Consider the following 57,671-nt stretch of genomic DNA (forward strand, 5'->3'; position numbering starts at 1 on the left):
TATACCGCTGCGCGCAAAGAGGTGGTTGAGTGGCTGCGTCAGCGCTCCCGTCCGTATCTGTTCTCCAACTCCCTGGCGCCAGCGATTGTTGCCGCTTCTATCAAAGTGCTGGAGATGGTGGAGTCCGGTGCCGGGCTGCGCGACCGTCTGTGGTCTAACGCCCGTCTGTTCCGTGAAAAAATGAGCGCAGCAGGGTTCACCCTGGCCGGTGCCGATCATGCGATCATTCCGGTGATGCTGGGCGATGCGGTCGTGGCGCAGCAATTTGCCCGCGAACTGCAGAAAGAAGGGATTTATGTCACCGGGTTCTTCTTCCCGGTGGTGCCAAAAGGTCAGGCGCGTATCCGCACCCAGATGTCTGCGGCGCATACGCCTGAACAAATTGAACGTGCGGTGGAAGCCTTTACCCGCATCGGTAAACAGCTGGGCGTCATTGCCTGAGGACGTGTGATGAAAGCGTTATCCAAACTGAAAGCGGAAGAAGGGATTTGGATGACCGACGTGCCGGAACCGGAAGTCGGTCATAACGATCTGCTGATCAAAATTCGTAAAACAGCTATCTGCGGTACTGACGTTCACATCTACAACTGGGACCAGTGGTCGCAGAAAACCATTCCTGTACCGATGGTTGTCGGTCACGAATATGTCGGTGAAGTGGTGGGTATCGGCCAGGAAGTGAAAGGCTTCAAAATCGGCGACCGCGTTTCCGGTGAAGGTCATATTACCTGCGGCCACTGCCGTAACTGCCGCGGTGGGCGTACGCACCTGTGCCGCAATACCATCGGCGTGGGCGTAAACCGTCCGGGCTGCTTCGCGGAATACCTGGTGATACCGGCCTTTAACGCGTTCAAAATTCCGGACAATATCTCTGACGATCTGGCCTCCATCTTCGACCCGTTCGGCAACGCGGTACACACGGCGCTCTCCTTCGATCTGGTGGGTGAAGACGTGCTGGTCTCCGGTGCGGGCCCAATCGGCATTATGGCCGCTGCCGTGGCGAAGCACGTGGGTGCACGCAACGTTGTGATCACCGACGTGAACGAATACCGTCTGTCGCTGGCGCGCAAAATGGGCGTCACCCGCGCGGTGGATGTCTCGAAAGAGAGCCTGACCGACGTGATGGAAGAGCTGGGCATGACCGAGGGCTTCGACGTGGGTCTGGAGATGTCCGGCGCGCCGCCGGCGTTCCGCACCATGCTCGACACCATGAACCACGGTGGCCGTATCGCGATGCTGGGTATCCCGCCGTCGGATATGTCCATCGACTGGAACAAAGTGATCTTCAAAGGGCTGTTCATCAAGGGTATCTACGGCCGCGAGATGTTCGAGACCTGGTACAAGATGGCGGCGCTGATCCAGTCAGGTCTGGATCTGTCCCCGATTATTACTCACCGTTTCTCCATCGATGAGTTCCAGCAGGGCTTTGACGCGATGCGTTCCGGCCAGTCAGGGAAAGTGATCCTGAGCTGGGAGTAACAGAGAAAGCGCCTTCGGGCGCTTTTTTTACGACCTCTTCACGTTTCTTACATCCGCAATCAGATTATTTCGATTTTTCCTTCGCTTTTTTACCCGCACACTTATAAAGTTTGTTGATTATCCGTTTAAGTTTACAGCGCCTATGTTCAAGCTTACCGTTTGTTTATTGACCTGTAATTCTGCGCGTTTGCTGCGCGAGGTGATTCCTCCGCTGCTGACGGTGGCAGATGAAATTGTCGTTCTGGATTCCGGCAGTACGGATGCCACTCTTTCTATTTGCCGCGAGTACGGGCTCTCCCTTCATCATCACCCCTATGCTATGCATGGCGTGCAGATGAACCATGCGATCGATCTGGCGAGCAATGACTGGGTGCTTTGCATGGATAGCGACGAGATTCTGGACGCGGAGACTGTCGACTTTATTCTGACCCTGAAAGCCGGGGATGAACCTTCCGCCGATCGCGCCTGGCGTATCGCCCGGTACTGGCACGTGCTGGGTGAGGAGGTGCGTACAATCTACCCTGTTTCCTCTCCTGATTTCCCGGTGCGGCTGTTCAATCGTACCCAGGCTCGCTTCAACCAACGACCCGTGGATGACAAAGTTGAAGGCAAGATTGTCGCCATGAAAATGCCGGGGCGGGTGCGTCACGACACGTTTTATAACCTTCATGAAGTGTTCAACAAGCTCAACAGCTACACCACCCGGCTGGTGAAGTACCAGCCGGCTCGCCCTTCGATCGGACGCGGCATCATCAGCGCCATCGGGGCGTTCTTCAAATGGTATCTGTTCAGCGGAGCCTGGCGTCAGGGCAAGGTTGGGGTCGTGACGGGTCTGTATGCTACAGCCTACAGCTTTTTGAAGTATTTCAAATCCTGGTATCAGCATCAGGAGAAAAAAGAGCCCGTTGCGAATGAGCAGACGGACTCTCAGATTGCGAAATAAGCGTCAGGCGGTCAGGCTTTCTTACCCCATCCCTGCCACTGCTGCTGGACGTATTTCACCAGCGTACTGTTACTGATGCTTTCTCCGATGACAGAGAAGAAGCGGGTCGCGTAGACCGGTTCAAGCGGCTGCTTCGGTACGCAGCGTTTCACGCCGCGGAACGGATTACGCGGTGCAGTCGGCACGGGCTGCGCAGAATTCGGCGTAGAGGTATCCACCTGCGGCTCGTTAAGCAGATCGCTCGGGCGCACCAGCGTGATATCGGAAGGTAAGGTCGGCAGCATTTGCTGCAGGACGCGGACGGTCGACGGGTGCGGGTGACCGATGGCAATGGCCGAACCATTGCGGCGGGCCAGCTGTACCGCGCGATTGAACTGCATACGAATATCGGCTTCGTTCTGGGTGTCATCCAGGAACACCTTGCGCTTAATCACCTTTACGCCCGTTCCCTGAGCAGCGCGCATCGCCTGGCTGTTGCCGATGGTCATGCTGTCGAGGAAGTAGAGATTGTAACGCTCCAGCGCCTGCATCACTTTTAACATCCCGTACAGGCTGGAGGTCATCGCGCTGCCCATATGGTTGTTCAACCCTACGGCATACGGCACCTTGTTGTAGGCGTCGCGGATGATGCGCTCGATCTCCTCGCTGCTCATATCCGGGCGCAGAGTGTCTTTTTCCAGCGGCTGCTTGCTGAGCGGGGCCATGGGCAGGTGGATGAGAACCTGATGCCCGCTGCTGTGGGCTTTGGTCGCCATCTCACGCGCGTGGGGGGCATTCGGCAGGACGGCGACGGAGATGGCTGACGGCATCGCCAGCACCTGATTTTCATAGTGCGGACGATAACCAAAGTCATCAATCACGATAGCGAGCTTACCTGCGTATACCGGTGCAGCCAGCGCCAGCGTGCTGACGACGGAGAAAACGATTCGACGAAATTGAAGCAAAACTTATCTTCCCAACCACGGCTGTGGATTGACCGCCTGACCCTGACGACGAATTTCGAAATAGAGTGACGGGCGGCCCTGACCGCCACTGCTGCCCACAAGGGCGATGGGTTGGCCCGCGCGCACCTGCGTGCCGACGCTGACCAGCGCGCTCTGGTTGTAGCCGTAAAGGCTCATATCACCTTTACCGTGTTCGACCACCACCACCAGTCCGTAACCCTGCAGCCAGTCGGCCAGAATCACGCGACCATCGGCAATCGCTTTCACTTCGCTACCTTCAGACGCACCGATAACGATCCCTTTCCAACGTAGCTCACCCTGCAGCTGTTCGCCATAGCGATGCAGAATTGAACCGCGAACGGGCCAGAAAGCCTGACCGCGAGGTGAGCCCAGGCCGCCGGTACGCGACATCAGGGAACGTTCACTTTCGCTTGGCTTGTAGGTGGTGCCTTTGCGGGAGGCTTCCTGCTGCTTGTCGCGAACGGCCTGCGCCTCGCGAGCCTCTTTTTCGGCGCGCGCTTTCGCTGCGGCTTCCGCACGGGCGATGCTGTTACGCAGTTTGGATTCGTTGGCGCGCATTTCGCTCAGCTGGCTCTGTCCTTCCTGAATCGAGGACTCGAGACCGGCCAGGGTTTTCTTACGCTCGTTGCGCGCCTGCTCAAGCTTCGCCTGCTGGGCCTGCTGATCGTAAAGCAGCGTCTGCTGCTGGCTCTGCTTCTCTTCCAGTTCGGCTTTTTGCGTGGAGACCTCTTCGCGCGTCTGCTTCAGCTGCGCGATCGTCTCCTGACGCGCCTGGTTCAGATAGCCAAAGTAGGCCTGCAGGCGCTGGCCGCGCTGGCTCTCTTCGCCGCTGAGGATCAGCTGGAGTCCGGTATGTTCACCCTGGCGGAATGCGGCATCAAGCTGTGCCGCAAGATTGCGCTCCTGCGCATCGCGCTGGCGCTCGAGTTTGGCAATCGACGCGTTCATCTCGTCGATCTGCTTATTCAGCTGGGCGAGGGTGTTTTGCGTTTCACGGAGTTTACGCGTGGCAGCGGAGATGGCCTCTTCCTGCTGCTTAAGCTGGGCGAGCAGGGCGGCGCGCTGCTGCTGCTGCTGGCGTACCGCACGCTCTTTGGCGGCGATATCGGCCTGAATGGATTTCAGCTGGTCGCGGTCATCCGCGTGGGCGGATGCGGCGCACAGCAATACGCCAGCGCTGAGTGCGCTGGCGTAAAACAGAGGTCTGACTGATAACCTAAGCGGCTTCACGACCCATGTGATTGAAAAAATCGCCTTTCCCCTCATGGGGAGCGATTATTCCACGATGAACAGCGGCTTACCAGTCATCTCTTCAGGGAGCGGCATCCCCATCAGCGACAACATGGTTGGCGCGATGTCAGAAAGCTTGCCGCCTTCTACGGCTTTCACTGATTTATCACCCACATAAATCAGCGGAACCGGCAGGTTGGTGTGGGCGGTGTGCGCCTGGCCGGTCGCCGGGTCGCGCATCTGTTCAGCGTTACCGTGATCCGCGGTGATCAGCAGCTGGCCGCCAACGGACTCAACCGCTTTCGCCACCTGCTCAACGCAGTGGTCCAGCGCTTCAACCGCTTTCACTGCCGCTTCCATCACCCCGGTATGACCGACCATGTCGCCGTTCGGATAGTTACAGATGATGGTGTCGTACTTACCGCTCTCGATGGCCGCAACCAGTTTTTCAGTCAATTCTGCAGAGCTCATCTCTGGCTGCAGATCGTAAGTGGCGACTTTCGGGGAGTTGATCAGAATGCGTTCTTCGCCTTTGAACGGCTCTTCAACGCCGCCGTTAAAGAAGAAGGTCACATGTGCGTATTTTTCCGTTTCGGAAATACGCAGCTGCGTTTTGTCGTTCTTCGCCATCCACTCACCGAAGGTATTGGCCAGCGAGGCGGGTGGGTACGCGCATGGGGCTTTGATGTCTGCCGCGTATTCGGTCAGCTGGATGAAGTTGATGTTAACCACTTTCTTACGGGCAAAACCGTCGAAGTCGCTGTTGACGAACGCACGAGTGATTTCGCGCGCGCGGTCAGCGCGGAAGTTCATGAAGATCAGCGCATCGCCGTCTTCCATCGCGGCATCGGCCTGGCCTTCAGCACGGATCACGGATGCTTTCACAAATTCGTCGTTTTCATCACGTGCGTAGGCGGCTTCCAGCGCTTCAACGGCGGTCGCGAACTGGAATTCCCCTTTTGCCAGGGTCAGCAGGTCATAGGCCTGTTCAACGCGATCCCAGCGGTTGTCGCGGTCCATGGCGTAGTAACGGCCAATGATAGACGCTACCCGGCCTTTGCCCAGCGCGGCGAATTTGTCTTCAAAGGCTTTCAGGGAGCCTTCTGCACTGCGTGGTGGCGTGTCGCGACCGTCCAGGAAGGCGTGCAGATAGATTTTTTCCGCACCGCGTTCAGCGGCCAGCTCAACCATCGCCATGATGTGATCTTCGTGGCTGTGAACGCCGCCAGCAGAGAGCAGGCCCATGATGTGAACGGCCTTGCCAGCGGCAACGGCTTTATCAACCGCGCCCGACAGCGTTGGGTTGGAGAAGAAGGTGCGTTCTTTGATTTCAACGTCCAGACGCGTCAGGTCCTGGTACACAATACGCCCGGCGCCCAGGTTAACGTGACCGACTTCGGAGTTGCCCATCTGGCGGTCCGGCAGGCCCACTTCCAGGCCAGACGCGTCAATCAGCGTATGCGGACGTTTTGCCCACAGGGCATCCATGACCGGGGTTTTGGCGTTGAAAATAGCGTTATCCTGGCTGTCTTCACGGTAGCCATAGCCATCCAGAATCACCAGTACCATAGGTTTTTTAGAAACCGACATTGCGACAACCTCATGCTCAAGAGTCAAAATTTGCGTAATTTTACTACAGCTGAATCGATCAAATAGCCGCAGAAGATCAAAGAAAGCGCAGGGGCAAGGTGCTGACCAGACCATTTTGAGGCATTTTTTTAGGTGGCATGCCGCAGAAAATGGATTAGGTTAGGGTCGCTGGCTGTATTTGCCAGAACGCACAGGTATACTCCTGTCCTGGTTTTTTTTATCACTTAGTCGGGAGTAGTTACCCTCCATGCAAGAAATTATGCAATTCGTTAGCCGCCATCCGGTTCTGAGCATCGCGTGGATTGGCCTGCTGGCTGCTGTGCTGTTCACCACATTTAAGAGCCTGACGTCTAAGATTAAGGTTATCACCCGTGGTGAAGCGACGCGTCTGATTAACAAAGAAGATGCCGTCGTTGTCGATCTGCGTCAGCGTGACGATTTCCGCAAAGGTCACATTGCGGGCGCAATCAACCTGTTGCCAGCTGAAATCAAAGCGAACAACGTCGGTGAGCTTGAAAAACACAAAGCCCAGCCGATTATCGTTGTGGATGCGACCGGCATGCAGGCACAGGAATCTGCCAGCGCGCTTCATAAAGCAGGCTTCGAAAACGTAACGGTGCTGAAAGAAGGTATTTCCGGCTGGAGCGGGGAAAATCTTCCTTTGGTGCGCGGTAAATAAGGAGTTCAGTCATGGCCCATATTGAGATCTATACCAAAGCGACGTGCCCGTTCTGCCATCGTGCGAAAGCGCTGCTGAACAGTAAAGGCGTCACGTTCCAGGAACTGCCGATCGACGGTGACGCGATTAAACGCGAAGAGATGATCCAACGTAGTGGTCGTACGACGGTTCCACAGATTTTTATTGATGCGCAGCACATTGGCGGCTGTGATGACTTGTATGCGCTCGACGCCCGTGGTGGACTCGATCCGCTGCTGAGCTAAGAGACTTTAGGACAATTAAAAAGGGTATTTCCATGTCAGAACAAAACAACACCGAGATGACTTTCCAGATCCAGCGTATCTACACCAAAGATGTCTCTTTCGAAGCGCCAAATGCGCCACACGTTTTCCAGAAAGATTGGCAGCCAGAGGTTAAACTTGATCTGGATACCGCATCTACCCAGCTGGCAGATGACGTGTATGAAGTCGTGCTGCGTGTGACCGTTACCGCCTCTCTGGGCGAAGAAACTGCATTCCTGTGTGAAGTACAGCAGGGCGGTATCTTCTCTATCGGCGGCATCGAAGGCAACCAGATGGCGCATTGCCTGGGTGCGTACTGCCCGAACATTCTGTTCCCGTATGCGCGTGAATGCATCACCAGCCTGGTTTCTCGCGGTACATTCCCGCAACTGAACCTTGCGCCAGTTAATTTTGATGCGCTGTTCATGAACTATCTGCAGCAGCAGGCTGGCGAAGGTGCTGAACAACATCAGGATGCCTGATGAGCACTGTTAATGCGTCAATGACTGTGATCGGTGCCGGCTCATACGGCACCGCTCTTGCCATTACTCTGGCAAGAAATGGTCACGAGGTGGTCCTGTGGGGCCACGACCCAAAACATATCGCCACGCTGCAGCGCGATCGTTGCAACGTCGCGTTTCTCCCGGATGTTCCGTTCCCTGACTCCCTGCACCTTGAAAGCGACCTTGCGACCGCGCTGGCGGCCAGCCGCAACATTCTGATTGTGGTTCCGAGCCATGTCTTTGGCGACGTGCTGCGTCAGATTAAGCCGCTGATGCGCCCGGATGCGCGCATTGTCTGGGCGACAAAAGGACTGGAAGCCGAAACCGGACGCCTGCTGCAGGACGTTGCCCGCGAAGCCCTGGGTGATGCGATCCCGCTGGCGGTCATCTCCGGCCCGACCTTTGCCAAAGAGCTGGCCGCTGGCCTGCCGACGGCGATTTCGCTGGCCTCCACCGACCAGGCCTTCTCCGACGATCTCCAGCAATTGCTGCACTGCGGCAAGAGCTTCCGCGTCTACAGCAACCCCGATTTTATCGGCGTGCAGCTGGGTGGGGCGGTGAAGAACGTGATTGCGATTGGTGCCGGGATGTCCGACGGCATAGGTTTTGGTGCCAACGCCCGTACGGCGCTGATCACCCGCGGTCTGACCGAGATGTCCCGCCTGGGCGAAGCGCTGGGTGCCGATCCGGCCACCTTTATGGGGATGGCTGGCCTGGGCGACCTGGTGCTGACCTGTACCGACAACCAGTCTCGTAACCGCCGCTTTGGCATGATGCTCGGACAGGGCAGCGATGTGAAAGACGCGCAGGAGAAGATTGGCCAGGTGGTTGAAGGCTACCGCAATACCAAAGAAGTCCGCGAGTTGGCGCACCGTTTCGGTGTCGAAATGCCAATAACCGAGGAAATTTATCAGGTATTGTATTGCGGAAAAAATGCGCGCGAGGCAGCATTGACCTTATTAGGTCGTGCGCGCAAGGACGAGCGCAGCAGTAACTAGTCGGAACCGTTGTCACCTGAATGACCCAGCCAGCGCAGAACTGGCTGGTCATTATACTATCGTCTGGAGTTAGCAATGCCGTGTGAAGAACTGGATATCGTCTGGAACAACATTAAAGCCGAAGCCCGGGCGCTGGCCGACTGTGAGCCTATGCTGGCCAGTTTCTACCACGCAACGCTACTCAAGCACGAAAACCTCGGCAGCGCGCTCAGCTATATGCTCGCCAACAAGCTGGCGTCCTCGATCATGCCCGCGATTGCCATTCGTGAGGTGGTGGAGGAGGCTTACGCCGCTGACCCGGAAATGATCGCCTCTGCCGCCTGTGATATCCAGGCTGTGCGCACGCGTGACCCGGCGGTCGATAAATATTCTACCCCGCTGTTGTACCTGAAAGGCTTCCACGCCCTGCAGGCGTACCGCATTGGGCACTGGCTGTGGAATGAAGGCCGCCGCGCGCTGGCCATCTTCCTGCAAAACCAGGTTTCCGTGACGTTTCAGGTTGATATTCACCCGGCGGCGAAGATTGGCCGTGGGATCATGCTCGACCACGCCACCGGGATTGTTGTCGGTGAAACGGCGGTGATTGAAGACGACGTCTCGATCCTGCAGTCGGTTACCCTGGGCGGTACCGGGAAAACCAGCGGCGATCGCCATCCGAAAATTCGCGAAGGGGTGATGATAGGCGCGGGTGCCAAAATCCTCGGCAATATCGAAGTCGGACGCGGCGCGAAAATCGGCGCAGGCTCCGTGGTGCTCCAGCCGGTTCCGCCGCACACCACCGCCGCTGGCGTACCGGCGCGCATCGTCGGTAAGCCAGACAGCGACAAGCCGTCCATGGATATGGATCAGCACTTCAACGGTATTCACCATACGTTTGAGTATGGTGACGGCATCTGACATTTTGCCCGGTGGCGCTGCGCTTACCGGGCCTACCTTAGAATAGCGCCAGGATAACCCAACTGGCGCCATGCTTCATACACCACTACCGACACCGCATTCGACAGGTTCATGCTGCGGCTGTCCGGCATCATCGGAATACGGATTTTCTGCTCAGCGGGCAGGGCATCCAGAATCGTGGCAGGCAGGCCGCGGGTTTCCGGGCCAAACATCAGATAGTCACCCTCCTGATAGCTTACGGCGCTGTGCGCTGGCGTACCTTTGGTGGTCAGGGCGAACATGCGCTGCGGCAGCTCAGCTTCCAGAAACGCGGCGTAATCGTGGTGGCGAATAACGGCGGTAAATTCATGATAATCCAGCCCCGCGCGGCGCAGGCGTTTGTCGTCCCACGTAAAGCCCATTGGCTCAATGATGTGCAGACGAAAACCGGTGTTGGCGCACAGGCGGATAATATTGCCGGTATTCGGCGGAATTTCTGGTTCGAATAAAACGATGTTAAGCATGCTGCCCCCTTAATTGCGGGGGCAGGATAGCAGAAAAGAGAGGAACTACGCGACGCCGGGTTCCTGAGAGCGGCTGTACAGCATTTTGTAGACAGTTGCCGCCGCGGCTAGCAGGGCGGGCACGCTGAGGATCATTAAAATACTGTCTGCCTGCCACTGCATCGAAAGAAGCTGGGCGCTGGTCATGGTGCCCGCCACGCCGCCAAAGCGGCCAATCCCCTGCATCCAGGCGATGCCCGTCGCGCGGCACTCGGTGGGATAAAAGGTGGCGGCCAGGGTCTGCATGCCCGACTGCGCGCCGTTCATCGCGATCCCCATCAGGAAAATCAACCCGCCAAACAGGGCGATATGGTTATGCTCCATGCCGAGTAGCAGGATCAGCCCCATCGTCAGGATAAACCCGCCCGCGACAACCTTGTGCGCTTCCCAGCGGTCCATCATCCAGCCGGCGAGCAGAATGCCGGCCGTGCCGCCGAAGGTGAACAGCGAGGTGAGCCAGGCGGACTCCGCCAGCGCATAACCCATACCCTGCATCAGCGTCGGCATCCAGCTCAGCAGGACGTAGTAGATGACCAGCCCCATAAAGTAGGTCACCCATAGCATCAGGGTGCCGGGCAGCCAGGGCATCGAAAACAGCTGCGACACGCTCCCTTTTTTAGACGCGGTTTTCTCCTCCGCCAGGAAAAAGCCCGTGACGCCCTCCAGCGTACTATGGGCGAACCGGCTGGCGATACGGCGAACCTGCATGACCTCTTTCCCGCGCTGCACCAGAAACTTCACCGACTCCGGCAACAGCAGTGCCAGCAGCAGCGTTAAAATCAGCGGCGCAATTGCGCCGGTCAGCAGCACGCTTCGCCAGCCGTGGTGGGGAATAAGCCAGGACGAGATCGCCCCGCCGCCCGCCGCACCTAGAGGGAAGCCGCAGTACATGGTATTAATCGCCATGGCGCGGCAGCGCTGGGGGGCAAACTCGGAGATCAGCGTAATGGCATTCGGCATGGCGGCGCCGAGCCCCAGGCCCGTCAGAAAGCGCCACAGCGTCAGGGTATTGAGGCTTTGCGCCCAGGCCGTGCCCAGGCTCGCGAGGCCGAAGAACAGACACGAAAAGACCAGCACCCGCTTGCGGCCCATCCGGTCCGATACCGGACCGGCGATCAGCGCGCCCAACGACAGCCCCAGCAGCGCCGCGCTCAGCACCGGCCCCAGATCCTGTTTATGGATCCCCCATTCTGCCGACAGCGTGGGCGCGATGTAGCCCATTGCCGCCGTATCAAAGCCATCGATCGCCAGAACCAGAAAGCCCAGCACAATGAGCAGCCAGTGAAACCCTGAAAAGCGACTGTCGTCGATCACCTGCTGAATATCCACCTTACCTGAATAGGTCATACGCTCCCCTCTGATGTGATGTTGTTTTTGTGTTCTTGTCTTTGCTTGTCTATACAATTGCGGACGGCAGGAGGATGTCAAATTTTCTTATCCAATATGTTATCTGGATGTTATTTTTGGCATAAAAAAGCGTCCGAGGGGGAGATCGGACGCGTGAGAAAGAGAATTTAAAGTGGGTGAGAATTCAGGCCGCGTTTCCCTGAGCAAGCGGAGCCAGCGCGGCCGGTAATTTGCTTAACTCCTGCACCAGGGAATCCTTACTGATTTCGCTAATGGTTTTCGCACCAGTCAGCGTCATCGCCACCTTCATCTCTTTTTCGATCAGGTTAAGCAGATTCGCCACGCCTGCCTGACCGGCCGTCGCCAGGGCATACAGATACGCGCGTCCCAGCAGCACGCTGTCGGCACCCAGCGCAATCATACGCACCACGTCCAGCCCGTTGCGGATCCCGCTGTCGGCCAGGATGGCGATATCGCCTTTCACCGCATCGGCAATGGCCGGCAGAGCGCGGGCGGAGGAGAGCACCCCGTCGAGCTGGCGTCCGCCATGGTTAGAGACCACAATCCCGTCTGCGCCAAAGCGGACCGCATCGCGGGCATCTTCCGGGTCGAGGATCCCTTTGATCACCATCGGGCCATCCCAGAATTCGCGGATCCACTCCAGGTCTTTCCAGGAGATGGACGGATCGAAGTTATTCGCCAGCCAGCCGATGTAATCTTCCAGCCCGGTCGGTTTGCCAAGGTAGGCCGAGATGTTGCCCAGATCGTGTGGACGACCGTTCAGGCCGACGTCCCACGCCCACTGTGGATGCGTTACCGCCTGCCAGTAGCGGCGGAGCGCCGCATTTGGGCCGCTCATGCCGGAGTGCGCATCGCGGTAGCGCGCGCCGGGGGTCGGCATATCAACGGTAAAGACCAGCGTGGAGCAGCCCGCCGCTTTAGCGCGCTCCAGCGCGTTACGCATAAAGCCGCGATCGCGCAGGACGTACAGCTGGAACCACATTGGCCGCTTGATGGTTGGGGCAACCTCCTCAATCGGGCAGACGGACACGGTGGAAAGGGTAAACGGAATGCCTTTAGCATCTGCGGCGGCGGCGGCCTGCACTTCACCGCGACGGGCGTACATGCCGCATAAACCGACAGGTGCGAGCGCGACCGGCATGGAAAGCGTTTCGTTAAACAGTTTTGTCTCAAGGCTCAGGTCAGACATATTCTTCAGCACGCGCTGGCGCAGAGCCACCTCCGACAGATCTTCCACGTTGCGGCGCAGGGTGTATTCGGCATACGCCCCGCCGTCAATGTAGTGGAACAGGAACGGGGGCAAAATGCGCTGCGCCGCGGCGCGATAGTCACTGGCTGCTGAAATGATCATGCTTTGTTCTCCCTGGAAATATCACTGTCGCCAGGCAGACGGGTAATACGCGCCTGTCGGGCCTGGTCTTCATCGAATCGTTTGATGGTGGTATGCACGAAACCGAGATGCGCCATCATCGCTTTGCGCGCGGCTTCGGCATCACCGGCCAGAATGGCGTTGAGCACCGCCTCGTGTTGTTCGGTCAGTTGGGCAAACACCGGCGGAACCAGATACATGCGCTGGCGGCTCTGCTTCACGGAGGATTGCAGCAGGTCGAAGAACCCGCGCATGGTCTGGAGCAGCACGACGTTGTGCGACGCCTCGGCAATCGCCAGGTGAAAACGCACGTCCGCCTGGGAGGCGATGTCCGGGTCGCTGCTTTGCGTGGCCTCAAAGCAGGCGATGAGTTTCTCTTTGTCGGCGTCGGTTGCCCGCATGGCCGCGTGCCAGGCGGTACTGGTTTCGATGGCGTGACGCGCTTCAAGGATGTCGAAGCTGTAGTCCGGGTCGTTCTCCATCAGCGTTTTCAGCGGCTGAACGATGTTTTGCTCGGACCAGTCGTCATGCTGCCAGCGTACAAAGGTGCCGCCGCCGCGACGGCTTACCAGCACCCCTTCGCTGACCAGCGTCGCCAGCGCCTCGCGCAGTGAGTTGCGCGACACGCCAAGCTGGGCGGCGAGCTGGCGTTCGGCGGGCAACTTCATGCCCGCTTCCAGCTGTTGTTCTTCAATCAGCGCCCGCACGCGAGAGGCAATCTCGTCGGACAGGCGTCTGGGCATCACTATCATGGGATCATCCAGGTTAAGACATAGGCCTGCAGGGTGGTGATCACTCCGACCATGCAGGTGAATATCAGGCTGTGTTTCACGGTAAAGCGGAACAGATCCGACTCTTTACCGACCAGTCCCACCGCCGCACAGGCAATGGCGATGGATTGTGGGGAGATCATTTTCCCGGTCACGCCGCCGGTGGTATTTGCGGCCACCAGCAGAACATCCGACACGCCAATCTGCTGGGCCGCCGTGGCCTGCAGCGCGGCAAACAGGGCGTTAGACGAGGTATCGGAACCGGTCAGGAACACCCCCAGCCAGCCAAGGAACGGCGAGAAGAAGGTGAAGGCGTGGCTGGTATGCGCCAGCGCCAGTGCCAGCGTTGATGAGAGACCGGAGTAGTTCGAGATAAACGCGAACGCCAGCACCATGCCGATGGAGTAGATCGGCAGCATCAGCTCCTTAATCGTCGACGCAAAGGTCTGCACCGCGGCCGCAGGCTTCATGCGCAGCCACACCACGGAAAGAATAGCGGCAAACAGAATGGCGGTCCCGGTGGCGGAGAACCAGTCGAATTTATAGACTGCGGCATACGGCGTGGCGGCGTGCACCACCGGCGGCATACGGGCGACCATCTTGTCGAGGAACGGAACCGAAACGTTAATCACCATGTCGTACAGCGCGCCGCCCGGGGCGAACAGGGCTTTAAACGGCGGGATGCTCCACAGCGTAACCGTGGCGGTCAGGAACAGGAACGGCGACCAGGCGCGAATCACCTGTCCTGCGGTATAACCGGTGCGGGCCAGGGTTTGATCGACCTGCGAGGCGCCCATGTCGGCGAAGCGGAAAATACGGACCGGCTGCCAGCGTTTCAGGAACAGCGTCAGGCAGACCAGGGAAACCAGCGAAGAGATGATGTCCGGCAGTTCCGGGCCAAGGAAGTTCGAGCTGAGGTACTGGGCAATCGCGAACGAACCGCCCGCCACCATCACCGCAGGCCAGGTCTCCTTCACGCCGCGCCAGCCGTCCATAATCGCCATGATCCAGAACAGGACGATAATGGTCAGGAACGGCAGTTGGCGCCCCACCATCTGGCCAATCTCAAAGCTGTCCAGGCCGGTCACCTGGCCCGCAACCAGAATCGGAATACCCATCGCACCAAACGCCACCGGTGCGGTGTTCACAATCAGGCACAGGCCCGCGGCATACAGCGGGTTAAAGCCCAGGCCCATCAGCAGCGCGGCGGTGATCGCCACCGGTGCGCCAAAGCCTGCCGCGCCTTCCAGAAACGCCCCAAAGGAGAAGCCGACAATCAGCATCTGCAGGCGCTGGTCCGGCGTAATGGAGAGAATCGACGAGCGGATAATGTCGAACTGTCCGGTTTTCACCGAGATTTTATAGACAAAGACCGCGGCGATGATGATCCACGCAATCGGCCACAGGCCGTAGAAGAAACCGTAGACGACGGAGGCCAGCGCGCGATCGACCGGCATTTTGTAGAAGAACAGCGCCACCAGCAGGGCGATGGCGACGGTGTACGTCGCGGCAAGGTAGCCCTTCAGTTTGAGCTTAATCAGCGCAAAGAAGAAGAACAGGATCGGAAGCGATGCGATCAGGCTCGACAGCCAGATATTGCCGGCCGGGTCGTAGTTTTGTTGCCAGAGGCTCATGCAGGTCTCCTGGGGACCAGACAGCCTGCGCTGCGGGTGAGTCTCCGCTCATCTCTGCGTCACAGTCTGTGTAAAAGTGGTCCTGCCAATATTGTGTTGTAGGGTTAATGACAATGAATGGTTAACCAGATGTTATGAGCTAGCAATGGTTTTGTGAGCGGAAATAATGGAATTGTGAACCGGGGGAGGATTGGTTGCGCTATTGGTTGGACCAATTCACACGAAGGGGAAAAAGAGTAAGCCGGGTAAGCGCAGCGCCACCCGGCATGAAATCAGAACGCCGTCTTACAAAAACCCGTCATCTCTTTCAGGCCCATTTCGCGGCCAAGCTCGGTCATCGGGTGAACCACCACCAGACCACGGACGCTTTTCTTCAGCTTGCCCATATCGGCCTGCTCTTTTTTGGTGATCGCACGACGGTGCGGCATGTTCATCAGCTTCTGCGCTTCTTTGCTCAGCTTCTGGCCTTTGACTTCGCGCAGGCGCTCGATCTCTGCTTCCAGCTTCGCGGTCTCTTTTTCAAGCTCGGCGTACTTCTCGGCGGAATCGACCAGCGACAGGCCCGCCATCTGATGGCGGATGAGATCCAGGCGGTCGCTCAGGCGTTTAATTTCGTTCTTTTCGACTTCTTTCATGACAAATAACTCTGAAAACGGGGAATTTACAGGGAAGGATACACCAATGTGAGCAGGCTTACTTCTGAAACGCTTTTTTTAAGCTGATTCGGGAAATCAGCTCAGTCAGGGAGAGAACCATCGTGGAACGGACAACCTGTTGATAACGCAGCTTTTGCATCGCATAGAGCTCAGGATCGCTGTTATCAAACTGCGGTGCCGGAGGAAGCGCGGTGACGCAGTGCAGCTCGCCGAACGGCCCCAGGATTTCATCGTCGGTAAAGATGTATTCATTACCGTCATGATTGAGTTCTTCGCGCAGCGCCATTAGCAGCTCCGCATCTTCATACTCTTGTCGGTTCAGCACGCCAAGACCATAAATCAGCTTCAGACGCACGGATAAATCGCCCAGCGGTCCGTCTCCGTCCAGTAACGGTTCTACAGCATATTTTACCGCGTAGTCGTCTTTGCGAAACACCTGAAGCACCAGGATATTCACCGCCTCGGTTAACAGCTCGACGGCGGCAATCAGGAAACTTCGTACGGTTTTGCCAGCATTCAGACGCTCAAGCACACGATTTTCAAAGGCCTGGGTTTGTTCCATTATTGCCTGCATATCTGACAATCTGTTATCCGGGCGCAGGCTAACCTGCGCCGCATTGTGCATCATTTGGTTGCGTTGTATGCGTTAACCGCCTCCACAACCACGTCGCTGTTGGCGTCCAGACCGGAAATCTGCGCCAGCGCAGCCTGCGCGCCCTGGGTATCAATCAGCTGAGCCAGTTCCTGCGCCTGTGGGTCCTGCTCGCTGCGGTAGTGCATTGCGGCGGCAATCCCCTTCACCAGGTTGGCGTGCGGCAGACCGTATTCCAGCGTGCCCAGCAGCGGCTTAATCAGGCGGTCGCCCGCGCTCAGCTTACGCAGCGGCTGGCGGCCCACGCGCTCAACGTCATCTTTCAGATACGGGTTTTCAAAGCGACCGAGGATTTTCTGGATGTATGCTGCGTGTTTATCCGCATCGAAACCGTAGCGTTTAATCAACACCGCGCCGCTCTCTTCCATTGCCCCTTTTACCACCGCGCGGATCTTCTCATCGAGGATCGCGTCACGAATGGTCTGATGACCGGCCAATTTTCCGAGGTACGCGGTTATAGCATGCCCGGTGTTCAGCGTGAAGAGTTTGCGTTCGACAAATGCCATCAGGTTATCGGTTAATTCCATTCCCGGAATGGTCGGCAGCGCGCCTTTAAACTGGGTTTTATCGACGATCCACTCGCTGAAGGTTTCTACGGTCACTTCCAGCGGATCGTTGGTCGCGGATTCGGAAGGCGGAACGATGCGATCCACGGCGGAATCCACAAAACCCACGTGCGCTTCCACCCAGGCTTTGTCTTCGTCTGCCACAGCGTTGAGCACGTGGCCTTTCAGCTGCGTGGTGCCGCGCACCATGTTTTCACAGGCGATGATGTTCAGCGGGGTATCGATACCCTGCGCTTTACGTTTTGCCAGGCCTTTCGCGACCGCAGGGGCGATGCGCTCAAGCACAACCGGACCCACGGCGGTGGTGACCAGATCGACGCTGGCGATAAGGTCAATAACGTCGTCGCCGATACTGCTGACCGCGTTGACGCCAGATACCGTCTCAACCTGCTCGTTTTCACCGACCACATGGACCTGATAGCTATGACGGGCATTCAGGGCATCCAGGACAACCTGATTCACATCGGCGAATGTCAGGGTAATGCCCGCGTCTGCCAACAGTTTACCGATAAAACCACGACCGATATTACCTGCGCCAAAATGTAATGCTTTCATAGTGTTAACCTTCATCAATGTTTTTACCCGAGAGGGCTGGGGTGAGGAACGTTTTCCCCTCACCCTAGCCCTCTCCCCGGGGGAGAGGGAGGAGTACCGTTATTTGTTAAGCAGAGCCAGAACTTCTTCAACGCTGGTGGTGTTGGCCAGACGCTCAATGACGGACTCATCATCCAGCGCGTTGGTCAGGCTGGTAATCACCTGAATGTGCTCGTTGTTGCGAGCGGCGATACCAATCACCAGACGGGCGATGTCGTCTTCTTCTTCACCGAAGCGAACGCCCTGCGGGTACTGACAGAATACGACGCCGGTTTTCAGGACGCGATCTTTCGCTTCAACCGTACCGTGCGGCACCGCGATGGATTCGCCCAGATAGGTCGGGGTCAGTTTTTCGCGTTCCAGCATCGCGTCGACATATTCAGGCTGAACGTAGCCGCCTTTCACCAGCTGCTCACCGGCAAAGCGAATCGCTTCTTCTTTAGTGGCCGCGGTACGACCGAGGAAGATGTTTTCCGCACCCAGCTTAAACAGGTGGGCGTTGCTCTCGTCAAAGCTGTCCTGCAGGCTGGAGCGCACTTTCACTTCGTTGTCTTCGTGACGCTGCGCGGCAACCAGACGTTCGGTCAGGCTGGTGTACAGGCCGCTGTCGAGGAAGTTGGTCAGCGAAATATGCTGTGCCTGTGGTACCTGACGCATGGCGCGTTCGGTCAGATCGCGGTGCGTGATAACCAGGTCAACATCCGGCGGCAGGCTGTTAATGGCGCTGTTGGTCACGGAGATGTTGGTCAGGCCCGCATCCTGCACTTTCTTACGCAGCACGCCTGCACCCATTGCGCTGGACCCCATACCGGCGTCGCAGGCTACGATGATTTTACGCACGTGGCTCAGGTCGTTAGAGACATCACCGGCTGCCAGTGGCGTCGCGCCTTTGGATTCGGCTTTCATGTCGTGCATACGACGGGTTGCGGCTTCGATGTCATCATCTTCTTTCACTTTGCTGGTTTTCAGCAGGATAGAAGAGACCACGAAGGAGACGGCCATTGCCGCAAAGATAGCCGCGAGGTTCGCGAAGTAAGCGCCTTTTGGCGTCATCGCCAGTACCGCCAGGATAGAACCCGGAGAGGCCGGAGAAACCAGACCGCCGCCCAGCACGCTCAGGGTGAACACACCGGTCATACCGCCGAGGATAACGGCCAGGATCAGACGTGGGTTCATCAGCACGTAAGGGAAGTAAATTTCGTGGATACCGCCCAGGAAGTGGATGATCGCCGCGCCGCCAGCAGACTGTTTAGCGCTGCCACGGCCAAAGAAGATGTACGCCAGCAGAACGCCCATACCTGGACCCGGGTTGGCTTCAATCAGGAAGAAGATAGACTTGCCGAGATCGTGAGACTGCTGGATACCCAGCGGCGAGAAGATGCCGTGGTTGATGGCGTTGTTAAGGAACAGGATTTTCGCCGGTTCAACGAAGATAGACGCCAGCGGCAGCATCTCGTGCGCCACCATGAAGTTAACGCCTGCCGCCAGAATTTTGGACAGCACTTCAACCGCAGGGCCAATGCCGAGGAACGCCAGAATGGCGAGGATCATCCCGATGATGCCCGCAGAGAAGTTGTTCACCAGCATTTCGAAGCCGGATTTGATCTTACCATCAACCCAGACGTCGAATTTCTTAATCGCCCAGCCGCCCAGAGGACCGGCAATCATCGCACCGAGGAACATCGGCATATCTGCACCGACGATAACACCCATGGTTGTGATAGCACCCACGACGCCACCACGGTCACCGCCCACCAGACGACCCCCGGTGAAACCGATGAGCAGCGGCAGGAGATAGGTAATCATTGGGCCAACAAGTTTCGCCAGCGTTTCGTTAGGCAACCACCCTGTCGGAATGAACAATGCGGTGATGATACCCCACGCGATAAACGCGCCGATATTTGGCATCACCATGTTGCTGAGGAAACGACCAAAGCTTTGAACTTTGATCTTGAAATCGGATGACATAAAACACCCCTTCTTCTGTTTACGCTTAGGCTTGCGGCCCGAGGTTTATTGTTAATGAGGCGGCAGAGGTAGCCGGACCCTGTTCTGATGCTGTGAAATCTGGCACTGAATCGTTCAACTGTCCAGACAGGGAAAATTTGTGTGATGTGTGTCACGTAAAGTCAGGGGGTAGGGATATCAATGGAGTGATCTCAATCACAAAATTTGCGACCAAAAAAAATACAATGGCGACAAAAAAAGCAAAATCCACCCTTTTATGTGATTGTTGTCACGTTTTATTCTGATGGGTTTGTTTCTGGATTGTGACTGATTTCACAAAATATTTTTATGCGGATTTCTCCGGCTGTGATCGGCGGCAAACTCTGCTTCGCGATTCAGCGCCAGGATGATATTGCACGACACGATAAGCTAAAAAACCACTTTTGATGTGTGGTATGGCGAAAAGTTAAAAGGTGGATTACGCTCATATTGTAAGGTTAAGTCTATTATTATTCAGGATATATTTTGACACGCTTATAAACTTGCATGGAGATATTATAAAAACCGATACTCCCCGGCTCGGAAATAGTAAGCACAACCCCGTGTTTATAAAAAATTAATTAGGTTGCGTACCGTTTTATTAATTTAATGAGTTGACGTTGTTTAAGTGAGGAGAATATGTTTCTCAACTATTTTGCGCTGGGCGTATTGATTTTTGTATTTCTGGTTCTCTTTTACGGAATCATCGCCATCCATGATATTCCTTATAATATGGCCAAAAAGCGTAACCATCCGCATGCCGATGCCATTCATACAGCAGGCTGGATTAGCCTGTTTACACTCCATGCCATCTGGCCATTCCTGTGGATTTGGGCCACGCTGTACCGCGAAGATCGCGGCTGGGGCATGCAAAACCACATTACAAAGCCTGATGAAGTTCCGGGCATGGATGCGCTGGCCAAACGCGTGGCGGAACTCGAACAAAAGCTGGCTGCAGTACAGCCCACTGCTGATAAGAACACGCTGGAGCGCTAATCATGGATCTGTTGATTATTTTGACCTACGTGGCATTTGCCTGGGCCATTTTTAAAATATTCCGAATTCCGGTCAACCAGTGGACGCTTGCCACCGCAACATTAGGCGGCGTATTTATTGTTGCCGGTCTTATTCTGTTAATGAACTATAACCATCCGTATACCTTTACGGCGCAAAAAGCGGTTATTTCTATTCCAATCACGCCGCAGGTGACCGGTGTGGTCAGTGAAGTCACGGATAAAAATAACCAGCTTATTAAAAAAGGCGAAGTGTTATTTAAACTGGATCCTGGCCGCTACCAGGCGCGCGTCGACAGACTCCAGGCTGACCTGGTAACCGCGACGCACAATATCGATAACCTGAAAGCGCAGCTGTCGGAAGCGGTTGCCAATACCACACGCGTCTCCGCTGAGCGCGATCGCCTCTATAAAGATTATCAGCGCTACCTGAAAGGCAGCCAGGCGAAGGTGAATCCTTTCTCTGAAAGCGATATCGACAACGCGCGGCAAAACTATCTGGCACAGGATGCCATGGTGAAAGGCTCCGTGGCTGAGCAGGTGCAGATTCAAAGCCAGTTAGACAGCATGGTGAACGGCGAGCAGTCACAGATTGCTTCGTTACGTGCCCAGCTTGCCGAAGCCAAATATAACCTGGACCAGACTGTAGTGCGTGCGCCGAGCGATGGTTACATCACCCAGGTGCTGATCCGTCCCGGGACCTATGCCGCCGCGCTGCCTCTGCGTCCGGTGATGGTCTTCATTCCTGAACAGAAGCGTCAGATTGTGGCCCAGTTCCGCCAGAACTCGCTGCTGCGTCTGAAACCGGGCGATGAAGCGGAAGTGGTGTTTAACGCGCTGCCGGGCCAGGTGTTCTCCGGGAAGCTCACCAGTATTCTGCCGGTGGTGCCGGGGGGAACCTATCAGGCGCAGGGCGCGCTGCAGTCGCTGACGGTGGTGCCGGGAACGGACGGCGTTCAGGCACTTATTGAGCTGGAACCCAACGCCGAAGTCGATGCCCTGCCGGATGGTATCTATGCCCAGGTGGCGGTCTATTCGGACCACTTCGCCCACGTCTCGGTTATGCGTAAAGTACTGCTGCGTATGACCAGCTGGATGCACTACCTCTACCTCGATCACTAATCCTTCCAGGGCAGGAATGCGACATGCAGACCTGCCCTTTTTTCATCGCTTGATCCATACTGACTTTTTTCCGGCATCAAGGATCAGGCAATGAAACTCATCGGCAGCTATACCAGTCCCTTCGTGCGAAAAATCTCGATTCTCCTGCTGGAGAAAGGGATTGAATTTGAATTCGTGAATGAACAGCCCTACAACGCGGAAAACGGCGTCGCGCAGTACAACCCGCTGGGGAAAGTCCCGGCGCTGGTCACGGACGAGGGCGAATACTGGTTTGATTCCCCGATTATTGCGGAGTATATCGAGCTGCTGGGCGTTGCCCCGGCAATGCTTCCAGCAGACCCAAAAGCGGCGCTGGCGGTGAAGCAGGTTGAAGCCCTGGCCGATGGCATTATGGATGCGGCGTTAACCTCCGTACGGGAACAGGCAAGGCCCGCCGCCCAGCAGTCGGAAACGGAACTGTTACGCCAGCGGGAAAAAATCAGCCGCAGCCTGGACAGATGCGAACAGCTAATCCGGGAGGGTAAGATCGACACCGACAGCCTGAACCTGGGGACCATCGCCATCGCCTGCGCGATTGGTTATCTCAACTTCCGCCGCGTCTCCCCGGGCTGGTGCGTCGACCGTCCGCTGCTGGTGAAGCTTGCAGACACGCTGTTTAGTCGCGAGAGCTTTGCCCGTACCGAACCGCCAAAGGCTTGACGCGGGTTATAACACTTCGCCGTCGGAGGCGGTACAATCCCCTCACATGTTAACTCCCTCTCCCGTCGGGAGGGGGGAAGATATTTACTCGCCAGGCGCTTTCATGACTACTCATCATTCGCTGTACAGCCAGATCCCCGCTACCGACCGTCTTCTTCGCGAACCCCGCATTCATGCTGTTGTTGAGCGTTTCGGCCATACCGCGACGGTGGAAATGTTACGCCTGCTTCAGGACGAAGCCCGCTGCGCGATTCAGGCAGAAAACGCCTTGCCCGACTGGTGTAGCGCGTGGGAGCAGGAAGTTGAACAGCGGCTGGATGAGAAGGCGCAAAGCGCGTTACGCCCGGTGATAAACCTGTCGGGTACCGTGCTGCATACCAACCTGGGGCGCGCGCAGCAGGCGGAAGAGGCCGTTGCCGCGGTTGTGCAGGCCATGCGAACGTCCGTGACGCTGGAGTACGATCTGGACGGTGCCGGGCGCGGGCACCGCGACCGTGCGCTGGCGGAGCTGCTGTGCCAGCTGACCGGCGCGGAAGATGCCTGCATTGTGAATAACAACGCCGCCGCGGTGCTGCTGATGCTGGCGGCCACCGCCAGTGGTAAAGAGGTAGTGGTGTCCCGCGGCGAGCTGGTGGAGATTGGCGGAGCGTTTCGTATTCCGGACGTGATGCGCCAGGCAGGCTGCACGCTACATGAAGTGGGCACGACAAACCGTACCCATGCGAAAGACTATCGCGCGGCGGTGAATGAAAATACCGCCCTGTTGATGAAGGTTCACACCAGTAATTACCATATTGAAGGCTTCACCAAAACGGTTGAAGAGGCGGAGCTGGCGGCGATTGGGCGCGAACTGAATATTCCGGTGATTGCCGATCTCGGCAGCGGCTCGCTGGTGGATCTGAGCCTGTACGGGCTGCCAAAAGAGCCGATGCCGCAAGAGATGATTGCGGCGGGCGTGAGCCTGGTCAGCTTTTCCGGCGACAAACTGCTGGGCGGGCCGCAGGCCGGGATTATCGTCGGCAAGCGCGAGCTGATTGCGCAGCTGCAGCAGCACCCGCTTAAGCGCGCCCTGCGCGCCGATAAAATGACGCTTGCCGCGCTGGAAGCGACGCTGCGGCTCTATCTCCACCCGGAAAAACTGGTCGACCGCCTGCCCACGCTGCGTCTGTTAAGCCGCGATGCCGCCTCGATTCGCGCCCAGGCCGAGTTACTGCTGCCGCGCGTCGCCGCGCATTACCCCGATTTTGACGTTCGCATTGAGCCCTGCCAGTCGCAGATTGGCAGCGGGTCGCTGCCGGTGGACAGGCTGCCGAGTGAGGCGCTGACGTTCACGCCGCGTGACGGGCGCGGCAGCCAGCTTGAGGCGCTGTCGTCGCGCTGGCGCGGTCTCTCGACGCCGGTTATCGGGCGGATTTACGACGGCCGAATGTGGCTGGATCTGCGCTGCCTTGAAGATGAAGAGCGATTTCTGGAGATGTTGTTGAAATGATTATTGCCACCGCCGGTCACGTCGACCACGGAAAAACCACGTTACTGCAGGCCATTACCGGCGTAAACGCCGATCGCCTGCCGGAAGAGAAAAAGCGCGGCATGACCATCGATCTGGGCTATGCCTACTGGCCCCAGCCTGATGGTCGCGTGCTGGGCTTTATTGATGTGCCGGGGCATGAAAAGTTTCTGTCCAACATGCTGGCGGGCGTGGGCGGCATCGATCATGCCCTGCTGGTGGTGGCCTGCGATGACGGCGTGATGGCGCAAACCCGCGAGCACCTGGCGATCCTGCAGCTAACCGGCAACCCGCAGCTGACCGTGGCGCTGACCAAAGCCGATCGCGTGGATGATGCGCGCATCAGCGAGGTGCGCGAAACGGTCCAGGCGACTCTGCGGGAGTATGGTTTTGCCGACGTATCGCTTTTTGTCACCGTGGCGACAGAAGGGCATGGTATCGACGAACTTCGCCACCATTTGCAGCACCTTTCATCACGCGACCACGCCAGCCATCATCGTTTCCGTCTGGCGATCGATCGGGCGTTTACCGTAAAAGGTGCGGGGCTGGTCGTGACCGGCACCGCGCTGAGTGGTGAAGTCAGCGTGGGAGATACGCTCTGGCTGACGGGCGTGAATAAACCGATGCGCGTGCGCGGGCTGCATGCACAAAACCAGCCCGCTGACCGTGCCCACGCCGGGCAGCGTATCGCGCTGAACATTGCCGGGGATGCGGAAAAAGAGCAGCTTAATCGCGGAGACTGGCTGCTGGCCGATGCCCCGCCGGAACCGTCTGAACGCGTGATTGTCTCCCTGCAGACACACATGCCGCTGACCCAATGGCAGCCGCTGCATATTCACCACGCGGCAAGCCATATCACCGGGCGCGTGTCGCTACTGGAAAACGACCTTGCCGAGCTGGTATTCGATTCGCCGCTCTGGCTGGCAGATAACGATCGTCTGGTACTGCGTGACATTTCTGCAAGGGAAACGCTGGCGGGCGCGCGCGTGGTGGCGCTTAACCCACCCCGACGCGGCAAGCGTAAGCCGGAATATCTGCAGTGGCTGGCCGCGCTGGCGCAGGCCAGCGATGATAACGCCGCGCTGCGGGTGCACCTCGATCGCGGGGCGGTGAATCTGCGTGATTTTGCATGGGCACGCCAGCTGAGTGGGGAAGGCTTACGCCAGCTGACCCAGGAGCCGGGCTTTATTCAGGCCGGCAACAGCCTGCTCAATGCCCCGGTTGCTGCGCACTGGCAGCGTAAGATACTGAACACGCTCGCGACTTACCATGAACAGCATCAGGACGAGCCTGGCCCGGGGCGCGAGCGTCTGCGACGTATGGCGCTGCCGATGGAAGACGATGCGCTGGTGCTGCTGCTGATCGAAAACATGCGTGAAAGCGGAGTGATTAAAAGCCACCACGGCTGGCTGCACCTGCCGGATCACAAGGCCGGATTCACCGCCGAGCAAGAGGCCATATGGCAAAAAGCGGCCCCGCTGTTTGGCGATGAGCCGTGGTGGGTTCGCGATCTGGCTCGCGAAACCAACACCGACGAGCAGGTGATGCGCCAGGTATTGCGCCATGCGGCGCAGCAGGGGCTCATCGTCGCGATCGTGAAAGATCGTTACTACCGTAACGATCGCATTGTGGCGTTTGCCAACCTGATCCGCGAACTGGATCAGGCGCGCGGCTCGACCTGCGCAGCGGATTTCCGCGATCGGCTGAACGTGGGGCGCAAGCTGGCGATCCAGATCCTGGAATACTTCAACCGCATCGGCTTTACCCGCCGTCGCGGTAACGATCATCTGTTGCGCGATTCTTTATTATTTCCTGAAACTCCGTGACCTCCGTCGTAAACACCGTTACCGGCTGGCGAGAAAATCGCCAGCCGGAACTACCCTTGTTGTACACCAACAGCAAGGAGACGGACATGACAAACAATCCTCCCTCATCGCGTATCCAGCCCGGCGAGTATGGTTTTCCCCTCAAGCTGAAGCCCCGTTATGACAACTTTATTGGCGGCGACTGGGTCGCTCCCGTCGACGGCGAATACTATTCCAACCTGACCCCGGTTACCGGCCAGCCGCTGTGCGAGATTGCCAGCTCCGGTAAGGGTGATATCGACCTGGCGCTGGATGCGGCGCACAAAGCGAAAGAGAAATGGGCTCACACCTCCGTGCAGGACCGGGCGGCGATCCTGTTCAAAATCGCCGACCGGATGGAGCAGAATCTGGAGCTGCTGGCGACGGCGGAAACCTGGGATAACGGCAAGCCGATCCGGGAAACGATGGCGGCTGACGTGCCGCTGGCTATTGACCACTTCCGTTATTTTGCCTCCTGTATTCGCGCTCAGGAGGGCGGGATCAGCGAAGTTGACAGCGACACCGTGGCGTATCACTTCCACGAACCGCTGGGCGTCGTCGGGCAAATTATTCCGTGGAACTTCCCGCTGCTGATGGCGAGCTGGAAAATGGCGCCCGCGCTGGCGGCCGGAAACTGTATTGTGCTCAAACCGGCGCGTCTGACCCCGCTCTCGGTCCTGCTGCTGATGGAAATCGTTGGCGATCTCCTGCCGCCGGGCGTGATTAACGTAGTGAACGGCGCGGGCGGGGAGATAGGCGAATATCTGGCAACCTCAAAACGTATCGCCAAAGTGGCGTTTACCGGTTCGACGGAGGTGGGCCAGCAGATCATGCAGTATGCCACGCAGAACATTATCCCGGTGACTCTGGAACTGGGCGGGAAATCCCCGAACATCTTCTTCGCGGACGTGATGGAGGAAGAGGATGCCTTCTTCGATAAAGCCCTGGAAGGGTTTGCGCTGTTTGCGTTTAACCAGGGCGAAGTCTGTACCTGCCCAAGCCGTGCGCTGGTGCAGGAATCCATCTACGAGCGCTTTATGGAGCGGGCCATTCGCCGCGTTGAGTCTATTCGCAGCGGTAACCCGCTCGATAACGTTACACAGATGGGGGCGCAGGTCTCGCACGGACAGCTGGAAACGATCCTCAACTACATCGACATCGGCAAGAAAGAGGGGGCGGATATTCTCACCGGCGGGCGTCGTAAGGTGCTGGGAGGGGATCTGCAGGACGGCTATTACCTTGAGCCGACGATCCTCTTCGGCCAGAACAACATGCGCGTTTTCCAGGAGGAGATTTTCGGCCCGGTGCTGGCCGTGACCACCTTTAAAACGATAGAGGAGGCGCTGGAGATTGCCAACGACACGCCGTATGGCCTGGGCGCAGGTGTCTGGAGTCGCAACGGTAATCTGGCCTATAAAATGGGCCGCGGCATTCAGGCCGGGCGCGTCTGGACCAACTGCTACCACGCCTATCCGGCGCACGCGGCCTTTGGCGGTTATAAGCAGTCGGGCATCGGACGTGAAACCCACAAGATGATGCTGGAGCATTACCAGCAGACCAAATGTCTGCTGGTCAGCTATTCTGATAAACCACTGGGGCTGTTCTAGTCGCCCAGCTCAGGCCGTCCGTGGGCGGCCTGAGCAATTTGCTGGCGCAGGCAGTTAAGGACGCCATCCAGAACGTATTGCACGCGCCAGGGCTGGTATTCGCGTTTGCGGAAGATGGCGGTCAGATCGAGCCACCACTCCTCCTGATGCGGGAAGCAGGGGACCAGCATGCCTTTCGTTAATTCTTTTTTCAGACTCTCTTTTGGTGCAAAAACAATCCCCAGATTATTTCTGGCCAGCTCCAGGGCCGTCTGCGTATTGTCGCAAATATAATTACCGGTCACCCGGTAGTCATGCACGTCATCGCTGCCGTGCACGCGGAAACGCCAGATGTTGGCATCATCGACCAGCATGGAGTCAATGAGAATACAGGAGTGATTAATTAAATCTTCAGGTCCGGTTAAGGGATGTTTATTTAAATATTCTACGGTTGCGAAGGCCGTAACGGAATATTTTGTCAGCACGCTGGCAACCAGACTTTCGTCTTTTGGCTGAGCATAGGTAATTAAAATGTCGCAGTCATCCGGAAAGGTAACGCCTTCTGAAAATTCATTCCGGTCCAGATTGTAGGTTTTCAGGGAGATGCGGATGTCGCCGATGTCTTCTATCTGATGGATCACGTGTCGCGCGAGGTAGGTCACGATACCTGTTGGGGCATAGATCGTCACTTTTCCGCGCTTTTCGTGCTTATAATCGGCAATGAAATTAACGAGCTGGCTGTTCTTATCCAGCGTGGCGTTCACGTAGGGGAGTAACGCTTCACCAAACTGGGTCAGGGCAAGCTGTCGCGTGGTGCGCTCAAAAACCTTGAGCCCAACCCGCGTTTCAAAATCAGACAGATATTTACTCACGTTGGCCTGCGCCATACCCAGCAGGGCGGCGGCATCACCAATGCTGTGGGTGGCGGCGATGACGGAGATAATTTTTAATTCGCGTGGTTTTAGCTGTAATGTACTCATCATGCACACCCATCTATATGATTTTATATATAATATTATATAAACCGCAGCGTTGCATTGGCAATTTTGTAACCATTATTATGCGCCTCGCTTGTTTGGCATTTAAATGGATTACATAGAATGACTATTAAATACAATTTACTCATCGCTGCCACGTTATTTGCATCAACGTCTGCCATGGCCGGTGAATTTTCACTTGGAGCGGGGGCTGTATTTAATGAGTCTCCATACAAAGGCTATAACGAAAATACGACTGCGGTACCGTTAATTAGCTACGAAGGCGATCGCTTTTACGTTCGCCAGACCACGGGCGGATGGATCCTGTGGAAAGATGCAAAAAATGAATTAAGCCTGACCGCAACGTGGATGCCGCTGCATTTCGACCCTGACGATAATGACGACCATCAGATGAAGCAGCTGGATGAGCGTAAAGCGTCCGCCTTCCTCGGCGGTGCGTACTACCGCCACGAAAGCTGGGGGTCGCTGAAAGTGGCGGTCTCTGGTGATGCCACGGATGAAAGCAGCGGCGTGATCGGCGAAGTATCATACTTCCGTCCAATCAAAATGGATCGCCTGACCCTGACGCCTTCTGTGGGTGTGTTCTACAGCGACGAAAGCTATAACGACTACTACTACGGCGTATCCGGCAGCGAGTCTCGCCGCTCCGGGCTGGATCAATACACTGCCGGTGACAGCTGGACGCCATACGTTGGTCTGGCGGCTAAATATCAGTTAACCCAGAAGCTGTATCTCAATGCCAGCGCGGTCTACACCGTGTTGCCTGACGACGTGAAGAATAGCCCGATGATCGACCGCGATGACAGCTTCGCGCTGATGACCGGCCTGACCTGGCGTTTCTGATGTGGTAAAGCCTGTTTACTCCCTCTCCCGTGGGAGAGGGATGGGGTGAGGGCAACAGGCCGCAGAAATTCAACCTTCATCCACCCAGATCCGCATTTCCCCTTCTCCCCGGTTCGCCCAACTGAACCACGGAATAAAGGTTAGCGTCTGAGGATGACGTTGTACCGGCGGGCGGTCATAGTGCCACAGCGCATCAGTGTCCTTCGTATGACAGCCCGTCCCCTCTGCCTGTATCAGCATCTTGTGCGCGAAAATGCCTTTACCTTCAAAGACCCGGAACGTGCTGTCAGGCGGCAAGGAAAGGTTATGCAGATTGGTGCCGTTATCCGCTTCTTCCAGACAGTAAACCAGCGGCCCGCGCTGTAGCGCGACTTTTCCCGCCTGCTGGCGTACCTGCGGGTTTCCGTACACCCGGCGAACCGGCATCGGTAGCGTCAGCGTGACGACATCCCCTTCTTGCCAGTTTCGGGTCAGGTAGATGTATCCCCGTGAAATTTCACCGGCAGCGTCTTCACCGTTCAACGATACCTCAGGCGCCGCGCACCAGTCCGGCAGGCGCAGGGCCAGGGTATGTTTCACCGGCGAAGGTGAGACGATCTCGATTTTCACCGCTTCCTGCCACGGATAATTACCGCCGATCCGCAGCGCCAGGGTTTCATCGCCAACCGGAATGACGACATCGTTGCCGACGTAGAGGTTAATAAAAAGCGCATCCTGGCGAACGGTATAAATATAATGCCCCAGCGACGTCAGCACGCGGGCGATATTCGGCGGGCAACAGGCGCAGCCAAACCAGCGCTGGCGGACGGGTTTCACGTGATCGTAGATATGGTTGAACGCCAGGGTTTTCGGATGGACTTCCAGCGGGTTCACATAGAAGAAGTGCTTACCGTCCAGCGCCATGCCGCCCAGCACCGTGTTGTATAGCGCGCGCTCCATTACGTCGGCGTAGTGGCCGTCGGCCTCCATTTCCAGCATCCGGCGGGCAAACATCATCAGGCCGATGGAGGCACAGCTTTCGGCGTACACCGTATCGTTGGGCAGATCGTAATCGCTGCTGAACGCCTCGCCGCTGCTTTGCGACCCAATCCCGCCGGTAATGTACAGCTGACGCTGCGCCATATTTTTCCACAGCCGCAGGCAGTCCCGCCGTTTACCCTCGTCATGGCTCAGGCGTGCCAGATGCGCCATGCCCGCCATCAGATAGACGAAACGTACGGCGTGGCCGGTGGCGGTTTGTTGCTCGGCAAGGGGTTGATGCGCCTGGCTGTAGGCCTTGTCCTTGACCATCCACGCCGGGCCATAGGTATTCCAGTACGACGTTCTGCCGCGCTTCTCGTATTCGATATCGTAGAAGTGAGGCTGGGTGCCGCGCTCCTCGATAAAGTATTTCGCCAGATTAAGGTACCGGGGCGCCTGCGTAACGTCATAAAGTCGCATCAGCGCCAGCTCGATTTCCGGATGGCCCGGATAACCGTGCAGCTGGTTTTCACCGGGGCCAAACACGCTGTCGATATGGTCCGCCAGCCTGCAGACCACGTCCAGCAGGCGGCGTTTTCCGGTCCCCTGAAAATACGCCACGCCCGCTTCAATCATATGTCCGGCGCAGTAGAGCTCGTGACATTCGGCCAGATTGGTCCAGCGCTCCTCAGGCGCTTTTACCGTAAAGTAGGTGTTGAGATAGCCATCCTCACACTGCGCCGCCGCGACCAGCTCAATCACCTCGTCGGCGGTTTTCTCCAGTTCAGCATCAGGCTTCTGGCACAGCGACCACGCTACGGCTTCCAGCCATTTCGCCACGTCGCTGTCCTGAAACACCATACCGTAGAATTCACCCTGCTCCAGACCTGCAGCTATGCGGAAGTTGCTAATGGCGTGGCTGGGTTCGGCTTCCGTCACGCGGTCATTTAGCGCATCCCACTGGTAGGGGATCACCACTTCACGGACCAGTCGTTGATACTGCCCGAGAAACGGGTCGTTAATTTTCAGCTTGTGCAGGTCGGGTTCCATTATGGACATAGCGTTCTCCTCAGGACGATACGTGACGCTGGCGCAGGTCGGTGGCAATGCGCGACATCATTGGGTTGTTGAGTTTGCACCAGCGGATGGAAACGGCCAGTAGCAGATGGAAAAGGGCGGGGAGCAGGGTCTCCATGGCGGTGATGCCCTGCAGCGAAGCCTGTGTCTGATTGCCCGTGCCCGGCTGGTAGGCGACGGCGATAAACACCAGGCTGATGATCCCGGCGCTGGAGGCCCACGCGAGCTTGATGAAAAACAGGTTGAAGGCGAAGTTCATGCCCGATGAGCGCACCCCGGTTTTCCATTCGCCGTAGTCGTCGGCAAAGGCCATCAGCGAGAAGTGCAGCGGCAGGGTGAAGCCCAGGATCACGCCGTTGCTTAAAATGACGATCAGCCAGAGCGTCTGGTGCGCCGGGCCTCCTGGCAGAAACCACATTCCCAGCGCAAGTGCGGCGAGCACCAGGTTGGTGTAGTAGTAGAGTTTGACGGTATCAATACGGCGCGACAGCGGGTTGACGATGACCGCCCCCAGAATGGCCGCAAAGGTCACCATCGTGAAAAACAGCGAGGTATAGGCGGTGCTGCCCTGCAGTACGTAGGTGATAAAGTACATGTATCCGCCGCCGCGAATGTTGAAAACGTTGATCAGCAGGAACGACATCACCAGCATCAGCAGCAACTGATCGTTTTTACGCAGTCCGGCCAGATGCTCCCGTAGGGTGAATTTGCCCATCAGCGCCAGCGGGACACGCTCGCGTACCCAGAAGAAGCAGCACAGAAACATCACCACGGCGATGGCGCACAGGACACCGACGCCAAGCTGATAACCTTTGGCAGCATCTCCCTGGCCTAATTCAGCGACCAGCCAGGGCAGGCCTACGGAGACCAAAAATCCCGCCACGCCGCACAGCACGAAGCGCCAGGACTGGCAGGAGATCACCTCGTTATGGCGGGTGGTCATGGTATTAATCAGCGCGCAGTAGGGAACGTTGATGGCGGTATAGCCGACGGACAGCAGCAGATAGGTCCCGAATGCCCAGGCGATTTTCACGCCCATGCTGGCCTCGGGAACGGTGAAGGTCAGCACGCCGATAACTCCGATCGGGAAGGCGACCCACAGCTGCCATGGGCGAAAGCGCCCCCAGCGGCTCTGCGTGCGGTCGGCAATAATGCCCATGACCGGATCGGAAATAGCGTCAAATACGCGCAGGGCAATAAAGAGCGTACCCACGAGCGCAGGCGTCAGACCAAAAATATCGGTATAGAAAAAGGTCAGAAAATTCATGATCAGGCAGGTAATCACCGTACCGCCCGCGTCGCCCAGGCCGTAGCCAATTTTTTCGCGCACGGACAAACGGTCATTTATCGCCTGTTGTGTAACGTCAGACTCTGTAATCGGTGTGGAAGTCATCGGGTAACTCCTCGGTAATCGAATTTATTATCGTATTTGTGCAAGGTACCTGATTATTCTGCACTGAATGGGGAGGCCAACAAGGGAAGGGAAAAGTATAAAAAGATGACGATTCCGACCTGATGATAAAAATGTGATTCCGATCGGGCCGTCGGGCCATTATTTATTAATAATCAATGGATGCATTTAATAATGGCGGGATTAAAAGCGAAATGGTGAATATAAATGCTTGAATTATCCATAGCGTTTCCGGTTAAGGTTCAAAACGGTGGGTTGTTTATTTCCCGGGGTGTGGGCCGCCATCCTGCGCGTAAATTAACATCGTGGGAGATTATTTTTGTCGAAAAAGGGACATTAACGATCCAGGAAGAAAATACGGTATTTGACGTGAAGGCGGGCGAGAGTTTGCTGCTTTGGCCTGGCAGGCGACATGTAGGCGTCGGCGACTTTCCCGCCGATCTGAAATTTTACTGGCTGCATTTTGAGGTTGAGCATCACCTGCCCCGATTACCCAATCTGGCAATCGAACAACACTGCCGCGTGAGGGATGCCCAGTATGTGATTTCTCTTTTTCGCCAGTTCCTGAGCGAGCAGGAGAAATTACAGCGAAGCGTGGCGCTGGAAATCATTTTATTACTGATTTTGCAGCAAATTTCCCTTTCGTCAGGCTATGAAGACAACGCAGATGAAGCCGGTGCAGCAATGGCGTGGAAGGCGAAGCAGCTTATTCGCACGCAGTTCCATTTACCGCTTTCTACCTCGCAACTGGCAAAAGCATTGCACTGTAATGCGGATTATCTGGGGCGCGTGTTTCGCCGGACCTTCCATTTAACCCTGACGGAGGCGATACATCGCCAGCGCGTCAGGGCGGCAGAAAAATTGTTGCTGAATGACTCTGCATCGCTCACCGAAGTGGCAACGCGGTGTGGTTTTAATGACGTGGGCTATTTTCGGCAGATCTTTTCGAAGCATACCGGGTTAACTCCCGCCGTCTGGAAACGGCGGTACTGCAAGGAACACATTAATTCCGGATGATCACTGTCCGTAATAGGCATTCGCTCCATGCTTGCGCAGATAATGCTTGTCGAGCAGTTCCTGCTGCATAACCGGAAGCTGTGGCGCGAGCTGGCGTGAGAACAGGCCCATATAGGCGCACTCTTCCAGCACCACGGCATTGTGAACCGCATCGGCAGCGTCATTACCCCAGGCGAACGGACCGTGGGAGTGGACCAGCACCGCCGGGATCTGCATCGGGCTAAGATCGCGCTCCTCGAAGGTTTTGATGATCACTTCACCCGTCTGGTATTCGTATTCCCCTGCAATCTCTGCCGTGGTCATCAGGCGCGTGCAGGGGATGGTCCCGTAGAAATAGTCCGCGTGCGTGGTACCCCAGGCCGGTAAATCCAGCCCCGCCTGGGACCAGATAGTGGCGTGGCGCGAATGGGTATGCACGATGCCGCCAATCTCCGGGTAACGACGATACAGCGCAAGATGGGTAGGCGTGTCTGAAGAGGGCTTTTTATTCCCCTCAATAACCTGGCCCGTGGCGATATTCACCACCACCATATCCTCCGCCGTCATCACGTCGTATTCCACACCGGACGGTTTAATGACCATCATGCCGCTTTTGCGGTCCACTGCGCTGACGTTCCCCCAGGTAAACGTCACCAGCTGGTGGGCGGGCAGCGCCAGGTTTGCTGCCAGTACCTCGGCTTTAAGTTCGTCTAGCATGTCATGCCTCCTTCCTGCATACGGGCTTCAATCCAGCGGCGCGCCTGGATAATCTCCAGCACCGGCTCTTTTGCTTTTTCGGTCCACATTTCAATCAGAAATGCGCCGCGATAGTTCAGTTGATGCAGCGTGTTAAACACGCCAACGAAATCGACGCAACCCTCGCCAAACGGCACGTCGCGGAACTGCCCGGGGCTTTGTGCGGTGACGGGCTGGGTATCTTTCAGGTGAATAGCCGCAATGCGGTCAATGCCCAGCGTCAGCTCGGCGGTGACGTCGTTACCCCACGCGCTCAGGTTGCCAACGTCCGGATAAACGCTGAACCACGGTGAGGCGAGCATGTCGTCCCACTTTTTCCATTTGCTGATGGAATTCATAAACGCGGTGTCCATGATCTCCACCGCCAGCATCACCTGTGCGGCGGCGGCCTGTTCTACGGCCCAGGCCAGCCCGTCGGCAAAGCGCTGTTGCGTCCCCTCGTCATGCGCTTCGTAATAGACGTCATACCCGGCAAGCTGGATGGTGCGAATGCCTAAATCACGCGCCAGCCTGATGGCTTTGCTCATGATCTCACGGGCGCGTTCGCGCACGGTTTCATCGCGGCTGCCAAACGGGAAGCGACGGTGGGCAGACAAGCACATAGAGGGGATCGCCACGCCGGTTTCCAGCATCGCTTCCACCAGAGAGGCGCGCTGCGTGGTGCTCCAGTCGAGGCGTGATAATCGCTCGTCGGTTTCATCGACAGACATCTCGACAAAATCGAATCCGCAGCTTTTCGCCAGTACCAGCCGCTCGGGCCAGGAAAGATCTTTTGGCAGCGCTTTTTCGTAAATACCTAACGGATGCTGACGCATGGTTACGCTCCCCAGATGTCGCGAATATGCGAATGGAATGCCTGTGCCACCTGCGGTGGATTGGCGGCACCTGCCAGCGCGCGTCCGGCAATAAAGGCTTTGACGTTGATTTGCTTAAACAGCGGCAGGTCGGCGGGGGTGATACCGCCGGTAACCGAAAGCTGCAAACCGATATCGGAGAGCGCTTGCATTTTTGCGAGATCCGCCTCACCCCACTGCTGGCCGCTCGCCTGTGCGTCACGTCCGCGGTGATAAATGGCCTGCTTCACGCCGATGCGATGCCATGCGCGAGCATCGTCCAGCGTCCAGTGGCCAAAGAGCTCCATCTGGATTTCTCCCCCGCGGCGCAGGGCTACCTCGTGACCGCGTTCAACGGTGGCCAGCGGGGCGGCGCAGATGATGGTCATCCAGTTTGCACCCGCGCCAAATGCCTGCTCTGCCAGCGTTTCTCCGGCATCGGCCACTTTCCAGTCTGCAACGATGATTTTATCCGGGCACTGCTCGCGCAGGGCGCGCACGGCGTTTAGCCCTTCGGTCAGGCACAAAATGGTGCCCGCTTCGACGATATCAACGTGATCGGCAAGCGTCGCGACATCACGCTGCGCGGCCTGAAGAGAGGTATGGTCGAGCGCCAGCTGCAGTAATGGTCGGCTCATAGGTTGTTCTCCTTAACTCGGGCGTGATAGCCCTGTAGTGCTGAAATCAGTAGCTGATAGCGCTGATACTTGCGCTGATAGGCCGCATGGGCGCGCATGTCAGGCTCAATGACACGAATGTCGTGTCGGAGGGCGCATTGCGCCGTATGGAAATCGGGATACACGCCGGTGCCGACCAGGGCGGCCAGCGCCGCGCCAGAACAGCCGGTCTCTTCTACCTGTGGCAGTTCAATCGCCAGCCCGCTGACGTCCGCAAGCATTTGCATCCATACGTCCGAATGGGTTGGACCCCCCGTCACGCGCAGGGCATGAACGTGGGTAAAGCGTTCGAGCATGCGGTTGAGGTGGGTCATGTGGCAGAACACCACGCCCTCATAAACCGCCTGCAGCAGGTGCGCGCGGGTGTGTAGCGCCTGCATCCCGTAGAAGCCGCTGGTCATCTCCAGCCCGGCGTTGCTGCCATAGAGGAACGGCAGAAAGTACACATCGCTTTCGGCTTTCGGCAGGCTGGCGACGGCGTGGTTGATCTCGCTGAACGACATGTCGCCCCACTGCGCGGTGAGCCACTCAAGGTTGCCGGACGAGGTCGGGCTGGCTTCGTGAACGATGTACTGCTGCGGATGCACGTAGCGGCCATAAACGTAGGGGAAGGGTTCGTTGCTGCGAAGTGCACTGGCGATCCCGCTGGTGACGGCCCAGGTGCCCATCACGGCGTTCAGCGTGTGCTCGTCCTGCAGTCCGGCGCAGAGCGCGGTGGAAACCACATCAAACAGTCCCCCCACGACGGGCGTGCCCGCCGCGAGACCGGTAAGGGCGGCTGCCTGAGCGGTGATTTCCCCGCAGATTTCTGCTGAACCGACAATCGGCGGCAGGGCGCCGTCAATCTCGCTAATCCCGAGCCAGCGCGTAAGCTGCGGGTCATACTGCCCGGTATTCATGTCGTAGAGATTGGACTCGGAGATGTTGCTCTCTTCGCAGCCCTTCACGCCGGTCAGGCACCAGCGCAGATAGTCGTGCGCCATCATCACGCAGCCAATCTGCTGATAGCGCTGCGGCTCGTTCTCTTTGACCCAGCGCAGAAGCGAGGCCGGATGCCCGGTCCACAGCGTCTGGCGCGTATGCGGGTAGAGTTTTTCGGGAATGCCGTCCTGCTGCCAGCGCTGCACAATCTCCAGTGCCCGGCGATCGGAGGAGAGGATGGCGTTGCCCAACGGTTGGTCCTGTTTATCGAGCAGAAACAGCCCTTTACCTTGAGCAGAAATGCCGACCCCATTGATCTGGTTGCCGTTTACGCCTGCATTCTTGAGCAACGCGGCGATGGTTGCGTGGCAGTGCTGCCACAGCTGATGCATATCCCGCTCGGCGTAGCCCGCTCGCGGGCTGAGCGTGGCAACGGAGCGGCGTTCGATACTGACTTCTTTGCCCTGGCTGTTGTATAAACCGGCTTTCAGATAAGTACCGCCACAATCGATACCCAGCCAGAAGGTCTCTTTTTCACTCATCTTCATCTCGCTTAATTGCCGGGTGGCGCTGCGCTTACCCGGCCTACGGTTTGGTTTTCTCCCTCTCCCAGTGGGAGAGGGCTGGGGTGAGGGCATCAGGCCGCACGTTTATGGGGATTTACCGTGGGATTGGGCTCTGCCCCGGCATCGCATTTCGCCGGCAACAGCAGGGCCAGCAGCGACGCCAGCGCGAGTGAAACGGCCAGGCAGTAGACGCCCGCATCTTTGCTGTACAGGGTGATCAGCACGCCAACGGCATACGGGCCACAGAAGCCACCGAGGTTGCCCAGGGCGTTGATCACGCCGCGCGCGCCGCCCGCCATCTCTGCGCTAAACAGTCTTGCCGGGATCGTCCAGAACACGCCGGCGGCGGATTGCAGGAAGAAACCGCAGCCCACCAGTGCGGCATAGGCCAGCCAGATGTTTGCTTTCAGGGCTACGGAGAGGAACATGCAGAGCGCGAAGCCAATCAACGGCAGGGAGACAAACAGCTTGCGCTTGCCGGTGCGGTCAGAAAGCGAGGAGAACAAGAACATGCCCGCAATGGCGCCGATGTAGGGCAGGATAGCGAGCATCCCCACCTGACCAATGCTGGTGTGCGTCAGCTCCTTCAGAATGGTCGGCAGCCAGAGGGTGTAACCATAAATCCCGGTCTGATAGAAGAAATTCAGGGCGATCAGTTGCCACATGGTTTTGTCAGACAGCACCGCGCTGAGCGAGGCATTTTTCACCTCTTTTCCGGCGATGGCCTGCTGTTCAGCCGCCAGCGTTTGTACCAGATAGTTTTTCTCGGCCGCTGAGATCCAGCGGGCTTCCTGCGGACGGTCGTAGACCGTGAATGCCCAGAGCACCAGCACAACAATGGACATCAGACCTTCAATGATGAACAGCCAGCGCCAGTCAAGCGCGGTGATAATCCAGCCCGACAGCGGGGCGGTGATTATCCCGGCGATGGGTACGAACATGATCACAATTGCGTTGGCGCGACCGCGTTCGGCATCCGGGAACCAGTTGCTAATCATGGTGAGCACAACGGGTAGCATCCCGCCTTCCGCCACGCCGAGTAAGAAGCGCAGCACCAGCAGCTGGTACTGATTCGTCACGAGACCCGTGAGCACCGAGATCACTGCCCAGGCGACCAGTGACCAGCCGATAAATTTCTTGCCGCTACCGTGCACCGCAATCTTGCCGCCGGGTACCTGCAGGAACAGATAGCCGATAAAGAATATGCCGCCCGCGAGGCCTGCCATGGTGGCGGTAATACCTAATTCTTCGTCCATCCCTCCCGGCATTGCAAACGCGATATTCACGCGGTCCATATATGAAATAATACAGGCGATAAGAATAGGAGGAATGATTCTTAGCCAGCGCTGGCGCGGAATGTCCGCATGTAGAGCATGAGTAGAAATATTCATAGTTAATCTCTCAGTAGGTAACCGGAATAAACTTTTCTTATTGTTATTGCGTTGCTTTATTCATTGCGCTGATACCGTCGCGCAAAATGGCGATGCGATGGCTGACATCAGCATTAGCATTTATTTCCAGTAATTTAATACCGGAGAATTTCAACGTTGCGGCGCTCGCCGCAGTAAAGAGTGCTTTTGCACGTTCAGTGGACATCAGACTGTCGGCACAGAAGGAGGAAAATGGCGCGTGCAGATCCTGCCATTCACCGTATTCCCCACCGGGGGTGGTGCCTGAAAACATCAGCGCACCCAGTTTCCCGGCATTAAGCGCGGCCTGAACGTGGTCAAGGGGAAGGGTGGTGTTACGGCCTTCGATGGCCGACCGCGCCCAGTTGATGCAGACGCTGATATCCGTGTCTTTCACCACCTCCAGCACCTGCTCCAGTGGCAGGAAGCCCTTGCGCGGTGCCGGGCCGTTCATGGCATCGCAGTGTTCCAGCACCAGATCGCAGTCCCAGTCCCAGCCCGCGATTTCCCGAACCGAGCGGGAAAACGCTTCTGTAGTCTGTTCGACGGAAGCATTGCCCGCCTGCGGGGCGGCCTGCATTTCCAGAGCAATCACTTTGCCCGGATAACGGGCATTCACGGCGTTAATTTTCTGGTGCAGATGTCGGTAAAAGTCCACGCATGCTTTACGCTGCGCGTCGTCAGCCGAGGCCAGGCCAAATGCGCCGTTGCTGCCGCGGCGGCGCATGGTTTCCATTACTGCCGTGACCACGATTTGCCAGTCCCCCGGGGTATGGCGGAACAGCCATTCGTCACCAAGGGGATGAAGATTTTCAAGGCAAGGCTGTTCCAGCCCGCGAATATTCGGCGTGTCGGAAAGTTCCCGCCAGAAGGTTTGTTCTTCTTGTTCCCCTTTCTGGTGAAACGAGGGTGCGCAGGGGTACGCACCAATAATAAAACTGGTGTTGGTCATTTCGCGTTCCTGTATTTATACCCGTCATACTTCAAGTTGCATGTGCGTTGGCTGCGCTCGTTCACCCCAGTCACTTACTTATGTAAGCTCCTGGAGATTCACTCTCTTGCCGCCTTCCTGCAACTCGAATTATTTAGGGTATATCAGAAAATTAATCTAATTCGCTAATTGCCACTTTCACCACAATTTTACGAATTGTGGTTTCCTTGTTTTTAATACAAGCAGGACGGTGCACATCCTGCGGAAAAAATATGGCATAGCTGCCGGGTGTCATTTCGATAAACGACTCATTTTCACTGTCGTGATAAAAAATAATATCGCGCTGTTCCAGCAATGATTCGCTTATTTCGTTATTACCAGTATCAATCGCGATACCGATTTTCTCTTCACCCCAGGCCAGGAACTGGATATCCAGATAGCGGCGATGCACTTCCGGGCGATTCTCGTGCAGATCCTTTGTTGTCAGATCCAGAACTTGGGCAAAAATGTTGCGACCTTCAATTTCTACTACGCCTGGCGCCAGGAGAGTGAAATCCGTCGTGCGCAGAAAATGAAGGGCTTTTTCAATTGCCCGCGGCAGGCGACACGGATTTGGCTGGGAAATATGTCCGAATATCATGGCCCACTCCTTACAGAGACTGGATTTTCGCCCACACGCTGTCGTCAACCGTGATGCCGTTGCAGCGGTTCTCTTCAAGTAAACGGGTAAATTCATGCCCCGGCAGGCGGATGGCGACATTCTCATCCGCGCGTTCGGCGGTGGTGATGAAGTCCATAATGCGCTGCAGTTTGGCATCGCGGGTTGGGCCATCGATCAGACGATCCACCTCAATGGCGATGAAGATCTGCGATACGCCGTACTCGTCGCTGTTGTCCTGGGTCACTTCCGCGACGGAAGATCCGTTTGAGAGCAGGGTGGCGATCATATCGAGGACGATGGATAAGCCGGATCCTTTCCAGTAGCCCATGGGCAGAATACGGCGGTTTTTCTCGATCACGCCCGGCTCTCGGGTGAGATTGCCCTCGTCGTCAAAGCCGCCATCGACCGGCAACGCGCGCCCGGCCAGGCGGTTCACCTCCAGCATGCCGTAGGAGAACATCGACATCGACATGTCGACCATGGTGATAGGGTTCGACGGAATGGCAACGATCAGCGGGTTCGTGCCGATGCAGCATTCTTTTGATCCCCACGCGGGCATCACGGCAATCGAGTTGGTCCAGCAAATGCCGATATAGCCCTTCTCCGCCGCCTGCCAGCCGTAGCTGCCGCCGCGCATCCAGTGGTTCGCGTTACGCAGTGCCACCAGACCAATGCCGTGATCGGACGCCAGCTCGGTGGCGCGATCCATCATCTTCTTCGCCGTCAGGTTGCCAATGGAGCGCTGCGCATCCCACTGTTCGATGGCGCCTAATGTCATCACCCGTTTGGGCTGGGCGTCAGGAATGATATCCCCTGCATCAAGCTGCTGAATAAAGCGCGGGAAGCGGTTCACACCATGCGAATAGACGCCGGATTCCGTGGTGCGGGCAAACATCTCGGCGCAAGCGTCTGCGGTTTCCGCTTTTATGCCGCGATCGAGCAGAACCCGATTGAACGCCGCTTTCAACTCTTCGAAGGTCACTTTCATCCCTGTTCTCCTGTTCTTTTAAGGGCAAGTGTGAGTGCTTTTTTATCGCTAAATTCCACTATGCGAAATCTGATTTCAAATATAGCGATCAAATTTTGTCAGATCAACGACATTCATGTTTTTCAAAATCGATTAAAATCAACTGGTTGTGTTTTTTCTGTTGAGATCGTGAACTGACCCACACTTTGCGCTACCATCAGGTCGCGATGAAAAGGAGCCATGTAATGAGCATGAAAGAGAGCGAAATGACGCAAGAAAAAGAGAGGCCAGCAGGCAGCCAGAGCTTGTTTCGTGGCCTGATGCTGATTGAGATCCTCAGCAACTATCCGAACGGGTGTCCGCTTGCGCATTTATCGGAACTGGCGGGGCTGAACAAGAGCACCGTGCACCGCTTGCTGCAGGGGCTACAGTCGTGCGGGTACGTGACCCCGGCACCCGCCGCGGGAAGCTATCGCCTGACCACCAAATTTATCGCCGTCGGGCAAAAGGCGCTGTCGTCGCTGAATATCATTCACGTGGCCGCTCCGCACCTCGAAGCGCTGAACATTGCGACCGGCGAGACGGTGAACTTCTCCAGCCGGGAAGATGACCACGCAATCCTGATTTATAAGCTCGAACCGACAACCGGTATGCTGCGCACGCGCGCCTATATCGGCCAGCATATGCCGCTCTACTGCTCCGCGATGGGCAAGATCTACATGGCGTTTGGCCATCAGGATTACGTGGCGAGCTACTGGGAAAGCCACCAGGAACAGATCCAACCTTTGACGCGCAACACCATCACTGAACTGAGCGCCATGTATGATGAACTGGCGGAAATTCGCGATCGCAGCATGGCGATGGACAAAGAAGAGAACGAGCTGGGCGTCTCCTGTATTGCCGTGCCGGTGTTTGATATTCACGGCCGCGTCCCGTATGCGATCTCTATCTCGCTATCGACGTCGCGCATGAAGCAGGTGGGCGAGAAGAACCTGCTCAAACCGCTGCGCGAAACGGCAGAGGCTATCTCAAAAGAGCTGGGTTTTAACGTACGCGAGGCGTAACAGATGAACCGATTTATCATGGCGGATGCGGAAAAATGCATCGGGTGCCGCACCTGTGAAGTGGCCTGTGCGGTCGCGCATCAGGACGATTTCACCGCGCAGGCTTTTACCTCCCGCCTTCGGGTGGTGAAAGGGGACGCCTGCACAACGGCGGTGGGGTGCCATCAGTGCGAGGACGCCCCCTGTGCCAACGTCTGCCCAACCCATGCCATCAGCCGTACGGCGGGCGCCTGGCTTGTTGAGCAGACGCGCTGTGTTGGCTGCAAGAGCTGTATGGTCGCCTGTCCGTTTGGGGCGATGCAGGTACGGCTGGTGGGAAACAGGGCACAAGCGCTGAAATGTGATTTGTGCCGTCATCGCGAAGGCGGACCGGCCTGCGTGGAGGCCTGTCCAACCCACGCGCTGCACTGCGTTGATCCTGTCAGTATTCGGGCTGAAAGGCTTACTGCATTTTATTGAAATTCCACGTAAACGTCAGACTGTAGCGCCAGTCTCTGTTGCGACTGTCTGTCGGAACATCCCCTACGGGTCTTGCCGCCTCAACCGTGACGCTATAGTGGCGGGTATCGCCTACCATCACGCCGGCCGCCACTGACCCGAGCCGCTGATGAGGCAAGCCGGAGGTGTTAAACCAGGTTTGCGCGGTATCGGCCAGGATGTAGGGCTGGATTGTGGCAAGCCAGGTACTCTCTTTTCGCATCTGGATATAGCGCAGTTCTACCTGCCCGCCATAGCCGTAATCACCGCTTGCTTCACTGTCCTGGTATCCACGGCCAAACCGCTGGGCACCGAAGCTAACGCGTTCGGGTTCTGGCAACGTGTTATTTGACCAGTCTCCCTCCCAGGATGTTGAAAGCCGCCACTTGTCGGCAAACAGCCAGGCTGCGTCCAGATAGCTTTTCGTGAGCGTAAAATTCATATCGGGTCTGGGGGCCGAGACGATATCGGCACCCATCGCATCCATACCCTGACGTACGTTGAGACGGCCGCTGATGCTGGCGGTTGTGAACTGATGCGCACCATTAACGCCCACTTCCAGCGCCGGATAACGCGCGTGTTGGTTGACGGAGTCCAGACGATAGGTTTTGCCCTGCAGTCTGGCCTGAAGAGCATAATCATCCTGGCGGTCGGTGTAATCAAAACCGCCGGTCAGATTAATTTGTGATTTTTGCGTCAGCAGCAGGGGATAGCCAAACGTCACGCCACCGTTGTATTGCGTTGTTTTTTGCTTCGAATCGACGCTGATATTATTCGGCAAAGAGAGCAGGGGCGAAAAATCTCGCGGATCTTCGCGGTAATAGCTGCCTTTGAGCTGCATCGTCAGCCCTTCATCGTTTAAAAACTGCTGCCAGTTGAGCCCAACATAGTTTTTTCGCGTGTTGCTATCTAACGGCACAAGCGTGGCCACGCCAAGCTGATCGCCATAACTTGTCATGTTGCTGAGCGTGCCGTTCAGCATCATTAAATCTTGCCCTTTACGGGTATCGATCGTCGAGGCGATATTCCAGCTCCGCTCCTGGTTGCCGGTTATTTGCATTGCCGCCGCGCCATAGATATTGGTTGGCAACTGTGCGTTAGCCGTGACCGGAACGTTCGGGGTGCGCGTCATCAGCTGGCTGTAGCGATCGAACGTATCCTGAGACAGCGGTTTTTCCGCCATGATTTTTTCGGACAAACGTTTAAGACGTTCGGCGATGTGCGGGTTATTACTGGTGATGTCGCTGTGAGCGACATAGCCTTCAACCAGAACAATTTTAATATTTCCCTGCTGGAAATTATTATCGGGCAGCCAGGCATAGGAGAGCGGAAAACCGTCGGCCTTATAGCACGCCGTAATATCGTTTACCAACCCGGTGAGCGTTTTTAGCGGCACGGTTTTTCCGGCGTAAGGCCTGAAGGGCTGAAGTAATTCCTGCAAGGGATAACGCGTGCCGCCAATAAACTGAATGTGATTAATGGTAATGGGCGTTTCAGGCGTCAGCGTTGACTGAGGTTTTTCTATTTTGACTTTCGGCTGCGGGACGGCCTCCGTCTGTTCGGGGGCAACGTTACGAGAAACTTGCGCCGGGTTATCAGGGTTAATAATAGAGGGCAGTGTATCGGCGCGGGCCATGCTCAGCACAACCAGCCCCGTCAGCGAAAAAAGGAAGTGGTGTTTCATCGCGCTATCCCTGTTCATCATTCCCGGTTAGGGGGAGTGTCGCTGTATAAAGCGCCCCTGAACCAGGGGCGCAGAATGACAATAAGCAGGTTACTGTTTTGGCGTCAGCAGACCGGTGGTTAACGTGTTGAGTCCGTTAATCGGGTTTGTCGTAGAAGTGTTTTGGGTTGTGCCTGCATTGGCCGTTACACCCGCAGTCAGCGTATTGAGGGTGGTATTGACCGTAGTGCTCAGGCTATTGTTTGTGGCTGTCACATTGGCATCGGCCGTCAGAGATCCTGTGCCGCTGCCTCCGGTGGTTGATGTGGGTTTCACTAGCGTACCGCTATCCGTGACCGTCTGGCCTACATTTTGAACGACCTGACCGACACCGCTAAGCCCGCTATTGCTGCTGCTAATGTTGGTCCCCACGCCGCTGACGGTGCCACCCACCTGGGTCAGCAGACCGTTGACAGGTGTGCCGAGACCCGTTGTGGTGCCCACGCTTTGCGTCACGCCTTGTACCCCGCCCAGCGTCTTGTTAGCCAGGGCCGTGGTATCGGTTGTTACCTGAGTGACCGCTGGGCTGCTTACCGTGTTGGTGAGACCCGTGCCGGTGTTACTGACCAGTTGCCCGGTGCTGTTGACCACGCTGCCCGTCAGGCCGGTTACGCCGCTGACCGGTGTTCCGGAAGTGGAACTCGCCAGGCCCGTACCTACCGTTGAAACGGTATTGCCAAGGGAGGTGACCGACGTGGTCACGCCTTTAACTGTGGTACCCACACCGTTCGGGTTGTTTGGATCGCCAACGCCAGTCGTGACGCCTGTCCCCACGGTGGACACGGCACTGCCAACACCGCTGACGGTGGTTGAAACGGTTGATGTGACGGGATTATTTGTCGGAAGCTGGCTTCCAAGGCCATCCACCGTCGATCCGACGCTGGTTACGGTTTTACCGGCATCACCCAGTATCGTATTTACGCCTGCGGTAGTGGTTCCGCCACCGCCCGTATTGCCTGTTCCGGTTCCTCCGCTGCCATTGCCTCCTGAGCCTGAGCCCGATCCTGAACCAGAACCCGTTCCGCCACCAGCGCCTGTCCCGGTACCTGAACCCGTCCCGGTACCCGAGCCGTTGCTGCCCGAACCGCCATTGTTCGCGGTCGTGCCACTTCCATCACCTGAGCCGCTGCTGCTTCCCGTCGCAGGGTTATTTTTGGCCGTTGAGTGATGAGAGCCGCCACCGCTTCCACTGCAGGCAGAAAGAGAGAACGCGAGCAGTACCGCAACAGCGATAGCGCTGATGCGACTAACATTATTAGGTAGCATATGAATACTCCACGCAAAAGAACGCCGAGCGGCGTATTAGTGAGTATATGCCCTATTTTTAAATATGCATGAAAGTGACTCTGGAAGGTATTTCCCTGCGTTGCGGAGGGTTATTTCAAAATAACAATAAGTTAAGATCTTTAATCGATGCTTAATTATTGAGGGGAAAGTTAGTGAGCGTAAATTAAAGGAATATTCCTAAGGAAACTCAAGGGGGATGATAAATAAAACGCTACAGGATATATCCTTAATATAAGATTAAGATCACGGAAAAATAAGGCTCTTCATTTGAAGAGCCTTATTATTTAACAATTGCCTTCGCGCCAGGCTTTTTCGATCTCTTCGGCGAGAATTTTAACACCCGCTTCGATTTTTTCCGGATCGGGGACGTAGTTCATGCGCATGCACTGATGGGTATGCGGCCACGGCTTATCCAGACCTGGGAAGAAATAATCGCCCGGCACCATCAGTACGCCGCGCTTTTTCAGGCGCTGGTAAAGCAGTTCGGTGGTGATAGGTAAATCCTTAAACCACAGCCACAGGAAAATTGCCCCTTCCGGTTTGTGGATAAGACAACGTTCTTCCGGCAAGTAGCGACGAAGTGTCGCGATCGTCTCCTGAACGCGCTGGTAGTAGAAAGGCTTGATCACGTCATTCGACAGACGCAGCAGGTCCTTGCGTTTGATCATTTCGCACATCATCGCCGGGCCAATGCCGCCCGGAGAAAGGCTGATAATGCCGTTCATATTGGTGATGGCGGTGATGATTTTCTCATTAGCGATGATGATGCCGCAGCGGCTGCCTGGCAGACCCAGCTTAGAGAGGCTCATGCACAGGACAATGTTCGGGTTCCACAGCGGACGTGCTTCGCTGAAGATAATGCCCGGGAACGGTACGCCGTAGGCGTTATCGATCACCAGCGGGATGCCGTGCTGATTTGCCAGCGCATCCAGCTTCATCAGTTCGTCATCGGTGATCACGTTGCCCGTTGGGTTAGTCGGGCGCGATACGCAGATCATGCCCGTCTCTTCGCCAATATGCAGGTGTTCAAAATCGACGTGATATTTGAACTGGCCTTCCGGCAGCAGCTCAATGTTTGGGCGCGCGGAGACGAACAGATCCTCTTCCAGGCCGGAATCAGCGTAGCCGATATACTCCGGTGCCAGCGGGAACAGCACTTTTTTGGTGGTGCCGTCGGCGCGACGTCCTGCGAACAGGTTAAACAAGTAGAAAAACGCGCTCTGGCTGCCGTTTGTCAGTGCAATATTCTGTGGTTCGATATCCCAGCCCAGCTCGTCACGCAGCATTTCGGCGAGGAGTGCCAGCAGTGCGGTTTTACCCTGCGGGCCGTCGTAATTGCAAAGCGCATCGGTTGCTTTGCCGCTTTCCAGCATCTGAGCGAGCAGGGTCTGGAAATAGGTATTCATCTCCGGGATTTGAGCCGGGTTTCCGCCGCCGAGCATGATTGCGCCCGGTGTGCGCAGCCCGTCGTTGAGGTCCTCCATCAGGCGAGTAATGCCTGAATGGCGGGTAAATTTGTCGCCGAAAAGTGAAAACGTCATAGCAGGTGATCTGTCGAGCTTATTTTGAAAGTGGGTAACCATAACGCTAGCACCGTGTTGGTGCAAATCGGGTGGTGTGGTCGGATTTGTTGTTTTATAGGGTGGAAGTGTGTTTTTGTAGTGAATAGTTCTGGTGGAATTCCCCTCACCCCGGCCCTCTCCCCAAAGGGGCGAGGGTGAAAGACTGCACCGTGCAATCCCCTCTCCCCTCTGGGGAGAGGGTTAGGGTGAGGGGGCTATTGATTACCCGCCCATACCACCATCACCTTATCGCCCTTGTGCTCGCGCACGAAGCCATACCCCTCTTTTAGCGACAGCGTGGTTTGTTTGCCTTCACCAATCGCCGGGTGACGGGCGCGGAACTGACCCAGCGTTTGCCAGTGGGCGACGGTTAAGGCCTGCTTGCCCGTGACGTCCTGCCAGTTCATATCCGAGCGGGTGCCCTGCAGCGGGTCGGAGCCTGTCGGCCCGAATGGACGCTCGGACTCATCCCCGTAATAGATTTGCACGCTGCCCGGTGCCAGCAGAAGCAGCTCCGCCGCGCGCTGACCCCCTTCGCGGAACAGGCGCGTATCATGGGATGAGAGGTAGCTCAGCACGTTGAAGCTTTGCAGTTTCTCCGCCATCTGCTGCCAGGTGAGATCCATATCGGCCAGACAATCCACCGCTTTTGCCGCCTGCTCCTGATAATCAAAGTTAATCATCGCGTCAAAACCGTGGCGGTAATAATCGCTCTGCATGACGCCGTGGCCCCAGGATTCCCCGGTCATCCAGAACGGTGCGTTGTCGAGCTTTTTATCCGGGTGAGCACCTTTCCAGGCGGCCAGCGCCTGGCTTGCCTGGTCTTTCAGCTGTTGCCAGGCCGCAAGCTCAACGTGTTTCGCGGTATCCACCCGGAAACCGTCGATGCCGTAGTCACGTACCCACTGGCTGAGCCAGTGGGTCAGGTAGTCGCGCGGGGTATAGCCCGGAATCGCTTTCGCGTGGGTATCGGGCTTGTGTTGATAGAAATTGGGTAATCCGGAAGGGACGGTGGATTCCGTTTTCAGGTCGGGCAGGAACGCCAGCGACATCGTTAAATCGTCGAAGCCGGGATTATCGTAATCACCGATGTCGGTACGGATCCATTTCTTGCCCCACCATTTTTCCCATGCGGCCTTGTCGCTGAAGTTGATGTAGTCGTTGAAGCTATGCCAGGTCTGGCCTGCGCCAGGCGTCCAGTCCGTCCAGCGTTCTCCCAGCGTCTTTTTCAGCTCGTCACCCTGCAGGTACAGGGCACCAAACTGAAATTCCTGCATGTCTGCCAGCGTGGCATAGCCAACGTGGTTCATGACGATATCAAACAGGATGCGAATGCCGCGCTTATGCGCCTCATCAACAAGCTGACGCAGGTCATCCTCGGTGCCCACGTTGGCATCGAGCGTTGTCCAGTCCTGGGTGTAGTAGCCGTGGTAGGCATAATGCGGGAAATCACCTTTGGTTCCGCCGCCTACCCAGCCGTGGATCTGCTCAAGCGGGGAGCTTATCCAGAGCGCATTCACTCCCAGCTGCTGCAGGTAATCGAGCTTGCTGGTCAGCCCCTTCAGATCGCCACCGTGGAACGTGCCAATCTCCTGCATGCCGTCTTTATGGCGGCCATAGCTGTTGTCGTTGCTCGGGTCGCCATTCACAAAGCGGTCGGTCAGTACAAAATAGACAGTGGCGTTTTGCCAGCTAAACGGTGCCGGCTTGTCGGTTTCGGCGCGCTCAAGCAGCAGCAGGCCGTTACTGTTGGCGGCTGGCTGCAGGGTGATTTTCCCATCTTGTACGGTCGCCGTCTGTTTACTGTAGTAGTCGCGCACGACGGAGCCTTCCGGGAAGGTATGGCTGACGTCCAGCGTCAGCGGCTTACCGTCCCACTTCGGACACTGGCGGATAACGTTGGCCACCGGCTGTTCTGTCGCGCTCTGAACCGCCAGCAGCAGGGTGGGCGTGCCGGATCGGGTATCAATCCGCATCTGGTATTCACCGTCGCGGAAAAGGCGCCACTGCGGCGGAGCGCCGTCACAGGGCTTGAGCGACAGCATCTCATTGAGTTTTATCGCGCCTGTGGGCTGCCAGCACGTCTTGTCAAAACTCAGCGTAAGAGGACGCGTACCCTTCGCAAGCTTTGCCTGGCTGGTGAAAATCCCGGTGCCCTCGGCGCGAAATGCGCCAAACCCCGGCGATGACCAGTCGGCATGTGCCAGTGCGGGTAACATCAGAAAGGCTATTGCGGTGCGTTTCATTCCTGGTTCCTGTCGCGGATTTTTTGACCAGTGTGCCAGCAGGCGGGCGGGAAAAACTCATCCCCTGTCGCTTTCTGCCAGGAGGATGCGAGAGGATGAGTGATCTTGCGCAAAATTAGGCAGTTATCTGCGATAACGCACACATTTTTCCGGAAATGATGTTTTTATGAGCAAGTTTCAGGTGACATAGTTTCGGAATTGGACTATTTCTATACGTGCTCTTGAAGTCTATTTTTGATATGATTTGAGATTCCGCTCTCAAATTTGTGAAAAAAATAAGGTGTTAGGATGATTACATCCGACCAGGAGACCTAATGATATCGACTCCCATTCGACGATATGGGGCTGCGATACTCATGTTACTCACCACGGCATTTTCGGGTGAGGTGCTTGCGAAGACGCACACGGATACAACGAGTAAGAAAGCCCACGTAATAAAGACGACAAGTAGTAAGGTTAGCAGTAAACAAGAGTATTCTCGCAATAGTGCAAAGAGTAGTTCACTTCCTGATTTGCGAAAATACCCTTCCGGAACACCAAGGAAAAAAGCGTTTCTCCGGACGGTAATGCCTTACATCACGAGTCAAAATGCCGCGATTACCGCGGATCGTAACTGGCTGATTTCCAAACAGTACGATAGCCGCTGGTCGCCGTCAGAGCGCGCGCGTCTGAAAGATATCACGAAGCGCTACAAGCTGAGCTGGAACGGTAACACGCGTCGTGTTCCGTGGAATGCTCTTCTTGAGCGTGTGGATATCATTCCGGGCAGCATGGTTGCGACCATGGCTGCAGCCGAAAGCGGTTGGGGAACGTCTAAGCTTGCGCGTAACAACAACAACCTTTTCGGCATGAAATGCGTGAAAGGCCGTTGTACGAATGCGCCCGGCAAGGTGAAAGGCTATTCGCAGTTTGAATCCGTGAAGGATTCCGTGAACGCCTATGTGGTGAATCTGAACACGCACCCGGCCTACTCATCGTTCCGTAAATCACGCGCTCAGCTGCGTAAAGCGGACCAGGAAGTGACGGCCAGTACGATGATCCACAAGCTGAAAGGGTATTCGACGAAGGGACAGAGCTATAACAACTATCTGTTCGCTATGTACCAGGATAACCAGCGCTTAATCGCCGCTCATATGTAATCTCAAAAAAACGCCTTCCACTGGAAGGCGTTTTCTTTTCTAGATCAGCACCTCGCTATGGCGATCCCGGTACTCTTTCGGCGTGGTGTCATACTCTTTGCGAAACACCGAATAAAAATATTGCAGCGACGGGTAACCGCACATCTGCGAGATTTCGTTGATCGACAGCGACGTGGAGATGAGCAGGCTGCGTGCTTTCTCCAGCTTTTCAGCATGGATAACGGCATGAATGGTTTCGCCCACCTCTTCTTTAAAACGCTTCTCCAGATTCGAACGCGAAATGCCCACCGAATCCAGTACCTGATCGACTTTAATCCCTTTGCAGGCGTGGTTGCGAATATAGTGCATGGCCTGAATAACGGCCGGGTCGCTTAAGGAGCGATAATCGGTTGAGCGACGTTCTACGACGCGAACAGGAGGCACCAGCAGGCGCTGAAGCGGCAGAGATTCTTTATCCAGCAGACGGTGCAGCAGCTTCGCCGCCTGATAGCCCATTTGACGCGTGCCCTGAGCCACGGAAGAGAGCGCCACGCGGGACAGGTAGCGGGTAAGCTCTTCGTTATCGATGCCAATCACGCACAGTTTTTCGGGCACCGGAATGTGTAAGTGTTCGCAGACCTGCAGCACGTGCCGCGCGCGGGCGTCCGTCACGGCAATAATGCCGGTTTGCGGCGGCAGCGTTTGCAGCCAGTCAGCGAGACGGTTCTGCGCGTGCTGCCAGTTTTCCGGGGCGGTTTCCAGCCCCTGATAGACCACGCCGCGATACTTCTCCTGTGCGACCAACTGGCAAAACGCGTGCTCACGCTCTACGGCCCAGCGCTTGCCACTGGTGGCGGGTAAACCATAAAACGCGAAGCGATGGACGCCTTTCTCTTTTAAATGGAGAAACGCGGCCTCGACCAGGGCATGGTTGTCGGTGGCGATATAGTGAACCGGCGGATAGTGTTCGGGCGAATGGTAGGAGCCGCCGACGCCCACGATTGGAACGTCGACGTCGGTCAGCAGTTGCTCAATGACGGGGTCGTCATAGTCGGCGATAACGCCATCGCCCAGCCAGTCTTTGATGTTCTCCAGACGGGTGCGAAAATCTTCCTCAATAAAGATATCCCACTCGGATTGCGACGCCTGCAAATATTCACCCACGCCTTCTACCACCTGACGGTCGTAGGCTTTGTTGGCATTGAATAACAACGTAATGCGGTGACGCTTTTCAAACATGGCTCACTTCCCAATTAAGTCACAATACCGTTATCAGGCCCGTCGCTTGGTGGCCGAGTCCATCCAGACTGCCAGTAAAAGAATGGCCCCCTTGACGATATACTGCCAAAACGTCGGGACGTCCATCATACTCATCCCGTTATCCAACGACGCCATGATAAATGCCCCCATGACCGCGCCCGCGACGCTGCCGATACCCCCTGCGAGGCTGGTGCCGCCAATAACGCAGGCGGCGATAGCATCCAGCTCGGCGATGTTACCGGCGGAGGGTGAACCCGCCCCCAGACGCGAGCTGAGGATCAACCCGGCGATGGCGACCATCAGGCCGTTAATGGCGAAGACCGCGAGTTTGGTGCGTTCAACGTTAATGCCCGAGAGGCGGGCAGCCTCAAGGTTGCCGCCGATGGCATAAATACGGCGGCCAAACGCGGTGCGCGTGGCCATAAACATGCCGCCCAGCAGCAAAAGCGTCAGCAGCAGCACGGGGGTCGGAACACCGCGATAGTCGTTTAAAAGCCAGATGGCGCCAAGCACAATGACGGCAGTGAGCGTCTGACGTCCCACCACCGACGTGGATGCTGGCGACGCCAGCCCCAGCGCCTGACGACGCATGCGTCCACGCCACTGCCACGCGACAAATGCCAGCAGCCCCGCCACGCCGATGGTAAAGCCCACGCCATCCGGGAGGTAGCTCTGACCAATCTGCGACATGGCCGCACTGGTCGGGGAGACGGTGGTGCCGTTAGTAATGCCGATTAAGATCCCACGGAAGGCCAGCATCCCCGCCAGGGTGACAATGAACGACGGCACTTTACGGTAGGCTACCCACCAGCCGTTCCAGGCCCCCAGTACCAGCCCCAATACCAGCGTGACCGCCACGGTCAGCGGCAGCGGCCAGCCGAGCCAGACGTCAAAAATCGCCGCCACACCGCCGAGGAGCCCCATCATTGAACCGACCGACAGATCGATTTCCGCGGAGATAATCACGAACACCATGCCGACGGCCAGAATGCCGGTGATAGCTGTCTGGCGGAGCAGGTTAGAGACGTTACGCGCGCTGAGGTACGAACCATCGGTCATCCAGGTAAAGAAGAGCATGATGACGATAATCGCCGCGATCATCACGAAAACCTGCAGGTTCAGCGTTTTTAGCCCTGCGAACGCACCGGGCGTCGGAACGGCGACTTTGATATCAGACGGGTTGCTTTTCGACATGACGTTCGCTCCTTAAAGCGGCTTCCATCACCTGCTCCTGCGTCAGGTTCTGGTTAATCAGGTTGGCTTTCAGTTTTCCCTCGTGCATGACCAGCACACGGTCGCTCAGGCCGAGCACTTCGGGTAACTCAGACGAAATGACAATGACGGCAATCCCTTGCTGTACAAGCTGATTAATCAGTTTGTAGATTTCATATTTGGCACCGATATCAATTCCGCGCGTCGGCTCATCAAGGATTAATATGCGTGGATTGAGAAGCAGGCAGCGCGCCAGAATCGCCTTCTGCTGGTTGCCGCCGCTCAGGCGGCCAATGGCCAGTTCCGGTGAGGAGGTTTTGACCTTCAATCGGGCGAGTGACTGAAGGATGCACTGCTGCTCGGCGGCATCGTCCAGGCTGCTCAGCGCGCCGGAGAAGCGATCGAGCGCCGCCAGCGTAATGTTTTTCCCCACCGCCATAACCGGCACGATGCCGTCTTTTTTGCGGTCTTCCGGCACCATGGCAATGCCGCGGGCGATCGCCTGCTGGCAGTTGTCGATTTTCACCGGCTGGCCGTCGATATAAATCGTGCCCTCCCAGCGCCCTGGCCACACGCCAAACAGACACTGTACGGCCTCCGTGCGCCCGGCGCCGACTAACCCGGCGATACCGAGGATTTCGCCGCTGTGCAGAGAAAACGAGACGTTATTCACACGCTTGATGTGGCTGTTAACGGGGTGCCACGCGGTCAGATTTTCCACGCGCAACACTTCATCACCTTTGGTGTGAGGCTCATTCGGGTAGAGCGCCGTCAGCTCGCGTCCTACCATCATGGTGATGATGTCATCCTCACTCATGCCCGCGGCTTCACGCGTGCCGATGTGCTGCCCGTCGCGGATCACGCAGATGGTGTCCGAAATGGCTTTAACCTCGTTCAGTTTGTGCGAAATGTAGATGCAGGCGATGCCGTGATTTTGCAGATCGCGAATGATATCGAGCAGTACCGCAGTTTCCTGTTCGGTGAGCGAGGCCGTGGGCTCATCAAGGATCAGCAGCCTGACCTGTTTATTGAGCGCTTTAGCGATTTCAACCAGCTGCTGTTGCCCCAGTCCCAGGTCGCCCACGCGGGTATCCGGTGAAATGCTGAGACTCACCTGCGCGAGCAGCTTTTCACAACGTAGCGTCATGGTGTCGTAATCCAGCACGCCGTGGCGGGAAATTTCGGCCCCAAGGAAAATGTTCTCCAGCACGGTGAGATGCTTCACCAGCGCCAGTTCCTGGTGGATGATGGCGATGCCTTTACGTTCGGTATCACGAATGTGAGTCGCCTGGATAACTTCGCCAGCAAAAACGATTTCGCCTTCGTAACTGCCATACGGGTAGATCCCGCACAACACTTTCATCAACGTTGACTTGCCTGAGCCGTTCTCGCCACACAGCGAAACGACTTCGCCGGGATTCAACCGGAGACTGACGTTATCGACGGCTTTCACCGTGCCGAAGCGCTTGGTGATGCTTTTCATTTCAAGTAAATAAGGCATAACTGCTCCACATAAACCGAGGGAAGAACAGTACAACGTGATGCGCCCCTGCAAAGCAGGGGCCGCGCCGGATTACAGTTCGCTCTTCTTATGGAAGCCGTCTTTAATGACGGTGGCGTCAATGTTCTCTTTATTGACTTCAATAGGGGTGAGCAGGCGAGCCGGAACGTCTTTCAGCCCGTTATTCAGCGTTGCGTCTGCTTTAGGTTGCTTGCCATTGCCCAGTTCCACGGCGATTTCCGCCGCCGTATTGGCAAGCTCGGTAATCGGTTTGTAGACCGTCATGGTTTGGGTGCCTGCGATAATGCGTTTTACGCCAGCCAGATCGGCATCCTGTCCAGAAATGGCGACTTTACCCGCCAGCCCCTGGGCGCTTAATGCCTGAATCGCACCGCCTGCGGTGGCATCGTTGGAGGCCACAACCGCATCAATTTTGTTGTTGTTGGCCGTCAGCGCATTTTCCATAATCTTCAGCGCGTTTTCTGGCAGCCAGCCGTCGGCCCATTGATCGCCAACCACTTTAATTTTCCCGTTGTCGATGTACGGTTTAAGGACCTTCATTTGCCCTTCGCGGAACAGCTTGGCGTTGTTATCCACCGGAGAGCCGCCCATCAGGAAATAATTGCCCTGAGGCACTTTGTCGATCAGGCTTTGTGCCTGTAATTCGCCGACTTTTTCATTATCGAACGAAATATAATAATCAATGTCCGCATTATTAATCATGCGGTCATAAGCCAGCACTTTTATGCCTTCTTGTTTGGCTTCTTTTACCACGTTACTTAATACCTGGCCGTTATAGGGGATAATGACCAGCACATCGACGCCGCGGTTAATCATATTCTCGATCTGCGACATTTGCGTTTCTTCGTTGCCGTTAGCCGACTGAACAAACACGTTTGCGCCGAGGGATTCCGCTTTTTTTACAAAGATATCGCGATCTTTTTGCCAGCGCTCCAGACGCAGGTCGTCAATCGCCATGCCAATTTTGACCTCTTTGGCATGACCGGCAAAACTGGCAAGCAGGAGCGTAGTGCAGAGCGTTAGGGTCAGGTTCTTTATCTTCATAATTATTAGGCCTTTTTGTAGGGGTATGTGTTGCTGAGATAAAAGAAACATTCACTGCTGAGACGCAGCAAATTTTTAACGCGGAAAGGCGGGCTGGCAATTACAGATTTTTATCTTCTCATTACGATATTTGGTTTATTTCTGAATTTATGACCGCGATCGGATTTTAAAATACGTAACGTCTTAATTACATTTGATTCTGGAATCCGCGCCGAAAAATAGTTTGTCTGCGCATTATTTTGCGAGCCAGCGCACAGTTGTGCATTCTCTCAATAGCAGTGTGAAATAACGTAATTGAGCAACCCAAAATGTCTATTCACTATTACTCCTGTATCAACGACTCGCCGCATACCCTGATTATGGAGCTCAATATGCAAGCTTATTTCGACCAACTCGATCGTGTTCGTTACGAAGGCCCGAAAACGACCAATCCTTTAGCATTTCGTCACTACAACCCGGATGAGCTGGTGCTGGGTAAGCGCATGGAAGATCATCTGCGCTTTGCCGCCTGTTACTGGCATACCTTCTGCTGGAACGGCGCCGATATGTTCGGCGTGGGCTCCTTTGACCGCCCATGGCAGCAACCGGGTGAGGCCATCGAACTGGCAAAGCGCAAAGCCGATGTGGCGTTTGAGTTCTTCCACAAGCTGAACGTGCCGTACTACTGCTTCCATGACGTCGACGTGTCGCCGGAAGGCGCATCGCTGAAAGAGTATCTGAACAACTTTGCGCAGATGGTGGATGTACTGGCGGCAAAGCAGCAGCAAAGCGGCGTGAAACTGCTGTGGGGCACGGCAAACTGCTTCACAAACCCACGCTACGGCGCGGGTGCGGCAACCAACCCGGATCCGGAAGTGTTTAGCTGGGCGGCCACGCAGGTGGTGACGGCAATGAATGCCACGCATCAGCTGGGCGGCGAAAACTATGTCCTCTGGGGCGGGCGTGAAGGCTATGAAACCCTGCTCAACACCGATCTGCGTCAGGAGCGCGAGCAGATTGGCCGCTTTATGCAGATGGTTGTCGACCATAAGCACAAAATCGGCTTCCGCGGCACGCTGCTGATCGAGCCGAAACCGCAGGAACCGACCAAGCACCAGTATGACTACGACGTGGCGACGGTGTATGGCTTCCTGAAGCAGTTCGGTCTGGAAAAAGAGATTAAAGTGAACATTGAAGCCAACCACGCCACGCTGGCGGGCCACTCTTTCCACCACGAGATCGCGTCTGCGATTGCGCTGGGCATCTTCGGCTCGGTCGATGCTAACCGCGGCGACGCGCAACTGGGCTGGGACACAGACCAGTTCCCGAACAGCGTGGAAGAGAATGCGCTGGTGATGTACGAAATCATCAAAGCGGGTGGTTTCACTACCGGCGGCCTGAACTTTGACGCCAAAGTGCGTCGCCAGAGCACCGACAAATACGATCTGTTCTACGGCCACATTGGTGCGATGGACACCATGGCGCTGGCGCTGAAAGTGGCGGCACGTATGATTGAAGACGGCGAGCTCGATAAACGCGTGGCGAAGCGTTACAGCGGCTGGAACAGTGAGCTGGGCCAGCAAATTTTGAAAGGTCAGTTATCACTAGCGGACATCGCGAAGTACGCTGAACAACATCAGCTGGCGCCGCAGCACCAGAGTGGGCACCAGGAGTTACTGGAAAATCTGGTCAATCACTACC

The 57,671-nt window shown here is 56.5% G+C and carries 51 protein-coding genes (2 of these 51 cut by a window edge); 20 read left to right on the forward strand and 31 right to left on the reverse strand.

Annotation, left to right across the window (positions count from 1 at the left end; all coding sequences use genetic code 11):
* The 3 genes from kbl to ACMGGU_RS22090 form a co-directional block, all read left to right on the forward strand.
* Nucleotides 1-441, forward strand: partial view of a glycine C-acetyltransferase gene (kbl, locus tag ACMGGU_RS22080; RefSeq protein WP_048028122.1) — the end only. 756 nt of this gene lie to the left of the window's left edge; only the last 441 of its 1,197 coding nucleotides appear in the window; its start codon lies beyond the left edge, outside the window; its stop codon occupies nt 439-441.
* A gap of 9 nt (nt 442-450) precedes the next feature.
* The gene (tdh, locus tag ACMGGU_RS22085; RefSeq protein WP_024906616.1) at nt 451-1,476 is read left to right on the forward strand and encodes an L-threonine 3-dehydrogenase; all 1,026 of its coding nucleotides are present in this window, start codon (nt 451-453) and stop codon (nt 1,474-1,476) included.
* Between the two features lie 142 nt (nt 1,477-1,618).
* On the forward strand, nt 1,619-2,419 hold the full coding sequence (locus tag ACMGGU_RS22090) for a glycosyltransferase family 2 protein (RefSeq protein ID WP_045907904.1): 801 nt from the start codon (nt 1,619-1,621) through the stop codon (nt 2,417-2,419).
* Nucleotides 2,420-2,430: 11 nt separating this feature from the next.
* Here ACMGGU_RS22090 and ACMGGU_RS22095 read toward each other — a convergent pair whose 3' ends face one another.
* From ACMGGU_RS22095 to gpmM, 3 genes are read right to left on the reverse strand one after another with little or no spacing between them, the layout of a single operon-like run.
* On the reverse strand, nt 2,431-3,363 hold the full coding sequence (locus tag ACMGGU_RS22095; protein ID WP_069720508.1) for a divergent polysaccharide deacetylase family protein: 933 nt from the start codon (nt 3,361-3,363) through the stop codon (nt 2,431-2,433).
* 3 nt (nt 3,364-3,366) lie between these two features.
* Nucleotides 3,367-4,626 carry a murein hydrolase activator EnvC gene (gene envC, locus ACMGGU_RS22100; RefSeq protein ID WP_025910576.1) on the reverse strand — a complete coding sequence of 420 codons (1,260 nt, stop codon included), beginning with the start codon at nt 4,624-4,626 and terminating at the stop codon, nt 3,367-3,369.
* A 33-nt stretch (nt 4,627-4,659) separates the two neighbouring features.
* Entirely contained in the window at nt 4,660-6,204 is a 1,545-nt protein-coding gene (gpmM, locus tag ACMGGU_RS22105) for a 2,3-bisphosphoglycerate-independent phosphoglycerate mutase (protein ID WP_420300922.1), read from the reverse strand.
* 247 nt (nt 6,205-6,451) lie between these two features.
* Between gpmM and ACMGGU_RS22110 the strand changes: the two genes are divergently transcribed.
* From ACMGGU_RS22110 to cysE, 5 genes are all read left to right on the forward strand, one after another.
* A complete protein-coding gene (locus tag ACMGGU_RS22110; RefSeq protein WP_023309913.1) occupies nt 6,452-6,883 on the forward strand; it encodes a rhodanese-like domain-containing protein in 432 nt (143 codons plus the stop codon).
* 11 nt (nt 6,884-6,894) lie between these two features.
* Nucleotides 6,895-7,146, forward strand: coding sequence for a glutaredoxin 3 (gene grxC / locus ACMGGU_RS22115; protein WP_008502715.1), 252 nt, complete (start codon nt 6,895-6,897; stop codon nt 7,144-7,146).
* 32 nt (nt 7,147-7,178) lie between these two features.
* Nucleotides 7,179-7,646, forward strand: a complete 468-nt coding sequence (gene secB / locus ACMGGU_RS22120; protein WP_003860835.1) for a protein-export chaperone SecB — start codon at nt 7,179-7,181, stop codon at nt 7,644-7,646.
* Nucleotides 7,646-8,665, forward strand: coding sequence for an NAD(P)H-dependent glycerol-3-phosphate dehydrogenase (gene gpsA / locus ACMGGU_RS22125; RefSeq protein WP_045907901.1), 1,020 nt, complete (start codon nt 7,646-7,648; stop codon nt 8,663-8,665). The genes secB and gpsA overlap by 1 nt, the downstream gene beginning before the upstream one ends.
* Before the next feature lie 75 nt (nt 8,666-8,740).
* Nucleotides 8,741-9,562 carry a serine O-acetyltransferase gene (cysE, locus tag ACMGGU_RS22130; RefSeq protein WP_008502718.1) on the forward strand — a complete coding sequence of 274 codons (822 nt, stop codon included), beginning with the start codon at nt 8,741-8,743 and terminating at the stop codon, nt 9,560-9,562.
* Nucleotides 9,563-9,594: 32 nt separating this feature from the next.
* Here the strand turns inward: cysE and trmL are convergent, their stop codons facing one another.
* The 9 genes from trmL to ACMGGU_RS22175 form a co-directional block, all read right to left on the reverse strand.
* A complete protein-coding gene (gene trmL / locus ACMGGU_RS22135) occupies nt 9,595-10,065 on the reverse strand; it encodes a tRNA (uridine(34)/cytosine(34)/5-carboxymethylaminomethyluridine(34)-2'-O)-methyltransferase TrmL (RefSeq protein ID WP_069720506.1) in 471 nt (156 codons plus the stop codon).
* 45 nt (nt 10,066-10,110) lie between these two features.
* Nucleotides 10,111-11,451, reverse strand: a complete 1,341-nt coding sequence (locus ACMGGU_RS22140; RefSeq protein WP_420300923.1) for an MFS transporter — start codon at nt 11,449-11,451, stop codon at nt 10,111-10,113.
* A 184-nt stretch (nt 11,452-11,635) separates the two neighbouring features.
* Nucleotides 11,636-12,823: a quinone-dependent L-lactate dehydrogenase gene (lldD, locus tag ACMGGU_RS22145; RefSeq protein ID WP_023334042.1), complete on the reverse strand. Its 1,188-nt coding sequence runs from the start codon at nt 12,821-12,823 to the stop codon at nt 11,636-11,638.
* Nucleotides 12,820-13,593, reverse strand: a complete 774-nt coding sequence (gene lldR, locus ACMGGU_RS22150) for a transcriptional regulator LldR (RefSeq protein WP_023294814.1) — start codon at nt 13,591-13,593, stop codon at nt 12,820-12,822. The genes lldD and lldR overlap by 4 nt, the downstream gene beginning before the upstream one ends.
* Nucleotides 13,590-15,245: an L-lactate permease gene (gene lldP / locus ACMGGU_RS22155; protein WP_343666774.1), complete on the reverse strand. Its 1,656-nt coding sequence runs from the start codon at nt 15,243-15,245 to the stop codon at nt 13,590-13,592. Before lldP ends, lldR begins: the two co-directional genes overlap by 4 nt.
* A 272-nt stretch (nt 15,246-15,517) precedes the next feature.
* Nucleotides 15,518-15,880, reverse strand: coding sequence for a YibL family ribosome-associated protein (locus ACMGGU_RS22160; RefSeq protein WP_008502724.1), 363 nt, complete (start codon nt 15,878-15,880; stop codon nt 15,518-15,520).
* A 58-nt stretch (nt 15,881-15,938) separates the two neighbouring features.
* Entirely contained in the window at nt 15,939-16,529 is a 591-nt protein-coding gene (gene mtlR, locus ACMGGU_RS22165) for a mannitol operon repressor MtlR (RefSeq protein ID WP_420300924.1), read from the reverse strand.
* Nucleotides 16,526-17,674 (reverse strand): mannitol-1-phosphate 5-dehydrogenase, encoded by a 1,149-nt coding sequence (mtlD, locus tag ACMGGU_RS22170; RefSeq protein ID WP_045907897.1) that lies wholly within the window; start codon nt 17,672-17,674, stop codon nt 16,526-16,528. Before mtlD ends, mtlR begins: the two co-directional genes overlap by 4 nt.
* Before the next feature lie 99 nt (nt 17,675-17,773).
* The gene (locus tag ACMGGU_RS22175; RefSeq protein WP_045907896.1) at nt 17,774-19,681 is read right to left on the reverse strand and encodes a PTS mannitol transporter subunit IICBA; all 1,908 of its coding nucleotides are present in this window, start codon (nt 19,679-19,681) and stop codon (nt 17,774-17,776) included.
* Nucleotides 19,682-20,338: 657 nt separating this feature from the next.
* On the opposite strand from ACMGGU_RS22175, the gene ACMGGU_RS22180 reads away from it, so the two are divergent.
* From ACMGGU_RS22180 to aldB, 6 genes are all read left to right on the forward strand, one after another.
* On the forward strand, nt 20,339-20,695 hold the full coding sequence (locus ACMGGU_RS22180) for a DUF3302 domain-containing protein (protein WP_008502729.1): 357 nt from the start codon (nt 20,339-20,341) through the stop codon (nt 20,693-20,695).
* Between the two features lie 2 nt (nt 20,696-20,697).
* On the forward strand, nt 20,698-21,834 hold the full coding sequence (locus ACMGGU_RS22185; protein ID WP_223580904.1) for an HlyD family secretion protein: 1,137 nt from the start codon (nt 20,698-20,700) through the stop codon (nt 21,832-21,834).
* Between the two features lie 90 nt (nt 21,835-21,924).
* Nucleotides 21,925-22,533, forward strand: a complete 609-nt coding sequence (locus ACMGGU_RS22190) for a glutathione S-transferase (RefSeq protein WP_045907894.1) — start codon at nt 21,925-21,927, stop codon at nt 22,531-22,533.
* A gap of 103 nt (nt 22,534-22,636) precedes the next feature.
* Complete coding sequence (selA, locus tag ACMGGU_RS22195) at nt 22,637-24,022, forward strand: L-seryl-tRNA(Sec) selenium transferase (RefSeq protein WP_420300925.1); 1,386 nt, start codon at nt 22,637-22,639, stop codon at nt 24,020-24,022.
* Nucleotides 24,019-25,866, forward strand: a complete 1,848-nt coding sequence (gene selB / locus ACMGGU_RS22200; RefSeq protein ID WP_420300926.1) for a selenocysteine-specific translation elongation factor — start codon at nt 24,019-24,021, stop codon at nt 25,864-25,866. Before selA ends, selB begins: the two co-directional genes overlap by 4 nt.
* Before the next feature lie 86 nt (nt 25,867-25,952).
* On the forward strand, nt 25,953-27,491 hold the full coding sequence (aldB, locus tag ACMGGU_RS22205; protein WP_420300927.1) for an aldehyde dehydrogenase AldB: 1,539 nt from the start codon (nt 25,953-25,955) through the stop codon (nt 27,489-27,491).
* Here the strand turns inward: aldB and ACMGGU_RS22210 are convergent.
* The gene (locus ACMGGU_RS22210) at nt 27,488-28,453 is read right to left on the reverse strand and encodes a LysR family transcriptional regulator (RefSeq protein WP_063622816.1); all 966 of its coding nucleotides are present in this window, start codon (nt 28,451-28,453) and stop codon (nt 27,488-27,490) included. The genes aldB and ACMGGU_RS22210 overlap by 4 nt on opposite strands.
* Nucleotides 28,454-28,570: 117 nt before the next feature.
* Between ACMGGU_RS22210 and ACMGGU_RS22215 the strand changes: the two genes are divergently transcribed.
* Nucleotides 28,571-29,311: a MipA/OmpV family protein gene (locus ACMGGU_RS22215; protein ID WP_045907889.1), complete on the forward strand. Its 741-nt coding sequence runs from the start codon at nt 28,571-28,573 to the stop codon at nt 29,309-29,311.
* Nucleotides 29,312-29,380: 69 nt separating this feature from the next.
* On the opposite strand, the gene ACMGGU_RS22220 is transcribed toward ACMGGU_RS22215, so the two are convergent.
* Both ACMGGU_RS22220 and ACMGGU_RS22225 read right to left on the reverse strand, forming a co-directional pair.
* Complete coding sequence (locus ACMGGU_RS22220; protein ID WP_395299704.1) at nt 29,381-31,330, reverse strand: glycoside hydrolase family 127 protein; 1,950 nt, start codon at nt 31,328-31,330, stop codon at nt 29,381-29,383.
* 10 nt (nt 31,331-31,340) lie between these two features.
* Entirely contained in the window at nt 31,341-32,741 is a 1,401-nt protein-coding gene (locus ACMGGU_RS22225) for an MFS transporter (RefSeq protein ID WP_248222810.1), read from the reverse strand.
* Between the two features lie 225 nt (nt 32,742-32,966).
* On the opposite strand from ACMGGU_RS22225, the gene ACMGGU_RS22230 reads away from it, so the two are divergent.
* Entirely contained in the window at nt 32,967-33,776 is an 810-nt protein-coding gene (locus tag ACMGGU_RS22230; protein WP_045907886.1) for a helix-turn-helix domain-containing protein, read from the forward strand.
* Here ACMGGU_RS22230 and araD read toward each other — a convergent pair whose 3' ends face one another.
* The 8 genes from araD to yiaK form a co-directional block, all read right to left on the reverse strand.
* Nucleotides 33,777-34,472: an L-ribulose-5-phosphate 4-epimerase gene (araD, locus tag ACMGGU_RS22235; protein ID WP_420300928.1), complete on the reverse strand. Its 696-nt coding sequence runs from the start codon at nt 34,470-34,472 to the stop codon at nt 33,777-33,779.
* Nucleotides 34,466-35,326: an L-ribulose-5-phosphate 3-epimerase gene (locus ACMGGU_RS22240; protein WP_025910545.1), complete on the reverse strand. Its 861-nt coding sequence runs from the start codon at nt 35,324-35,326 to the stop codon at nt 34,466-34,468. Before ACMGGU_RS22240 ends, araD begins: the two co-directional genes overlap by 7 nt.
* A gap of 2 nt (nt 35,327-35,328) precedes the next feature.
* The gene (gene ulaD, locus ACMGGU_RS22245; protein WP_223539846.1) at nt 35,329-35,982 is read right to left on the reverse strand and encodes a 3-keto-L-gulonate-6-phosphate decarboxylase UlaD; all 654 of its coding nucleotides are present in this window, start codon (nt 35,980-35,982) and stop codon (nt 35,329-35,331) included.
* Nucleotides 35,979-37,484, reverse strand: coding sequence for an FGGY-family carbohydrate kinase (locus tag ACMGGU_RS22250; protein WP_420300929.1), 1,506 nt, complete (start codon nt 37,482-37,484; stop codon nt 35,979-35,981). Before ACMGGU_RS22250 ends, ulaD begins: the two co-directional genes overlap by 4 nt.
* A 95-nt stretch (nt 37,485-37,579) precedes the next feature.
* Nucleotides 37,580-38,899 carry an MFS transporter gene (locus ACMGGU_RS22255; protein ID WP_025910539.1) on the reverse strand — a complete coding sequence of 440 codons (1,320 nt, stop codon included), beginning with the start codon at nt 38,897-38,899 and terminating at the stop codon, nt 37,580-37,582.
* 43 nt (nt 38,900-38,942) lie between these two features.
* Nucleotides 38,943-39,869, reverse strand: coding sequence for a DUF4862 family protein (locus tag ACMGGU_RS22260; RefSeq protein WP_420300930.1), 927 nt, complete (start codon nt 39,867-39,869; stop codon nt 38,943-38,945).
* 151 nt (nt 39,870-40,020) lie between these two features.
* A complete protein-coding gene (locus ACMGGU_RS22265; protein ID WP_048028075.1) occupies nt 40,021-40,488 on the reverse strand; it encodes a YhcH/YjgK/YiaL family protein in 468 nt (155 codons plus the stop codon).
* A 10-nt stretch (nt 40,489-40,498) separates the two neighbouring features.
* A complete protein-coding gene (gene yiaK, locus ACMGGU_RS22270; protein WP_262766184.1) occupies nt 40,499-41,497 on the reverse strand; it encodes a 3-dehydro-L-gulonate 2-dehydrogenase in 999 nt (332 codons plus the stop codon).
* Between the two features lie 224 nt (nt 41,498-41,721).
* Here yiaK and yiaJ point away from each other — a divergent pair, with 224 nt between their 5' ends.
* Both yiaJ and ACMGGU_RS22280 read left to right on the forward strand, forming a co-directional pair.
* Nucleotides 41,722-42,540 (forward strand): IclR family transcriptional regulator YiaJ, encoded by an 819-nt coding sequence (gene yiaJ, locus ACMGGU_RS22275; protein ID WP_021242452.1) that lies wholly within the window; start codon nt 41,722-41,724, stop codon nt 42,538-42,540.
* A gap of 3 nt (nt 42,541-42,543) precedes the next feature.
* Complete coding sequence (locus tag ACMGGU_RS22280) at nt 42,544-42,999, forward strand: 4Fe-4S dicluster domain-containing protein (RefSeq protein ID WP_420300931.1); 456 nt, start codon at nt 42,544-42,546, stop codon at nt 42,997-42,999.
* On the opposite strand, the gene ACMGGU_RS22285 is transcribed toward ACMGGU_RS22280, so the two are convergent.
* From ACMGGU_RS22285 to ACMGGU_RS22300, 4 genes are all read right to left on the reverse strand, one after another.
* Nucleotides 42,983-44,701: a ShlB/FhaC/HecB family hemolysin secretion/activation protein gene (locus ACMGGU_RS22285; protein ID WP_420300932.1), complete on the reverse strand. Its 1,719-nt coding sequence runs from the start codon at nt 44,699-44,701 to the stop codon at nt 42,983-42,985. The two genes, ACMGGU_RS22280 and ACMGGU_RS22285, sit on opposite strands and share 17 nt — an antisense overlap.
* 90 nt (nt 44,702-44,791) lie before the next feature.
* The gene (locus tag ACMGGU_RS22290; RefSeq protein ID WP_420300933.1) at nt 44,792-46,006 is read right to left on the reverse strand and encodes a collagen-like triple helix repeat-containing protein; all 1,215 of its coding nucleotides are present in this window, start codon (nt 46,004-46,006) and stop codon (nt 44,792-44,794) included.
* A gap of 305 nt (nt 46,007-46,311) precedes the next feature.
* On the reverse strand, nt 46,312-47,568 hold the full coding sequence (avtA, locus tag ACMGGU_RS22295) for a valine--pyruvate transaminase (RefSeq protein WP_420300934.1): 1,257 nt from the start codon (nt 47,566-47,568) through the stop codon (nt 46,312-46,314).
* Nucleotides 47,569-47,804: 236 nt separating this feature from the next.
* Nucleotides 47,805-49,835: an alpha-amylase gene (locus ACMGGU_RS22300; protein WP_420300935.1), complete on the reverse strand. Its 2,031-nt coding sequence runs from the start codon at nt 49,833-49,835 to the stop codon at nt 47,805-47,807.
* Between the two features lie 314 nt (nt 49,836-50,149).
* Between ACMGGU_RS22300 and ACMGGU_RS22305 the strand changes: the two genes are divergently transcribed.
* A complete protein-coding gene (locus tag ACMGGU_RS22305; protein WP_048028064.1) occupies nt 50,150-50,974 on the forward strand; it encodes a protein bax in 825 nt (274 codons plus the stop codon).
* 39 nt (nt 50,975-51,013) lie between these two features.
* Here ACMGGU_RS22305 and xylR read toward each other — a convergent pair whose 3' ends face one another.
* The 4 genes from xylR to xylF form a co-directional block, all read right to left on the reverse strand.
* Nucleotides 51,014-52,192, reverse strand: coding sequence for a D-xylose utilization transcriptional activator XylR (xylR, locus tag ACMGGU_RS22310; RefSeq protein WP_021242460.1), 1,179 nt, complete (start codon nt 52,190-52,192; stop codon nt 51,014-51,016).
* A 33-nt stretch (nt 52,193-52,225) separates the two neighbouring features.
* The gene (gene xylH, locus ACMGGU_RS22315; protein ID WP_420300936.1) at nt 52,226-53,407 is read right to left on the reverse strand and encodes a xylose ABC transporter permease XylH; all 1,182 of its coding nucleotides are present in this window, start codon (nt 53,405-53,407) and stop codon (nt 52,226-52,228) included.
* A complete protein-coding gene (locus ACMGGU_RS22320) occupies nt 53,385-54,926 on the reverse strand; it encodes a xylose ABC transporter ATP-binding protein (RefSeq protein ID WP_420300937.1) in 1,542 nt (513 codons plus the stop codon). The genes xylH and ACMGGU_RS22320 overlap by 23 nt, the downstream gene beginning before the upstream one ends.
* 72 nt (nt 54,927-54,998) lie before the next feature.
* Nucleotides 54,999-55,991 (reverse strand): D-xylose ABC transporter substrate-binding protein, encoded by a 993-nt coding sequence (gene xylF / locus ACMGGU_RS22325; RefSeq protein ID WP_008502746.1) that lies wholly within the window; start codon nt 55,989-55,991, stop codon nt 54,999-55,001.
* A gap of 371 nt (nt 55,992-56,362) precedes the next feature.
* On the opposite strand from xylF, the gene xylA reads away from it, so the two are divergent.
* Nucleotides 56,363-57,671 carry the 5' portion of a xylose isomerase gene (gene xylA / locus ACMGGU_RS22330; RefSeq protein WP_086374966.1) on the forward strand. 14 nt of this gene lie beyond the right edge of the window, so 1,309 of the gene's 1,323 nt are visible here — the first part of the coding sequence; its start codon is at nt 56,363-56,365; its stop codon lies beyond the right edge, outside the window.

It is taken from the genome of Enterobacter sp. BNK-8 (genome assembly GCF_048685095.1).
GTDB lineage: Bacteria > Pseudomonadota > Gammaproteobacteria > Enterobacterales > Enterobacteriaceae > Enterobacter > Enterobacter quasiroggenkampii.

What these genes read in the sequence shown, in the direction of transcription:
- ACMGGU_RS22160 (WP_008502724.1), bottom strand. Translation starts at nt 15,880, where the DNA reads ATGAAAGAAGTCGAAAAGAACGAAATTAAACGCCTGAGCGACCGCCTG.
- ACMGGU_RS22090 (WP_045907904.1), top strand. Translation starts at nt 1,619, where the DNA reads ATGTTCAAGCTTACCGTTTGTTTATTGACCTGTAATTCTGCGCGTTTG.
- ulaD (WP_223539846.1), bottom strand. Translation starts at nt 35,982, where the DNA reads ATGAGCCGACCATTACTGCAGCTGGCGCTCGACCATACCTCTCTTCAG.
- ACMGGU_RS22180 (WP_008502729.1), top strand. Translation starts at nt 20,339, where the DNA reads ATGTTTCTCAACTATTTTGCGCTGGGCGTATTGATTTTTGTATTTCTG.
- ACMGGU_RS22225 (WP_248222810.1), bottom strand. Translation starts at nt 32,741, where the DNA reads ATGACTTCCACACCGATTACAGAGTCTGACGTTACACAACAGGCGATA.
- aldB (WP_420300927.1), top strand. Translation starts at nt 25,953, where the DNA reads ATGACAAACAATCCTCCCTCATCGCGTATCCAGCCCGGCGAGTATGGT.
- ACMGGU_RS22185 (WP_223580904.1), top strand. Translation starts at nt 20,698, where the DNA reads ATGGATCTGTTGATTATTTTGACCTACGTGGCATTTGCCTGGGCCATT.
- lldR (WP_023294814.1), bottom strand. Translation starts at nt 13,593, where the DNA reads ATGATAGTGATGCCCAGACGCCTGTCCGACGAGATTGCCTCTCGCGTG.
- ACMGGU_RS22240 (WP_025910545.1), bottom strand. Translation starts at nt 35,326, where the DNA reads ATGCGTCAGCATCCGTTAGGTATTTACGAAAAAGCGCTGCCAAAAGAT.
- ACMGGU_RS22175 (WP_045907896.1), bottom strand. Translation starts at nt 19,681, where the DNA reads ATGTCATCCGATTTCAAGATCAAAGTTCAAAGCTTTGGTCGTTTCCTC.
- yiaK (WP_262766184.1), bottom strand. Translation starts at nt 41,497, where the DNA reads ATGAAAGTGACCTTCGAAGAGTTGAAAGCGGCGTTCAATCGGGTTCTG.
- xylH (WP_420300936.1), bottom strand. Translation starts at nt 53,407, where the DNA reads ATGTCGAAAAGCAACCCGTCTGATATCAAAGTCGCCGTTCCGACGCCC.
- ACMGGU_RS22210 (WP_063622816.1), bottom strand. Translation starts at nt 28,453, where the DNA reads ATGATGAGTACATTACAGCTAAAACCACGCGAATTAAAAATTATCTCC.
- gpmM (WP_420300922.1), bottom strand. Translation starts at nt 6,204, where the DNA reads ATGTCGGTTTCTAAAAAACCTATGGTACTGGTGATTCTGGATGGCTAT.
- trmL (WP_069720506.1), bottom strand. Translation starts at nt 10,065, where the DNA reads ATGCTTAACATCGTTTTATTCGAACCAGAAATTCCGCCGAATACCGGC.
- ACMGGU_RS22255 (WP_025910539.1), bottom strand. Translation starts at nt 38,899, where the DNA reads ATGAATATTTCTACTCATGCTCTACATGCGGACATTCCGCGCCAGCGC.
- xylF (WP_008502746.1), bottom strand. Translation starts at nt 55,991, where the DNA reads ATGAAGATAAAGAACCTGACCCTAACGCTCTGCACTACGCTCCTGCTT.
- tdh (WP_024906616.1), top strand. Translation starts at nt 451, where the DNA reads ATGAAAGCGTTATCCAAACTGAAAGCGGAAGAAGGGATTTGGATGACC.
- ACMGGU_RS22305 (WP_048028064.1), top strand. Translation starts at nt 50,150, where the DNA reads ATGATATCGACTCCCATTCGACGATATGGGGCTGCGATACTCATGTTA.
- grxC (WP_008502715.1), top strand. Translation starts at nt 6,895, where the DNA reads ATGGCCCATATTGAGATCTATACCAAAGCGACGTGCCCGTTCTGCCAT.
- secB (WP_003860835.1), top strand. Translation starts at nt 7,179, where the DNA reads ATGTCAGAACAAAACAACACCGAGATGACTTTCCAGATCCAGCGTATC.
- ACMGGU_RS22230 (WP_045907886.1), top strand. Translation starts at nt 32,967, where the DNA reads ATGCTTGAATTATCCATAGCGTTTCCGGTTAAGGTTCAAAACGGTGGG.
- lldP (WP_343666774.1), bottom strand. Translation starts at nt 15,245, where the DNA reads ATGAGCCTCTGGCAACAAAACTACGACCCGGCCGGCAATATCTGGCTG.
- ACMGGU_RS22140 (WP_420300923.1), bottom strand. Translation starts at nt 11,451, where the DNA reads ATGACCTATTCAGGTAAGGTGGATATTCAGCAGGTGATCGACGACAGT.
- selB (WP_420300926.1), top strand. Translation starts at nt 24,019, where the DNA reads ATGATTATTGCCACCGCCGGTCACGTCGACCACGGAAAAACCACGTTA.
- avtA (WP_420300934.1), bottom strand. Translation starts at nt 47,568, where the DNA reads ATGACGTTTTCACTTTTCGGCGACAAATTTACCCGCCATTCAGGCATT.
- xylR (WP_021242460.1), bottom strand. Translation starts at nt 52,192, where the DNA reads ATGTTTGAAAAGCGTCACCGCATTACGTTGTTATTCAATGCCAACAAA.
- selA (WP_420300925.1), top strand. Translation starts at nt 22,637, where the DNA reads ATGACTACTCATCATTCGCTGTACAGCCAGATCCCCGCTACCGACCGT.
- ACMGGU_RS22220 (WP_395299704.1), bottom strand. Translation starts at nt 31,330, where the DNA reads ATGTCCATAATGGAACCCGACCTGCACAAGCTGAAAATTAACGACCCG.
- ACMGGU_RS22280 (WP_420300931.1), top strand. Translation starts at nt 42,544, where the DNA reads ATGAACCGATTTATCATGGCGGATGCGGAAAAATGCATCGGGTGCCGC.
- ACMGGU_RS22300 (WP_420300935.1), bottom strand. Translation starts at nt 49,835, where the DNA reads ATGAAACGCACCGCAATAGCCTTTCTGATGTTACCCGCACTGGCACAT.
- lldD (WP_023334042.1), bottom strand. Translation starts at nt 12,823, where the DNA reads ATGATCATTTCAGCAGCCAGTGACTATCGCGCCGCGGCGCAGCGCATT.
- ACMGGU_RS22190 (WP_045907894.1), top strand. Translation starts at nt 21,925, where the DNA reads ATGAAACTCATCGGCAGCTATACCAGTCCCTTCGTGCGAAAAATCTCG.
- yiaJ (WP_021242452.1), top strand. Translation starts at nt 41,722, where the DNA reads ATGAGCATGAAAGAGAGCGAAATGACGCAAGAAAAAGAGAGGCCAGCA.
- mtlR (WP_420300924.1), bottom strand. Translation starts at nt 16,529, where the DNA reads ATGATGCACAATGCGGCGCAGGTTAGCCTGCGCCCGGATAACAGATTG.
- araD (WP_420300928.1), bottom strand. Translation starts at nt 34,472, where the DNA reads ATGCTAGACGAACTTAAAGCCGAGGTACTGGCAGCAAACCTGGCGCTG.
- cysE (WP_008502718.1), top strand. Translation starts at nt 8,741, where the DNA reads ATGCCGTGTGAAGAACTGGATATCGTCTGGAACAACATTAAAGCCGAA.
- mtlD (WP_045907897.1), bottom strand. Translation starts at nt 17,674, where the DNA reads ATGAAAGCATTACATTTTGGCGCAGGTAATATCGGTCGTGGTTTTATC.
- ACMGGU_RS22215 (WP_045907889.1), top strand. Translation starts at nt 28,571, where the DNA reads ATGACTATTAAATACAATTTACTCATCGCTGCCACGTTATTTGCATCA.
- gpsA (WP_045907901.1), top strand. Translation starts at nt 7,646, where the DNA reads ATGAGCACTGTTAATGCGTCAATGACTGTGATCGGTGCCGGCTCATAC.
- ACMGGU_RS22320 (WP_420300937.1), bottom strand. Translation starts at nt 54,926, where the DNA reads ATGCCTTATTTACTTGAAATGAAAAGCATCACCAAGCGCTTCGGCACG.
- ACMGGU_RS22265 (WP_048028075.1), bottom strand. Translation starts at nt 40,488, where the DNA reads ATGATATTCGGACATATTTCCCAGCCAAATCCGTGTCGCCTGCCGCGG.
- ACMGGU_RS22250 (WP_420300929.1), bottom strand. Translation starts at nt 37,484, where the DNA reads ATGAGTGAAAAAGAGACCTTCTGGCTGGGTATCGATTGTGGCGGTACT.
- ACMGGU_RS22290 (WP_420300933.1), bottom strand. Translation starts at nt 46,006, where the DNA reads ATGCTACCTAATAATGTTAGTCGCATCAGCGCTATCGCTGTTGCGGTA.
- ACMGGU_RS22110 (WP_023309913.1), top strand. Translation starts at nt 6,452, where the DNA reads ATGCAAGAAATTATGCAATTCGTTAGCCGCCATCCGGTTCTGAGCATC.
- ACMGGU_RS22260 (WP_420300930.1), bottom strand. Translation starts at nt 39,869, where the DNA reads ATGACCAACACCAGTTTTATTATTGGTGCGTACCCCTGCGCACCCTCG.
- ACMGGU_RS22285 (WP_420300932.1), bottom strand. Translation starts at nt 44,701, where the DNA reads ATGAAACACCACTTCCTTTTTTCGCTGACGGGGCTGGTTGTGCTGAGC.